The organism is Sinorhizobium sp. Y406, from assembly GCF_058732025.1.
Window position 1 is genome coordinate 2851544 of record NZ_CM178974.1, and the last position, 57353, is coordinate 2908896.

Here is a 57353-nt window from a genome sequence, read left to right on the forward strand (position 1 = left end):
GAGCCCGGATGCGGCTGCCTATCTCGACTTCGTCAGATCGCCAGAGGCCGCGCCTTTCTTTCAGGCACAAGGCTTCACCGTGCTGGAATAGGCTTGCGCCACCGCCCCTGGCCAAAAACATCCAAGGCCGCGCCGTGGGAGTTCGAATGGCACCGCGCAGCAGTCAAACAGGAGAGCATCGATTTGGATTGGGTGGCGCTAAGCGAGGCAGAATGGATGGCCGTCCGGCTGAGCCTGCGCGTCGCAACCGTCGCGATGCTTTCGAGCCTGCCGCTCGCGCTTCTGACTGCCATCGTCCTTGCGCGTGGCCGCTTCTGGGGCAAGTCGGTCCTCAACGGCCTGGTGCACATGCCGCTGATCCTGCCGCCTGTCGTCACCGGCTTCGTGCTGCTGCTGCTCTTCGGCCGCCGCGGTCCGATCGGTGCCTTTTTGGCGGAGCATGTCGGGCTTGTCTTTTCGTTCCGTTGGACCGGTGCGGCGCTCGCCTGCGCCGTCATGGGTTTTCCGCTGATGGTGCGTAGCATGCGGCTGTCGATCGAAGCGGTCGACCGCAAGCTCGAGGATGCAGCCGCCACGCTCGGCGCCGGCCCCGCCTGGATCTTCCTGACGGTGACGCTGCCCTTGATCCTGCCCGGCATCGTCGCCGGCATGGTCCTCTCCTTCGCCAAGGCGATGGGCGAGTTTGGAGCCACGATCACCTTCGTCTCGAATATACCCGGCGAAACGCAGACGCTTGCCGTCGCCATCTACACCTTTACGCAGGTGCCGGGCGGCGATGCCGGCGCCATGCGCCTTACGATCATCTCGATCGTCCTCTCGATGGCAGCACTGGTATTGTCGGAAACCCTTGCAGCAGCCGCGGCGCGACGGACGGTCTTGACATGAGCCTGGAGGTCGAGGCGCGCCATCGGATCGGCACTTTCAAGATCGACGCCGCTTTTCTTTCGGACGGCGGCGTGACGGCTCTGTTTGGGCGCTCCGGATCCGGCAAGACCACGATCGTCAACATCATCGCCGGGCTCCTGCGCCCCGATGGCGGCCGCATCGTCCTTGATGGCGACGTGATCGCCGACAGTGCGCGCAAGCTCTTCACGCCTGTCCACCGGCGCCGCTTTGGCTACGTGTTCCAGGAGGCGCGCCTGTTTCCGCATCTGACCGTCCGCAGCAATCTCGTCTACGGCCGCTGGCTCAACGGCGCAGGCAAGTCCGCATCCGAATTCACTAAAGTCGTCGAGATGCTCGGCGTCGGGCACCTGCTCGACCGCAGCCCCTCGACGCTCTCGGGCGGCGAGCGCCAACGGGTCGCGCTCGGTCGGGCCCTGCTTGCCGCGCCGCGCCTCCTGCTGATGGACGAACCGCTCGCCGCGCTTGACGAGGCGCGCAAGGCGGAAATCCTGCCCTATCTGGAGCGACTCCGCGACGAAACCAGGATTCCGATCGTCTATGTCAGCCACTCCGTCGCGGAAGTGGCGCGGTTGGCCCAGCGCGTGGTCGTCATCGATGACGGCCGGGTTCAGGCATCCGGCGAAGCAGCCGTCATTCTCAGCCGGTCGACCGACACGCATGCGATCGCCAGAAAGGAGGCGGGCGCGTTGATCGAAGGTCTGGTCGAACTCCACGACGAGGCGCACAAGCTGACGCTCGTGCGCGCCGGCGAATGCCTCTTCCGTGTTCCCCACGTCGTCGCGGCGCCCGGGCACCGCCTTCGACTCTACATCGCCGCCCGCGACGTCATGCTGGCCACGACGCGGCCGCAGGGGATCAGCGCCCTCAACGTGCTGCCGGGGACGATCATCGGCCTGTCGCCAGCCCATGAGGGCAGCCTCGACGTCCGCCTCGACTGCGGCGGCAACACCCTCCTCGCCCGCATCACAACCCTTTCGCGCGAGGCGCTCGGGCTTCTGCCGGGAACGCCGGTGCACGCGGTCATCAAGACCGTCGCGCTCGACTATTGAAGTGCCTCCGGACACTAGCAGAGGTGACCGCTGCGAGCGTATAATCATGTTTTGGTGCGTTCGTTGTGCGGGCGGCCAACCGAACTCGCGAGCGCTCGCGCCGACCAGCTCGAATGGGAGGAGTGACATGCGTTTGTGGATGATTTCGCTTGCTGCCGGCCTTTCCGGACTCGGCCTCGCGGCAACGGCCCTGTCGGCGGATATGAGCGACGAGGAACTGATCAAGAATGCGATGTCGGCTGCGCCCGAGGCCGTGGCGCGCGATGCCACGATCATGGCTATGGACGCAGACGGCAAGATGAGAACACTAAAGGAAGGTACCAACAACTTCACCTGCATCGCCGACGACCCGGGGCCCGGCAACAATCCGATGTGCCTCGACAAGAATGCCATGGAGTGGGCGCAGGCCTGGATGAACAAGACCGAACCGCCAAAGGGAAAGGTCGGCTTCGGTTACATGTTGGCGGGCGGAGCCACACCGAGCAACGTCGATCCCTTTGCCGCCGCGCCGGAAGGCGGGGAACTGGCGCAAGAACCCCCGCATGTCATGATCTTCAGCCTGCCGGAGATACCGGCCGACTATCCCCAGCCAGGCGAGAATCCCGACCGGTCGAAGCCATGGGTGATGTGGGCGGGAACGCCGTACCAGCACCTCATGATACCGGTCGAATAACCGGTTGATCGACTAGGCCGGGCGTCGAATCCCAATCTCGGTTCCCCGGCCGGGCGCCTTGTTACAGCGACCTTCAACGCTGCGTGTCCTTGTCCCCGAACCGAGATCGATTTGCGAAAACATGCAGTCGTGCTCAGCGCCGCGGCTGAGTTTCTTCGGCCCGCGGAACATCCCCGACGCGCGCCGCCTCCAGCCAGGCGAGATCATCGGCGAGCGCCGCCCCCATCCTGGCTTCCATCGCCCGGAAGCGGTCGACCAGCGCCTCGCCGAAGGCGGTGAGCGCGGCACCGCCGCCCTGCTTTCCGCCCCGTTGGGACTCGACGGCTGGCTCCTTGAACATGCGGTTGAGCGCGTCGACCAGCAGCCAGGCGCGCCGGTAGGACATGTCCATCGCCCGGCCGGCGGCCGAGATCGACCCGGTTTCGCGGATAAGCTCCAGAAGCATGATCTTTCCGCGCCCGAGGCGGTCTTCGGGTGGAAAATCGATGCGTAGAATGGGGCGAAGCCCGTTATCGGCTCTGGACATGCGCTCGAGCATAATGGCTGCAGCGACCCTCGAAAAGTCCCGCCGTCAGAGGCTCATGCCGCCGTCGATGACATGGACATGGCCGGTCGTGTAGGCCGCGGCGTCGCTCGCGAGATAGACCGCGAGGGCCGCGATCTCCTCGGGGGTGCCGAGGCGGCCCATCGGCTGGCGGGCAATGAAGGCGCTACGCGCTTCCTCGTAATTGCCCTGCGCGCGCATGCGTTCCTCGAGCGAGGGCGACTGCACCGTGCCAGGCGCGATGGCGTTGCACCGGATGCCCTTGCCGATGAAGTCGATCGCCACCGATTTGGTGAGGCCGATGACCGCCGCCTTGCTGGCGGAGTAGGCGAAGCGGTTCGGCACGCCCATTGGCACGCCGGCAACCGACGACATGTTGATGATGGAGCCGCCGCCCTTCTCGACCATGCCCGGCAGGAAAGCGCGGATCATCCGATACATCGATTTGACATTGAGATCGAAGGCAAAGTCGTAATCTTTCTCCGCCACTTCAAGGATCGTGCCCGCATGGACAAATCCGGCGCAGTTGAAGAGGATGTCGATCGCACCCGTCCGCGCCGCAAACTCGCTGATCGCTTCGCCACTCAACACGTCGAGCCGCGCCACGTCGATACCCTGAGCCGCGACTTCGCCTAGCTTCTCCTCGTTGATGTCCGTCGCGACGACCGACGCACCTTCCCGGCTGAAAGCCTCGGCCGTCGCACGGCCGATACCCTGTGCCGCGGCCGTGATCACCGCACGCTTGCCTGCCAGACTTCCGCTCATTTTCCGCCTCGCCCTATCCGGATGCACGTCGCGCCAGCAGACATCGGCACCTGCCAGCTGTCAAGCGGCTAATTGTATTTTTATAGACAAAAGACATATTCCCTCAGCCGTCATCGTCGCGAAAGAAAATTGCGCAGCCGACTGGCTGTGTATCGGCCCGCCGAACGGTCTGAGCGGTTTGCCGGTACGAATCTGTCTTTCTTCGCGCCGGAGGCGGGCACCTCGTCGAAAGTCCTTCATCTCACCCCGAACTCGTGGCAGTCTGTCATCATAACCCTTTGGGAGAACGAGGGTTGTTGGCGGTTTGGCAGTGCGGGCACGGAGGACCGCCCACAAACCGTTGCCGTCATCCGCGCCGCAAGATCCACGAGAATCGGCTCCAGCGAGTGGCTGACGCGCGATGCGCAATCCGGAAAGGAGGCCGGAACCCGCATGGATGAATTCAGCCGATTGAGCCTGCATGTCCCCGAGCCGGCGGTTCGGCCGGGCGACGAACCCGATTTTTCCACTGTGAGGATACCGAAAGCGGGCACGGTCCCGCGACCCGAGGTCGATGTCGACCCGGAGACGATCCGCGATCTGGCCTTCTCCATCATCCGCGTTCTCAACCGCGAAGGGGAAGCGGTCGGGCCTTGGGCCGGTCTCCTGTCAGACGAGGAACTGCTGACCGGCCTCCGGCACATGATGATGCTGCGAGCCTTCGACGCGCGAATGGTGATGGCGCAGCGCCAGGGCAAAACGTCCTTCTACATGCAGCATCTCGGCGAGGAGGCGGTAAGCTGCGCCTTCCGCAAGGCGCTGCGCAAGGGCGACATGAACTTTCCCACTTATCGACAGGCGGGGCTCCTGATCGCCGACGACTACCCCATGGTCGAGATGATGAACCAGATATTCTCGAACGAGAGCGATCCCTGCCATGGCCGGCAGCTGCCGGTTCTCTACACTTCGAAAGAGCATGGCTTCTTCACCATATCCGGGAACCTTGCCACGCAGTTCGTCCAGGCTGTCGGCTGGGCGATGGCGTCCGCCATCAAGCGCGACACCCGCATCGCGGCGGGCTGGATCGGCGACGGCTCGACGGCCGAATCGGACTTCCATTCCGCTCTTGTGTTCGCCTCGACTTACAAGGCACCCGTCATCCTTAACATCGTCAACAACCAGTGGGCGATCTCGACCTTCCAGGGAATTGCGCGGGGCGGATCCGGCACTTTCGCCGCCCGGGGTCTGGGCTTCGGCATTCCGGCGCTGCGCGTCGACGGCAACGACTATCTTGCCGTCTATGCGGTGGCGCGCTGGGCAGCGGAACGCGCCCGGAGAAATCTCGGGCCGACGCTGATCGAATATGTGACCTACCGCGTCGGCGCCCATTCGACGTCGGATGACCCGAGCGCCTATCGGCCGAAGACCGAGTCGGAAGCCTGGCCCCTTGGCGATCCGGTTCTGCGGTTGAAGAAGCACCTGATCGTTCGCGGAGTCTGGTCGGAAGAGCGACACCTACAGGCGGAAGCCGAGATCATGGACGAAGTGATCCAGGCGCAGAAGCAGGCGGAAAGCCATGGCACGCTCCATGCCGGCGGCAGGCCCTCGGTGCGCGACATCTTCGAAGGCGTCTACGCGGTGATGCCGCCGCACATCCGCCGACAGCGGCAGAAGGCGGGGTACTGACATGGCCAGAATGACGATGATTGAAGCGGTGCGCAGTGCCATGGACGTGTCGATGGGACGCGACGAGGACGTCGTCGTCTTCGGCGAGGATGTCGGTTATTTCGGCGGCGTGTTTCGCTGCACTCAGGGGCTTCAGGCGAAATACGGCAACACTCGCTGTTTCGATGCACCGATCAGCGAATCCGGCATCGTCGGCAGCGCCATCGGCATGGCGGCTTACGGCCTGAAGCCCTGCGTCGAGATCCAGTTCGCCGACTACATGTACCCCGCCTACGATCAACTGACGCAGGAAGCAGCCCGCATCCGCTATCGTTCGAACGGCGACTTCACCTGCCCGATCGTCGTGCGAATGCCGACCGGCGGCGGCATCTTCGGCGGTCAGACGCACAGCCAGAGCCCGGAGGCACTCTTCACCCACGTCTGCGGCCTCAAGGTCATCGTGCCGTCAAATCCTTATGACGCCAAAGGCCTGCTGATCTCGGCCATCGAGGATCCGGATCCGATCATCTTCCTGGAGCCGAAGCGGCTCTATAACGGCCCCTTCGACGGCCATCACGAGCGCCCGGTAACCCCTTGGTCAAAGCACGAACTTGGCGAAGTGCCGGAAGGGCACTACACGATCCCCATCGGCAAGGCGGAAATTCGCCGCAATGGCTCGGCGGTAACCGTGCTCGCCTACGGCACCATGGTGCATGTGGCGCTTGCGGCAGCCGAGGAGACCGGCATCGACGCAGAAGTGATCGACCTGCGCAGTCTGTTGCCGCTCGATCTCGAGACGATCGTCGATTCCGTCACCCGGACTGGGCGCTGCGTCGTCGTGCACGAGGCGACGCTGACCTCGGGCTTCGGCGGCGAGCTGGTCGCCCTCGTCCAGGAGCATTGCTTCTACCAGCTCGAAGCGCCGGTCGTACGGGTGACCGGCTGGGACACCCCTTATCCACATGCCCAGGAATGGGACTATTTCCCCGGGCCGGCGCGCGTCGGCCGTGCGCTTGCTGAAGCGATGGAGGCGTGAGGCTATGGGAGAATTCGTTCTGAAAATGCCGGACGTCGGTGAAGGCGTCGCCGAGGCGGAACTTGTCGAATGGCATGTGAAGCCTGGCGATCCGGTGCGCGAAGACATGGTGCTGGCCGCCGTCATGACCGACAAGGCGACGGTCGAAATCCCCTCACCAGTATCCGGCAAGGTAATTTGGCTCGGAGCTCATGTGGGCGACACGGTTCCGGTCAAGGCGCCGCTCGTCAGGATCGAAACGGCCGGCGAAACCGGCGAGCCCCCGCCGGACAGCATTCCCGAGGCGCTTGCCGAAGCCGTGTTGGAGGAGCCGGTGGCGGCGGCCCCCACGCCGATCAAGGAGAATGCGCGCCCGGAACCGGGCAGGAGCGCGAGCGGGGAAGCGCCAAGGCCGCGCCAGGCGCCGGATGTTTCAGCCAAACCGCTTGCCTCCCCGGCCGTGCGCCTGCGCGCCAAGGAAAGCGGTATCGATCTCAGGCAGGTCGCCGGCACGGGACCTGCCGGCCGGATCACCCACGAGGATCTCGATCTCTTCATCAGCCGCGGGCCGGGCCCGCTGCCAGCGCAGATCGGGCTCGTCCGGAAGACGGCAGTCGAGGAGGTCAAGATCGCCGGTCTGCGGCGGCGGATTGCTGAGAAGATGTCGCTCTCCACCTCACGGATCCCCCACATCACCTATGTGGAAGAGGTGGACATGACGGCACTGGAGGATCTGCGGACGACGATGAACCGCGACCGCAAACCCGACCAGCCGAAGCTGACAATCCTGCCCTTCCTGATGCGGGCGCTGGTCAAGGCAGTGTCCGAGCAGCCCGGCATCAACGCCACTTTCGACGACCATGCCGGCGTCATCCATCGCCACGCGGCCGTCCATATCGGCATTGCCACGCAGACCCCCGCCGGCCTGACGGTGCCGGTCGTGCGCCACGCGGAGGCGCGCGGCATCTGGGACTGCGCGGCGGAACTCAATCGGCTGGCGGAAGCCGCCCGCACCGGCACCGCGACGCGCGATGAACTGACCGGCTCGACGATCACGATTTCCTCGCTCGGCGCGCTTGGCGGCATCGTCTCGACGCCGGTGATCAACCATCCGGAGGCGGCGATCGTCGGCGTCAACAAGATGGCGACCCGCCCGGTCTGGGACGGGGCGCAATTCGTGCCGCGCAAGATGATGAATCTTTCGTCGAGCTTCGACCACCGCGTCATCGATGGATGGGACGCCGCCACCTTCGTCCAGCGACTGAAGACGCTGCTCGAAACCCCGGCGCTGATTTTCGTGGAGGGATGATCTCGCAATGAAGGAAATCTCCTGCAAGCTCCTGGTGCTCGGCGCCGGTCCCGGCGGCTATGTCTGCGCCATCCGCGCCGGGCAGCTCGGCGTCGACACGGTGATTGTCGAAAGGGCGAAGGCGGGCGGCACTTGTCTCAATGTCGGGTGCATTCCGTCGAAGGCGCTGATCCACGCCGCCGAGGAGTATCACAAGCTTCATGCCGCCGCCTCCGGGAGAAGTCCGCTCGGGCTATCCTTGAGCGCACCGGCGATTAACCTCAAGCAAACCGTCGCCTGGAAGGACGGCATCGTCGGGCGCCTGAACAGCGGGGTTACCGGGCTCCTGAAGAAGGCGGGCGTGAAGGCTGTATTTGGAGAAGCACGCTTCGTCGACGGCAAGACGGTCGATGTCGAGACGGAAACGGGCCAGCAGCGCATCCGCGCCGAAGCGGTCGTCATCGCCACCGGCTCGGCGCCGGTGGAGCTTCCGGACCTGCCCTTCGGCGGCAGCGTCATCTCTTCCACCGAGGCTTTGGCTCTGGTTGAATTGCCCGAGACGCTCGCGGTCATCGGCGGCGGCTATATCGGCCTCGAACTCGGGACCGCTTTTGCCAAACTTGGCTCGAAAGTGACCGTGCTCGAAGCGATGGACCGCATCCTGCCGCAGTACGACGCCGAACTTTCAAGGCCGGTAATGAAGCGGCTCGGCGAACTCGGCATGGAGGTTTTCACCCGCACCACCGCGAAGCGCCTCTCGGCCGACAAGCGCGGTCTTCTGGCCGAGGAAAACGGGCGGGCCTTCGAAGTTCCGGCAAAAAAGGTATTGGTCACCGTCGGTCGCGGGCCGGTGACGGAGGGCTGGGGGATCCAGGAGATCGATCTCGACCGCTCCGGCCGCTTCATCCGCATCGACGACCAGTGCCGCACGTCCATGCGCGGCATCTATGCGATCGGCGACGTGACCGGCGAGCCGATGCTCGCGCACCGTGCCATGGCGCAGGGGGAAATGGTTGCCGAGATCGTCGCCGGGCAGAAGCGAAGCTGGGACAAGCGGTGCATCCCCGCCGTCTGCTTCACCGACCCGGAAATCGTCAGCGCCGGTCTCTCACTGGAGGAGGCACGCGCGGCCGGCATCGAGGTCAGGATCGGCCAATTCCCCTTCCAGGCGAACGGCCGCGCCATGACGACCCTCGCCGAGGACGGATTCGTGCGCGTCGTCGCCCGCGCCGACAACCACCTCGTCCTCGGTATCCACGCCGTCGGCCATGCCGTCTCGGAACTCTCCGCTGCCTTCGCGCTGGCAATCGAGATGGGCGCGCGATTGGAAGACGTCGCCGGCACCATCCATGCCCACCCGACCCAATCGGAGGCCTTCCAGGAGGCGGCCTTCAAAGCCTTGGGGCACGCGCTGCATATTTGAGATGTGGTGCAGGTTGTCCCTCATCCCGATGCCCGTCCTCCGCAGCAACTGCGGAGGGTGGACCGCGACCTTTTCCCCCGCAGGCGGGGAGAAGGGGCGATGCCGCGCCCGCACATTTCCCAATACCGCTTCTTCCAAAGCCCCAGTTGCAGGGTCGAGGCACGACGAGCGCTACTGCACCAACTCCAGCCCGACCGCCGTCGCTTCGCCGCCGCCGATGCAGAGGGAGGCGATGCCGCGCTTCACGCCGTTTTTTCGCATTGCATGGAGAAGCGTCACGACGATGCGCGCACCGGAGGCGCCTATCGGGTGGCCGAGGGCGCAGGCGCCGCCATGGATGTTGACGATGTCGTCGGAGAGACCGAGGTCGCGGATCGCCGCCATGGCGACGACGGCAAAGGCTTCGTTGATTTCGTAGAGCCCGACGCTCCCCTTCTCCCAGCCGAGCTGGTCGAAGAGCTTGTCGATGGCGCCGATCGGCGCCGTGGTGAACCAGGCGGGCTCCTGTGCATGGCCCGCATGGCCAGCGACGATCGCAAGCGGCGTCAGCCCGCGCTTCTCCGCCTCGCTCGCACGCATCAGGATCAGCGCAGCCGCACCATCGGAGATCGAGGAGGAATTGGCCGCCGTGACGCTGCCGCGGTCGCGGAAGGCTGGCTTCAGCTTCGGTATCTTCGCCGGATCGGCCTTCACCGGCTGCTCGTCGCGATCGAGATTGGCGCTCTTGCGCTTGCCGCCATCGACGATCGTCACGATTTCGTCGGCAAAGGATTTGTCTTCCGCCGCCTTCAGCGCCCGCTCGAGCGAGCGGAGTGCGAAAGCGTCCTGGTCTGCCCGCGAGAATTGGTAATGCTGGGCCGTATCCTCGGCGTAGGTGCCCATCAGTCGTCCGGAATAGGCGTCCTCCAGCCCGTCCAAAAACATGTGGTCCTTGATCTCGCCGTGGCCAAGCCGAAAACCGCCGCGGGCCTTCGGCAGGAGATAAGGCGCGTTCGTCATCGACTCCATTCCGCCAACGGCAAGGACCGTGGCGCTGCCGGAGACAAGCGCGTCATTGCCGAGCATCAGGGCCTTCATGCCCGAGCCGCAGACCTTGGAAACGGTTGTCGAGGGTGTCTCCTGTCCGAGGCCGGCGCCGAGTGCCGCCTGCCGGGCAGGATTCTGTCCGACGCCGGCGGGCAGGACATTACCCATCAGCACTTCGTCGACCTTATCGAGGCTGGCGCGATCCAGCGCCGCCTTCAACGCTGCCGACCCGAGCTCCGGCGCTGTCAGATCCTTGAGCCCTCCTTGGAACGCGCCCATCGGCGTGCGCGCCGCCGACACGATAACCACCGGATCGCGATTGCTCATCATATCCTCCCATTTCGCCGAATATCGGTCGGCCTTGGCCCCGGAGTGCGACCGTCGAGGCTGCGGAATGAGCGCCCCTCATCCGCCTGCCGCCACCTTCTCCCCGCAGGCGGGGAGAAGGGACATGTGGCACCGGCTCGTCCCCCAGCAGCACGGATCGTCAGGTGAAAACGAAGCGGAGGGCGCCGACTCGTCCCCTCTCCCCGCACGCAGGGAGAGGCTTAGGGTGAGGGGCAAATACCCGCATCTCATCGTCAACACTCTCGACCGACTATAACCGCCGAATGCAGTAAGGCAACGCCATCCGCGCCCTTGTGGGCCGCCGGCGGGATAGCCGCAGATTAGCCCATCCGTTCCGACGCGTAGGAGCCCGGGCTCGGCGGGAAGACGACGACGCGGTTGCCGTTGATGAGGGTGCGGCGATGAATATGGGCGTGTATGGCGCGGGCCAGCACCTGGCTCTCGACGTCGCGGCCGATCGAGACATAGTCCTCGGCCGACTGCGCATGGGTGATGCGGGCGATGTCCTGCTCGATGATCGGGCCCTCGTCGAGATCGGCGGTGACGTAGTGCGCCGTCGCGCCGATCAGCTTGACGCCGCGCTCATAGGCCTGCTTGTAGGGGTTGGCGCCCTTGAACGACGGCAGGAAGGAGTGATGGATGTTGATGATCCTGCCCGACATTTTCTTGCACAGCGCATCCGACAGCACCTGCATGTAGCGGGCGAGCACGATCAGCTCGGCGCCGGTCTGCTCGACGATCTCCATCAGCTGTGCTTCGGCCCTCGGCTTGTTCTCCTTCGTTACCTTGATGCAGTGGAAGGGGATGTCGTGGTTGGCGATGACCTTCTGGTAATCGAAGTGGTTGGAGACGACGCCGACGATGTCGATCGGCAGCGCGCCGATCTTCCAGCGATAGAGCAGGTCGTTCAGGCAATGGCCGAACCGCGAGACCATCAAGAGCACCTTCATCCGCTCTTCCGAATCGCGGATCTCCATTGTCATGCCGAACCGCTCGACCGCCGGAGCGAAGGCTTCGCGCAGCTCTTCGAGCTTAGCGCCAGCCTGGCTGATGAAAGAGACGCGCAGGAAGAAAAGCCCGGTTTCAAGGTCGTTGAATTGTGAGCTGTCGCTGATGTAACAGCCTTTTTCCGCGAGACCGCCGGTAACGGCGGCAACGATGCCGCGGGTAGATTTGCAGGTGACGGTCAGCACGTAGCTTTTCATCGGTGGTCTCTCATTCTGATGCGGTATCCGGCCCCTCGGGCCGTTCATGCGAAACTACCCTGGCGCTTCGAGACCCGCCGATCCATTCGCGACATCGGCTGGACGGAACGGGCCACGCTCTCTCCGGCTCTCAGAAGTGAGACATTCAGGGCTTTTACCCGGTCGGGATGCGTTTTGGCGAAGGCCTCGATCTCTGCGCAACGGGCATCGATGGCGACGATCCGCCGGCAACCGTAGAAAACGACGTCCTACAGCGCCTATAGCTCGCGGACGAGCGCCAGTAGTCGTAGAGACCGGTCTCCTGGATCCGGGTCGCCTCCCGTCTCGCTATCAGCGCTCGTACTTCTCCACCTTCTGCTCGATGGCGCCGAAGATCGAATGGCCGCTCGCGTCTTTCATCTCGATCCTGACGACGTCGCCGAACTTCAGGAAATGCGTCTTCGGTGCGCCGCTCTCGATCGTTTCGATCATGCGCAGCTCCGCGAGGCAGGAATAACCGACGCCCCCCTCCGACACCGGTCTGCCCGGCCCGCCGTCGAGTTTGTTGGACACGGTCCCCGAGCCGATGATCGTGCCGGACGTGAGCGGGCGGGTGCGGGCCGCATGGGCGATCAGTTGCGGGAAATCGAAGGTCATATCGATGCCGGCATTGGCTCGACCGAAGGGCCTGCCGTTGAGATCGACGCGAAGCGGCAAATGCAGCTTGCCGCCGTCCCACGCCTCGCGCAATTCGTCCGGCGTCACGGCGACCGGCGAGAAGGCGGAAGACGGCTTCGATTGGTAGAAGCCGAATCCCTTGGCGAGCTCGGCCGGAATGAGTCCGCGCAGCGAAACGTCGTTGACGAGCATGACAAGACGGATCGCCTCGCGCGCCTCCTCAACCGTCGCGCCCATCGGCACATCGTCGACGATCACCGCGACCTCGCCCTCCATATCGATGCCCCAGGCCTCATCCGCCATGAGGATCGGGTCGCGCGGCCCGAGGAAGCCGTCGGATCCGCCCTGATAGATCAGCGGATCGTTCCAGAAGCTTGCCGGCATCTCCGCGTTGCGCGCCTTCCTGACCAGTTCGACGTGGTTGACATAGGCGGAGCCGTCGGCCCAGTGGAACGCCCGCGGCAAGGGCGAGGCGGCATCGTGCTCGTGGAAACGCATGGTCGGCTGGGAGCCGGTCTCTATACCGTCGGCGACACGCGCCAGCCGCGGCCCAGCATGCGCCCAGTCGTCGAGGGCCGCCTGCAGCGTGCGGGCGATATGCCCGACTTCCGAGCAACGGGTGAGGTCTTTCGAGACCACGACGAGCCTGCCGTCGCGGGTGGAATCTTTCAGCGTCGCGAGTTTCATGGTGTTTCCCGAGATGTTCTGTTGATCCGCTCCGACCGGCGCGAACCATTGCAGCATGTCATGGTTCGTTGCGGAAAGTCACTTGTTTCCGGGTGTGCCGTCGAATTTTCAGGCAACGGCCGTGGGAAAGTCGCCCGCGGCCGGATGAACCTATCCCCGCACGCGCTCCGGGATCGGCAGCCCCTCGAAGCTCTTCAAAGTCTCGAGCACGATCGAGGTCTTGACGTGCTGGACGCTGTCATGCGGCAAGAGCACATCGTTGACGAAGCGCGACAACCCGGCAAGGTCGGGTGTTACGACGCGCAGGTGATAATCCATCTCGCCAGTCAGCGCATAGGCCTCCAGCACCTCCGGCAGCCCGGAAATCAGCTTGGCGAACCGCTTGGCATTGTCGCGATTGTGGGTGGCGAGCGTCACCGAGATCACCACCATCAGGTCGAGCCCCAGCTTCTGCCGGTCGATCTGCGCCTGATAGCCGGTGATATAGCCTTCCGCCTCCAGCCGCGAGCGCCGCCGCGAACATTGCGACGGTGATAGCGCGATCCGCTCGGACAACTCGTTATTGGTCAGATGCCCGTCCCGCTGCAACGCGCTAAGTATCTTGAGATCAAAGCCGTCGAGTTGCTCCATTGCATGCGTCCTCATGCCCATGCACGCACAATTCGTGCACAGTTTCGCCAAAACCCTGCAAGAATACAAGCATCATGCATCGCATCTGCGGCATACTCCGGCAAAAGTTCTCGAGGATTGAGAGGAGACTTTCGATGGGCCCGTTTCCGCATGACGCCCCGCCCGCAACGATCTCGGCGGACAACCCCGCCGGAACGGACGGCTTCGAGTTCGTCGAATTCGCCCATCCGGAGCCGGAAAAACTCGTGGAGCTTTTCGCGCGCATGGGCTACACCCCCGTCGCACGGCACCGGGCGAAGAACATCACCGTGTGGCGGCAGGGCGACATCAATTACATCCTGAATGCCGAGCCCGGTTCGCATGCGATGCGCTTCGTCGACAAGCACGGCCCCTGTGCACCGTCCATGGCGTGGCGCGTCGTTGACGCCAAGCAGGCTTTCGAACATGCGGTGTCGAACGGTGCCGAAGCCTATGAGGGCAGCGACAAGACCCTCGATGTCCCGGCAATCGTCGGCATCGGCGGCTCACTTCTCTATTTCATCGACAGCTATGGCGCGAAAGGCTCGGCCTATGATGCCGAGTTCGAATGGGTCGGTGAACGCGATCCGAGGCCGGAGGGCGTCGGCTTCTACTATCTCGACCACCTGACCCATAACGTCTATCGCGGCAACATGGACAAGTGGTGGGCCTTCTACCGAGAGCTCTTCAACTTCAAGCAGATCCACTTCTTCGACATCGACGGCCGCATTACCGGCTTGCTCAGTCGGGCGATCACTTCACCTTGTGGCAAGATCCGCATTCCGCTGAACGAGTCGAAGGACGAAACCAGCCAGATCGAGGAATACTTGAAGAAATACAAAGGCGAAGGCATCCAGCACATCGCCGTCGGTACCGAGGCGATCTACGACGCAACGGACAAGCTCGCGGCAAACGGCCTCAAATTCATGCCCGGGCCGCCGGACACCTACTATGAGATGTCGCACGAGCGTGTGCACGGCCATGAGGAACCGATCGAGCGGATGAAGAAGCACGGTATCCTGATCGATGGCGAGGGCGTGATCGACGGCGGCATGACGAAGATCCTGCTGCAGATCTTCTCGCGCACGGTCATCGGCCCGATCTTCTTCGAATTTATCCAGCGTAAAGGCGACGAGGGTTTTGGCGAGGGAAACTTCCGGGCGTTGTTTGAATCGATCGAAGCCGATCAGATCCGCCGCGGCGCCCTGCAGCGGCGTGCGTAGACGCGCTACAACCCGCGCGTCATTTCAGGAGCACAAAGATCGGCGTAACTCTTTGAATTTGCTGCATGCCACTCGCTCAATTGCAAAGACGCCGCGTGTCCGACCAGATGCGCGGCGTCCATGCAGCCATCGAGACCGTCAGTTGCGCCAGCGGGGCGGGCCCGCATCGCCGTCATGCCTGAAGTAGCGGGACGCCGCTTCTGTCCGGTTTCGCACGTTCATCTTCTTGTAGATGTTACGGACATGAACCTTGACGGTGTTCTCCGACAGGCCGAGTCGGTCGGCAATGATCTTGTTCTGCGTGCCCATGCAGATCAGATCGAGGATCTGGACCTCCCGGCTTGTCAGCAGACCTCTGCCGACATCGCTCCTCTGTGCCGGGGGCATGGCCTCGGCGCATGCCTCGCGCTGGGCAGGCGTGGCACTGCCTGTCTCCGACCGCGGCGCCAGCCGACGCAGCAGGGCGGCCGGAAAATGCTCGCCGCCCTTCATCAGCAAATCGATGGCGGTCAGGCAGACGTCCAGATGGAGGTTCAAGGGCAGGACGCCATGGATCAGCCCCTCGTCGACAAAGCCGGCGATCGATGAATCGACCTCGTCCGCATTCTCGACGACGAGCCCGATCGAGGCCCGCGGATGGAACTCGTGGATCGTCCTGATGACCGATGGAAACGTGCTCGCCGGTAGGCGGTAGAGCATAATCAGCGCCACATCGTCGAGATTGCCATCGAGCAGGCTGTCGGCCTCCGAAAGGCTCACAACTTCATTCCCCTGGAACCGGGTGCTGATCGCCTGCGTCAGACATTCGGCGAGCAGATCCGCCCTGGCGAGCATTACGATCTTCGCTTTCTTCGCTAAAACCCTGTTGTTGTCCTCAAATTCGCTCAAACTGGAGCCGGTACGATACATTATCCCCTCCTTGGGCATTCCCCCTATCTTCTTAAGGGTATTGGAGCGCCCTGTCTGAAAATGTTTTCGATCAAAAATGCGAAGTCACTAACCACGAAAAAACTTCATGATGGCTAATGTATCGTAAATATGGGGGATAAGAAACAGCCCAAAAGGGTTAGATTCGGCCCCATTCCCGTCCAAATAGTCCCGATTTGCACCAATTCTGGGTGAGTCGAGCTGATGTCAAGTCTGCGCGGCCGTGGGCGTGTCCGTCCTTTTCGCGCCAAGCGGGGACCCGGGCATTCTAGAGGGTATGTCAGGTTGCGCTTATCGCAACCCTGTACCTCGGAATGAGGAGCACAGGCCGCCGTCTCCCCTTCGACCTGAACCACTTTATACTCCAAAGGGGCTAGCGGCGGCGCATCACGGCCTCGGCAGGCATGTATGCTTCCGGTCTTCCGGCGGGCGGATGTCGAGACCCGACGACCCATCATCGAAAAATCCCGCTTAGGTTGAGACTCGACAGGCAATTCCATCTTACGGGCATGCAGCCTCGGATTCACAATGTTAACATCGCCTTAATGGCCGGACAGTCCGAAGGGGTAAGGACGACTCGCTTCGCTGGACAAGACGACCGCTTCCTCGGAAGCAATATCCGGCTGTGCTGCCCCCATCCCGGATGCCCTCATCCGCCAAGTGACGGCTGGGACTAACCATAATTGGTATCTTCCACTTCTCCCCATTCCGGATCACACTGTACCGGTCGCATGGAGTTATATGCGTCTCCGGACAAGGTTCAGCGTAGGTTTGGAAACTATTTATATTGCGTTCGTATGACAAAGTGTATGACTATCAATTATCAACACCTAATGCATTAGCGGAATATCCCTAACCGTGAAATTTATATTGAACAAAATACAGAGAGTATCGAAACACCCGCAGATGAATATCGATAGTTCATCTGAGTGAGAGCCAGCGCCAAAAAAACCTATGAAGATGAAGGGGTTTCGGTGCTGGCTCCTTCCTCCGTTTCTCCACAGTGTAAGAAAAGCCTCTCCTCAACGGGGAAATGAATATCGCTCGACGATAGCCCAGATTTCCTTGTTGATCCTCATGATCTGCTCGATCGCCTCGTTGATCCTGGCGATCTCCGAATCGTCAATCTGTTCGATCTTGCCGTATTTGATCGTGTCCTTGCTGTCGAAAATGCTCATCAGCTGAGTGCTCGCCTGGTCTCCGGTTTCGTCGAAGGAATAGATGCAGTGGCTGTACTTGTTCCTGAGTTTGCCCTGCCGGCCAAGCTGCTGTGTCACTGCGAGAATCTCCTGCCGCCGAGCAAGCGGCGTCTTTTCCAATTTGGCGAGCCGTTCGACGAGCTCGAGACGGGCGCGCGTCGTATTCAGCGTCAAAAAGATGACGATGGCGGTTTCCTTGTCCACCTTCGCAAGGCCCGCAATCAGGTAGATGAGCAGACTTTCCGTGTTGGTCCACGTGTAGTTCAGCTGTCCGATTAAAAGGAGTATCTCGTGGAATTTCTTCATGAGCAGCATCCCTTTACAGCCACAATAGCGCATTCCGGTCTTCGGATAAATTTACAGCGAACGAAACGCATCGGCCGCAGAATACCTCCGAGGCGGTAGCCTCTGACCCCCGAAAGTCTTTCCGGGATAGGTCGCACACGCAACAACCTCTTACGGGTGATCAATCTTTGCCGCTCATCGCCTAGGGGGGTTAGCCCGAACTGACAGCTTACAATTCCAGCCTGTTAGCAACACACTTTTCACGCACAACAGAGGGCAGGTATGCCCAGGTTTGCGTTGATCCAGTACTGCGTTTAGGGCGGAATGCCCCCTCGAAAGCCTGGCTGCCGTTCCCGACGAGCAAGGGAGGTGAATGCCAGGCAAGTAGCGCCAATCCCGGCCGCGCATTTCCGTGCGCCCGGAGATCCTTTCCACTGAAAAACTTCATTTCAACTTCAGACCGCGCACGGCCAAGATCCGCGTGAGAGATGAAAGCGGTTCGGTCGTAGCGGCCTCAACTTTGAGGACGTAGCTATGAGCAATAACAAAAACTTCTTGTGGCCATGGGATAATCAGTCGCAAAGCCAGGACCAGTTGCAGGGCCAGGCCCAAGCCGAGCTTCAGGCCCAGCTCGAGCTCCAGGAACAGGAGCAAGAACAGGAGCAGGAGCAGGAGCAAGATCAGGACCAAGATCAGGATCAGGACCAGGACCAGTATCAGGGTCAGTACAGTGAATCTTATAACGGCAACCTGAACGGCAACGGCAACGGCAACGGCAACCTCAACCTGAACGGAAACGGCAATGGCAATCTCAACCTGAACGGAAACGGCAATGCCAATGCCAATGCGAACGATAATACGAACAGCAATAGCAACACCAACACCAGCGACACCACGGTCGACGTATCGAGCACGACCGACGTCGACGTCGACATCGATCTTGATCTGAGCGGCTATGAGCCGTCCGACGATGACTTTGTCGACATCGACAATTCGTCGATCCATGGCATGGCGAATGTCAGCTTCAGCAACATCCTCAACGGCTCGCTCAATGGTGCGGGCAATGATGTCGGCAACGTCATCAGCCAGTCCGCCATCATGTCGGACGACGACCACCTGCATGGTGTCTCCAACAGCGGCACCCTGAACCTGAATGGCACGGCCACCGGCGGCACGGCCACCTCCGACGACGGCATCGACGCCGAGGGTGATGGCGGTTCGGGCGGCGATGATGCCGATGCCGATGGCGGAAACGGCGGCGACGGCGGTCTTGCCGTTGGCGGCTTCTCGTTTGGCGGTGATGCCGATGGCGGAAACGCCGATAGCGACGCGGACGGTGGCGACGGATTCGGCGGCATTGCTGCGAGCGTCGGTGTCGGCACCGGCGGCGCTAGTGGGAGCGCAGATGGTGGCGCGGCAACCGGCGGTGCCGGCGGCAACGGCGGCGCAGGCCTCGGCGTCGGTCTCGGGCTCGGTGTCGGTCTCGGCGTCGGCGCTGCGGCCGGCGGCGACGGCGGCGACAACGCAGCCGGCAACGGTGGCGAATCCGGCGACATCGAGAGTGATGACGCCGAAACCGACGACGCCGGGGACGGTGGCGACGCTGCCGACGACGCCGATTTCTCGATCCCGATCCTGAACATCGGTGGCGACGGCGGCGACAATGAAGGCGGCAACAGCGTCGCTTTCGGCGAGACCGGCAACGCCAATGGCGGCAGCGCCGATGATGCCGGCGACGGCGGCAACGCGCTTGGTGCAGGCGTCGGCGTTGGCACGGGTATCGGGCTCGGCGCCGGTAATGGCGGCGGCGGCGGCGGTGGTGGTGGTGCCTCCGCGGATGGCGGAACGACCGGCAATGCCAGTGGCGGTACCGGCACGGGCGGAGCGGCGACCGGCGGCGCGGGTGAAGGCGGCCTTGCGCTCAGCGGCGCATGGGCCGGAGATGCCTCGGCCGACGGTGGCGCGGGCGGAGCGGCGACCGGCGGCGCTGGCGGTGGCGGCGGGGCCGGCGGCACTGCCACGACCGGAGACGGCGGCTTTGGCGATGCCGGAACATGGGGCTCCTACAACGGAGACGATGGCTTCGTTGAAGGGATTTCCTCGGCGACAGCCGATGCCGTGATCGACACCAACGCCTTCAACCAGCAGATCGTGCTCGGCGCCAATCTGCAGGGCAATACTGTCGACATGACGATCGTCGGCGGCGACTACAGCACATCGATCATCGGCGAAGACGACGCCTGATCGCAGTGCAAAGCCGCCGATTCACATGCGGAATCGGGCATTGAACCGGACTGCGCGAGCCCGCCTCGCGCAGTCCAGCAGCACCGCAAGTAAAAAGGGGGGCTGACAATGACCTTGCATTTCGACAAGGCCACCGAGGCCATAGCCCATTTCATCGGACTGTTTGAAATCAAGATCGAGGAGCTTCGGCTGCGCGAGGCCCACGAGGAGTTCACGGCATCCCGGCAAGACGAGCGGGCCCCGCCGGAACTTCCTTTCGTGCCGGTCAATGTAAAGGCGCCGTACGATCTCGGCGAGTTCAACCCGGACGTTCCCTATAAGCCGCTCGCGCCGGAACTGGTGGGGTTGGTGCCCTGGTCGCATGTCGGGCCGCTCCCGCCGACATTCTCCGCACCCGGCGACATGGCAGCCCTCGCCAAACCCGGGCTCCTCCCCCAGCACTGGTCGACCGCCAAGTCGTCGTCGCAGAAATTTGACTTCGACATCGATCCGCCGGGGTCGGTCGCCTTATACACCTCCCAATACATACGGCTTTCGGACAGTGATTTCGTCAGCATCGGCGGCCACGGGTTGAATTTCGAGCTGCGGATCGACAACAGCGCGATGCTGGCCGGGCTTATCGAGACCGCACGGCAAGTTTCCCCCCTCGCGGACGCGGAGGAGCCTGGCTCCCCGGACGCGGCTCTCACCTTCATCGACACCGCATCGCAGCAGCTGGACGCCCATTCCGCAGAGAGCGGCGGCGAGCACGGCCTGTTCGTGGCCAAGTCCGAGACGCTCGAAGGCACCTACGTCAATGGTGAACTCGTCGACGAAGCGCCGCGCCTCGAAGACTACCTTCCTGAACCGGACGAGACGGCCGCCGACACACCGACCCTATCCTCACAGGCCAGCGGATCCTTCGCTGCGAGCGAAGGTCCGGTGGCGGCAGGGGCTTCGGTCGAGCTGGAGGCCGGCGGCAATACCCTGGTCAATTCCGTCGTGCTGACGAACAACTGGCTGCAATCGCATGTCCTGGCCGTTGCCGGCGATCATGTCGAACTCAATGTGATCGTCCAGATCAACGCCTGGTGCGACAGCGATCTCGTAAGCCCTGCCCTCAACGACTGGAAGCTGATTGCGGAGAATCCGACCCAGGCCTTCAACGTCGCGATGTTCAAGCATCTGGATCCCTCGCCCGCGGAAGCGGGGCACGCCGGCAACGGCGACTTTCCCAAGGTCTGGGCGATCACGGAGATCAAGGGCGACCTCCTGATCATGAACTGGCTCGAGCAATTCACCTTCATGACGGATGAGGACGTCGCCATTCTGTCATGCGCTGGCTCGACGACCTCGATCATTGCCGGCGGCAACACCGCGGTCAATAATATCTCGCTCGCCGAACTGGGCTCGTACTACGATCTCATCTTCGTCGGCGGGCATGTCTACGACGCCAACATCATCCAGCAGCTGAATATCCTGTTCGACAACGACCTCGTCGGCGCCGTCGACGGCTTCGGAACGTGCGGCGAAGGTTCCGTATCCACGGGCGGCAATCTGCTCTGGAACTATGCGGGGATCGTCGAAGCCGGTGGCGCGACGAGCGTCAAGCCGATGCCGCAGTCCTATCTCGATGCCCTCGACCTGTTGGCCGGCGGGAAGAAGTCGCTCCCGAGCGATGTCCTCGAGGATGACGTTTTCGCCGGCATGCAGGGACTGAAGGTGCTCTATATCTCGGGCAACCTCATCAATCTCAACTATATCAAGCAAACGACCATTCTCGGAGACGGCGACCAGGTTGCGCTGGCGAAAAGCGCTCTGGTTACCGGTTCCGACGGGGATTGGTCGATCTCGACCGGCTCGAACGTGCTCGTCAACCATGCGGGTATTCTCGACGTCGATGCCGGCGCGACGATTTATGCCGGCGGCGGCGCCTATTCCGACGAAGTTCTCATCCAGGCCGAGTTGATCACCGACGAGCCCTATCTCGGCGGCCAGGATCCCGATGCGCTGGTGAACGAAGCGGTCGCCTTTCTCGGGGACGACATGATGACGCCCGACCGCGGGCCACAGCCGATGGACCACGGACAGTCGGATTTCGGGCGATCTCACAATGACGGGACGGACAAGGGACCGTCCGATCATGCCTCGCCCCATATCGATGCCGATCCCATGCACAGCATGCTTGCCTGACCGGGACGCGGGAGGAGATCATGGCCGACACCCCCGCCCCGTCCCTGCGACTATCCGCAAGCGACGGCGAGAAGATTTTTTCTGCTGAGGCCGTAACGGATCAGCCACAGCGGAAGATCGATGCAGAGGCTGCCGGGCAGCAATTGCTTCGCGAGATCGATAATCGGGAGGATGTATTGAATAGCACCGTGAAGAAGATCGATGGGGTTCTCTATGAGCTTCGTGGCGGAGCCGCTGCGAGCGACCGCCCGGGCACGAATCACGCAAACCCCACGCCGCCGGCGCCGATCAGAGAGGCCGCAACGGCATCGGGCGCAGCAGCAAGGCCCGAAAGCGCACGACAGGCGCGGCCGGCCCCGAAGGCAGTTCCTCCCGTTGAAGCGGAAGTCCGGCCCGAACTGCGTGACCAGGACAAGCCCCGGCCGACCCGGGAGGCAGATGAACCGGCCCCACGCGGGGAAAAGCCGGCCCCGGAGATCAAGGCCGAGGTGAAGGACAAGACCAGCGTGCCGGGAATGGTCGTGATCGACGGCGACCGCGGCCCGGTCAAGACCGAGAACCGGTCGCCCGGCAAGGGTGGTTCGGACGGCGGCGACAATGGCGGCGGCGGCAAGGGTGGAGGCGGCGTCTTCCACAAGCGCCTCGGACCGGTCGATTTTTCGGCGAGTCTCAAGGCGGGCCTCAAGGCGATCCGGCAGAACCTGATGATCGTGATGGTCTTCACGATCGCCACCAATGTCCTGGTGCTCGCGATACCGGTCTATCTGTTCCAGATTTCGGACCGGGTATTGACCAGTCGCTCGGTCGACACGCTGGTCATGCTCACCGTCCTGATCGTCGGCGCGGTGATCCTTCAAGCCGTGTTCGACGGAATCCGCCGCATGATCCTCATGCGAACCGCCGTGGAGGTCGCCGCCCAGCTCGGCGCACCGATCCTCAGCGCCGCCGCCAGGGCCTCGCTCCATAGCAACGGGCGCGAATATCAGACGCTGGGCGACCTGCAGCAGCTTCGCTCCTTCCTGGTCTCCGGCACGCTGCTCTCCTTCCTCGATGCGCCGATCGCGCCGTTCTTCGTCGTGGCGGTCTTCCTGATCCACCCGCATCTCGGCTCGATCGTCATTGCATCTTCCCTGCTGCTTCTCATCGTTACCGTGCTCAATCAGAAGGCGACAGCCGCATCTTTCGGCGCGGCCAACAGTTTCCAGACGAAGGCCAATCTCCACCTCGATTCGATGTCGCGCAATTCGCAGATTATCAATGCGCTGGCGATGATCCCGGAAACCGTTCGCATTTGGGGCAAGGACATGGCGGGCTCGCTGAAGTCCCAGGTGCTGGCGCAGGACCGCAACATCGCCTTCGCCTCGCTCTCCAAGGCCGTGCGGCTCCTTACCCAGGTGTCCATGCTCGGCTGGGGCGCCAACCTCGCCCTGCACGGCCAGCTTACGGGTGGTATGGTGATCGCAGCCTCGATCATCGCCGGCAGGGCCCTCGGACCGATCGAGGGCGCGATCGAAGGCTGGAACCAGGTCATCCAATCCCGCGCCGCCTATGGGCGCATCACCGCGCTCCTGCAGAGCTCGCCGCTCAACTTCGAACGACTGAAGCTGCCGCAGCCGGAGGGACGCCTCGACGTCGAACGGCTGCTTTTCGTCCCGCAGGGCACCAAGCGCGTCGTCCTCAACGGCGTCAGCTTCGCGCTGAACCCCGGCGATTCGCTGGCGGTCATCGGCAGTTCAGGAGCCGGCAAGACGACGCTCGGCAAGATGCTCGTCGGCTCCATTCTGCCGACATCGGGCAATGTCCGGCTCGACCTCATGGATCTGAGAAACTGGGACCAGCGCCAGTTCGGCGAGAACATCGGCTACCTGCCGCAGGACGTCCAGCTGTTTCCGGGAACGATCAAGGCCAATATCGCGCGCATGCAGGAGGAGGCGACCGATGCCGACATCTACGCGGCCGCCAAGCTCGCAGACGTGCACGATATGATCGCCTTGCTGCCGCACGGCTACGAGACCTTCGTCGCCGCCGACGGTGCGCCACTCTCCGGCGGACAGAAACAACGCGTCGCGCTTGCCCGCGCCTTTTTCGGCAATCCGCGCATGGTGGTGCTCGACGAGCCCAATTCCAATCTCGACAGCGCCGGCGAAGCCGCGCTCACACGCGCGCTCCAGCATGCCAGGGAGCAGAAGATCACCGTCATAACCATCACCCAGCGGCCCGCCCTCCTCAGCAGCGTCGACAAGGTACTGCTTCTTGTGAACGGCACGGTGGCTCTGTTCGGCATGCGCCAGGACGTGCTCAAGGCGATCGCCGCGCGCGGCATGAACCTCGAAGGCAACCCGCTTGCGCAAAACCAGCTGATGTAGGCAACCATGGCACATACGGTCAACATTCACGACCTCGAGTGGTTCTCCGAGGTTCCACGCTCGATCTGGCGCCAGACCCTGATCGGTCTCGTCTTGATGGCGGTCACGTTCGGAGGCTTCAGCCTCTGGGCCTTCACCGCACCGTTGGCCGCGGCCATCATCGCCCAGGGTAGCTTCGTCGCCACCGGGCAGAACAAGATCATCCAGCATCTCGAAGGCGGGATCATCAAGGAGATTCTCGTGAGCGAGGGCGATCACGTGCAGATGGGCCAGCCGCTCGTGCATCTGGACGAGACGGCGGCGCTTGCCAATGAACGCCAACTCTTTCTGCGGCGGGCGCGGCTCGAGGCGATCGTCGCCCGTCTGACGGCGCAGATCCAGGGCGTCGATGCGATCGCCCTTCCCGACGTGCTGCAGCAGCATTTGCAGGACCCCGAGATTCGGCCGATCGTCGATAGCCAGGAGCTCAACTTCCGGGCCTGGAAGAGCAAGCTCGACAGCGAAATCGAACTGTTCAGACAGAACATCGAAGGGTTCCGCTTCCGCGCCGAAGGTTACACCCAGCAACTCCGGGCAGTTCGGCGGCAACTCGCGCTTCTCCAGGAGGAACATGCCGGCAAGCAGACGCTGCTTTCGAAGAACCTGATCCGCAAGACCGAGATCAAGTCGATCCAGCGGGCGATCGCCGACGCCGAGGGACAGATCGGCAGGCTCATGGCCGAGATTTCGGAGACCGGCTCGCAGATCCTGAAACAGGAACATCAGGTCCGGCAGACGGAAGAAAGCTACCGAGAATCCGCGCTTGAAGAATTGCAGAAGGTGGAGGCCGAACTCGATACGGTGCGCGAGCAATTGAGAGGCGCCGCGAACATCCTGCGCCGCGCTACCATTGACGCGCCGGTCACCGGGACGGTGGTGCGGCTCCACTACCATACGCCCGGCGGCGTCATCGAGAGCGGCAAGCCGATCATGGAAATCCTGCCGTCGGACGTGCCGCTCATCATCGAGGCGCAGGTCCTGCGCACCGAGATCGACAGCGTGAAGATCGGCCAGCACGCCACCGTGCGGCTGACCGCGCTCAACCAGCGCACGACGCCGGTGCTGAACGGCAAGGTCTTCTACGTCTCCGCCGACTCCGTTCCCGACTCCGCGAGCAACCCTGCGCGGGAAGTCTATCTCGCCAGGGTCAGCCTGCCGGTCAGCGAGCTCTCGCGGGTGCGCGGCTTTGCACCGACCCCCGGCATGCCGGCGGAGATCCTGATCCAGACGGCCGAGCGCACCTTCTTCGACTACCTGACGAAGCCGATTCGGGACAGCATGGCGCGGGCTTTCATGGAACGCTGACGTCCTTTAAGCGCCATTTCACCACGCCGCTCTTCCCGAATATCGGCTCCGATTTTCAGTCCGATGCGCCGGATGCGCGACGATCATGCCCGCGCCTCGGGCGAGGTGCGGGCTGCGGTCATATTGCGCCCGCGGCGGGAAGGCTCCTTACACCTTCTGCGTTAATCAGAAAGCATGATCTCCCAGTTTCACCACCATTTTTCTACCTTAAGTGGATAGGTTCAATAGTCGGGGCCGGCGGCGTATAATCGGATTTTATTTTTAATATATTTATTCATCGAGGCTGAGCGATGAGAGTAGATATTATTGAACACGTTGACGGTTTCGAAAAAGTTCGCCGGGACTGGGAGAAACTATATCACGAAGATCCCGAGGCTCATGCCGGCCTGTCCTGGGAACGGCTGCGCGAACACTTTTCGCGCGCAGGGCGATGGTCTGTCCTGGCGCTGGGCGACGAGCACTCCGGCGAAGGATATTGCGCGTTCCTGCCTTTTGAAGTGAAGACCTATTTCGACGAAAGCAGCGGACTCTTCTGCGACGAAATCCGCATGCTCGGCAATTGCGACACCGGCCGCAGCGGCATGCTCTGCACGCCGGTGCTCGAGGGCGACGCGGTGGACGTCTGCGCCGGTTGCATCGGCATGGAGAACTGGGCGCGCATGAAAATGGAATGGCTCGAGCCTGTCTCCCCCCGGCTCGAACGATTGCTTCGGGCTTTTGCCACCGAGCGCTTCCTCTGCGAAGAAGCTGGCGGCGTCACGTGCCCCGGCCAAGGCGATCGCTATCACTCTCTGCTCATAAGCACGCGAAGCGGCCGCAATCTGCGCGGCTGCCTCAATCGCCGCAGCATCGATTTCGTCTTCGAACGTGCCATGGACCTGCACGCCCGAGGAGAGTTCGACCGGGCGGAGGCGGCTTATCATCAAGTGGCCAGATCGGCGCCCCGGCATATCCACGCCCGCTACGCGCTGGCGCAACTGTGCTGCGACAGGGGTGACTATGCCGAGGCGGAGCAGATCTATCGCGGACTGCTTTCCCTCATGCCGCAGGGCGACCGGATCCTGCATCGGCTCGGCGACGCGCAGATGGGGCAGGCGCTATACCGCGACGCGAGCGAAACTTTCGAGAACCTGCTCGGTCGCCATCCGCACCTTGGCGTGATCCGCTACAAGCTGGCCGTGTGCCTGCTAGCAGCGGGGCAGAGGGAGGCGGCGATTGCCGTCTTCGAAAGTTTTGAAGACGTCGTGTCCGATGATCCGGATCACATGCGGTGCAAGGCGAAATCACGCGAGGCGCTATGGTATCTCGGCACATTGGCGGACTCGCAAAGCCGGCACGCCGATGGCCAGACGCCGGAAGGAGCGGAAGAGGCCCGCCACCCTTCGCCCGCCGTAAGGCGCGCGAATCCGCTCGGTCTCGCCAAGCCGCTTCTCAGGCCTTCACTGCCCCGGGGCGTTTCGACGCATCTGCATGCAAGGGCGTCGCTTTACGGAGGCTTCGGCTCGAGACTGAAGCATTGACAAGCGCATTCCAAATCGGGGTGGATTCACCGGCGCCGAATGCGGGCGATGATGCCGGCATGCGACGACAGGCATGCGCCGGCCACCAGCAGGAAAAGCACGACCCAGAGCCCTGGTACCGACAGAGGCAGCAAGGACCAATCGCCGCTGAGAAGCTCAGGAAGGGAGAGGCCGGTAAGCCCGGCCTGTGCGCTCGACGCCCGCACCACGCCGAACATCGACGCGATCAGCGCGACATGCGCGTGAACGAAACGGCTTCTCACATAACGGTCCGGCCGGGCGGCAAGGGGGATGCCCAGCGCTGCGGCAGCCAGCAGCGCCGCCACGGCCGCCTCGAGGCCGATACCGTCGAGCAGCAGGAAGGCCGGCTCGCGCACCACCGGAAGGATGGTCATATAGAGCGACCAGGCGATTGCACTCGACGGAAATTGTGCCAAGAGAAGCATGCTCAGGAGAAATGCCGCGGCCAAGGCATAGGCAAAGGACGGTCCGAGTCGAACAAGAGTGAAAACCCAGGAGCGCATAGGACGTGCATCCTTTTCGGTTGAAGGCGGCCTTTTCGGCGCCAGCGCCGCGCCTTTGATCAGACACGCAAATGCTCGCTATAGCGCCTCGAATCGCTGCATCATAGGAGCCGGCGCTTAACCGGAGCTTACCACCGTTCATTGCAAAGGACGGCCGAAGCACCTTGGCTACATTCCAGGCCGACCGATTCGCTCTTAACGCGTCGCCTCCCCGTGAAATTCTGCGGGAGGAGACCATGGGAGGCAAGGAAATGTGTCTCTTTAATGCTACGCGCCAGCCCAATTCTTCATTTGTTAGCTTTTCTTGGCGAAGAATTCTCGTGAGGACCGGCACCCGCTTGGCTAGGATGCACCCGTAAGTTTGGGGGTAGGTATGATCGCATTGCAGGTTGGATCACGAATCGCATGCCTTACGTCGCTGCTGGCCGTCGGAATTTTCCTGGCGGGATGCCAGTCCGCCGCTTTCGATGACGTGGCCGCATTCGGCGACAGCGCCAAGACGCTGGAGGACGACTCGGCGGTCGCATTTTACAAGAACGATGAGCTGATCACGAAGGGCAAGCTGCAGTTCAAGGAAAAGAACTACGGCAAGTCTTACGCCATCTACAAACGCGCGGTGGCCGTGTTCCCTCAGGATCCGGCCGCCTGGCTCGGCTTTGCCGCCTCTGCGGACATGATCGCCCGGTTCGACACGGCGGACAGGGCCTATGTGCAGCTCTCGAAGATGATCGGCAATACCCCGGTCTATTACAACAACCTCGGCTACTCCCATCTTCTGCGCGGCGACCTGCCGAAGGCGCGTCGCTATTTCCTCAAGGCCTATGAGCTCGACCCCGCAAACGAGACCACTGCGACCAACCTCGAATTGATGAAGAACAGCGTGAAGTACGCGCAGCGCTGACGGTTGCCGGCCGGCACGGATTGCGACCGGAGGCGGCTTGCTCAACGAGCCGCGGCTAGCGCATCGGCCCGAAAATCGTACCCGATTTTCGGAAAGCTCGATGCGCAGATTCAAAGCGTTACAGCGACCTTTGCGCGTCTGAAAAGACGCGCGGCGCTGCAACTGCGCATTTGATAATATCTGACAGAAAAAGCGCATCGTCTGGGTTCACTCAGGCGATGCGCGTCATTGCGGGCTGAAGCGCGCTTACAGGGCTGCGCGTCTTGAACCGCGCAGCCCTGTATCACTTTGAACTGCCCCGTCCTCACGGACGCTTTTGCAGAATGCCGTAGATGATGTTGCGGTTTTCACCGAATTCCACGCGCGCATCGAACCTGTTGCGGTCGACGCTCGCATTGATGATCCTCCACATGTCGCTCTCCGAACGCAGCAGCAGTGCCCAGTTCATGAGAGTCTCCATGTAGCCGTCGTCGCTGATCTCGTCGGCGAAATTGGCGAACAGAAACACGCCGTTGGGCTTCAGCATTTCAAGGCACTTCTGCGTCAGCTTCACCGCCACCTTGTCGGCGAGATAGTCGTAGAGACCGGCAGCGTAGATGAAGTCGAACTGGCCGAGGTCGTAGCCCCTGGTGAGCAGACCGCGAACCGACCCGTCGATCGCTTCGATGCAGGTTCCGTTGAAGTCGCGCGCGATGGAGCCGACGCTCAAGGGGTCCTGGTCGAGCGCCACCCAGCGTTTGATCTGCCCCTCTTTGAGGGCGACGGAGCGGTCGGCCTCCCGCAAATGACCGGCGGCGATCGTGAGGACTTCCGTCTCGCCGCCCCGCTCGCTCGCCACCGCATCGACATGCCGGGTCAGGAGATCGCGCCTCTCGCGAACGGCAACAGAGGACGGCGCATTGCTGGTGTACTTGTAAAGGGCGCGCCCAAGCGGCGAGGCCTTTTCGATCGCTTCCGAGGTGCTCGGATGAGCATAGATGAAATCGATCAATTGCGCGTCGCCGGAATAGCCGCGCGGTTTCTCGAAGGACCAACGGGTGAAGGGATCCTCGTGAAAGAAATCCGCGAGCGGGTGATTCTGCACCAACGGCACGAGCTCCTGCCAGACGCTCGGATCGAATTTGCCGCGCATGCCGTGAAGCGCACCGATCAACTGGTGAAGGATGGCGGCCGGGTCCCGCCCCTGCTCGACCTGCTGGCGCGCGATCGACAACACGAGCGCGAGCTCGGCCTTGCCGGTTTCGAGTTGCTTCTCGTGCTGAGCCGTTTTGGCGGGAGACAGTTCGGTTGTGATGGACTCAGGGGTGATCAGGCTTTCGCCGTCGAAAAGAATCTGAATTTGGGTCACGCGAAACTCATCCGTTAATAGATTGTTAACAATATGCTCAAGTTTGGAAGATGCGCCAGACAAGGATAAAGTTTTCGTAGAATATGGTTAACAAGCTCTCCCATTGATCCATTCTGCTACGCTGACGCAAGAGCTTCTGTTCTTCCCGAATTCAGCAAAACTTAATCGACCTGTACTATTGTGCCGAACAATGTTGCCCGACGTGCAGGGTTTTCCATGATCACGCCAGATTGAACTGTCTGATGCGGTATCAACTTCAGGAAGAAAAGACCCGGAAATGGACAGGCGACGTAACGCGATGGATCGGTGCATGAAGCACACGTTGACCGATATGATTGAAGTCGATCTCGATAATGACCCGCCGAGACCGGCCTCGAGCGAATTGCTGAGCCTCTATCACGAGGAAGGCGAAGGTGCGCGCAAACAGGCGACCAGACAGGGGTTCTGGACGGCCGTCGGCGTCTATCTCCTGTTTTCGGTGACGGATGTGCTGCTGGTGCCGGACGTCGCCGCTTTGACGATCGGGGCCCGTTTCACGATTTCGATCGTTGCGCTCATTATCCTCGAAACACAGTACCGCCTGAACGCCACCGCGAATTCGATCGATTGCACCGCCGCGGCCGCACTGGTCGTCGCCTATGCGGGTTGGCTCTATCCGGCGATGATGACGTCGGACACCGAAAGCATTTCCTACTATATGGTCTTCGGCGCCATCTTCATGATGAGTGTCAACCTGTTCTTCAGCTTCAGGTTTCGACTGTCCCTCTTCGCATCGATAACGATACTTCTGATCTTCTTTGCCGCGGTTCTGTCTTTCCCCCCCGCGGAGGTTTCCTATCGGCTCGCATTCGGCACCTTCAACGTCTCCTGTTTCATCTTCACCTCCTACGTGAACTGGAAGCTCAACCGGGAGCGCTACAAGGTCTTCCTCAATGCCATCGAGGCGAGAATCCAGCACAAGGAGGCGTCGGAGCGCGGAAAGGCGCTGCTGCGGCTGTCGCACACCGATTCGCTGACCGGTCTCAACAACCGCCGCGCCGTGGACCAGACGCTGCGGGACTATTGGAGCGACTGGCAGAGGCGCGGAAAGAGCTTTGCAGCAATCCTCATCGATGTCGATTTCTTCAAGAAATACAACGACTACTACGGCCACCAGGAAGGGGACCGCTGCCTTGTCCTGGTCGCCAATGCCCTGAAGGGATCGATAGAGGCCTGCAACGGCTCCATCGGCCGCTACGGCGGCGAGGAGTTCATCGTGCTTGCGCATATGCAGACAGGCGAAGAGGCCGCCGAGCTCGCGGAAACCATTCGCCGCAACGTCGAAGGCCTGGCCCTGCCGCATCAGGAGCGGCGCGACGGCATGTCCGTCGTCACCGTCAGCGTCGGCGCCGCCTTCACCCGCAACCAGACGGGTTCGAAGCTCGAGAGGCTTATCCACGAGGCCGACCGCGCGCTCTATAGCGCCAAGGCAAGCGGCCGCAACTGCGCGCGCCTGTTCGACCCCAGCGATCCCCTGACCAGCGACGAGAGCGAGAACATCGCGGCACTGCTGAAGATCGCGATCGATCAGGATCTCGTCTCGATGGTCTACCAACCGATCTGCAACGTCGCGTCCGGCAGAATCGACGCCGTCGAGGCGCTGATGCGGCTCAAAATGCTCGACGGTACCGCCGTCCCACCCAGCCTTTTCATCCCGATCGCCGAACGCACCGGCGTCATCCTGGAACTCGGGCGCTGGGCGATAAGGACCGTTTGCCGCGAAATCCTCGCGGTCGATCGCGTTCCGGTCGTCAGCGTCAATGTCTCTCCGATCCAGTTGAAATCGCCCGGCTTCGCCGCTTCCGTCGCGGCAATTCTAGGTGAAACCGGAGTCGCCGGAGCCCGGCTGGCGCTCGAAATCACCGAGGGGCTGGAGATGGAGATGCATTCGGACGTCCTGCGCTGCATCAGCGACCTGAAGACCCTGGGCGTCCGCATCTGGCTCGACGATTTCGGCACCGGCTTCGCCGGCCTGTCATGGCTGCGGCTGATCGATTTCGACACAGTGAAGATCGACCGCTCGTTCCTTCACGATTGCGACACCCCGAGGGGCAAGGCGATGCTGAGGGATATTATCGGTCTCGTGCGAAACCGCGGCCACAAGATCCTCGTCGAAGGCGTGGAAACCGAGGACCAGATGGGGCTCATGCGGCAGTTCCGCATAGACCAGGTCCAGGGCTTCCATGTGGGCCGCCCGAAGCTGGCGGAGAATCTCCGGCTGAAGGCCGCCGCAGGCGCCCAACTGACGCGGGCATGAGCTTGCCGCAGCACTGCGTTTATGACGGCGGCATATTTAGGCGTAGCGGGAACGTCGACGATTTTTCCTGCGCCGCCATCCTCGGGCTTGACCCGAGGATCCAATCGCAAGCACCGTCCCCGCATGGTCCTGTCCGGACTGCATATGCTGTCCTTCCAACGTTAGGGGAGGTTTGTGCGTGGATCCTCGGGTCAAGCCCGAGGATGACGGAAGAGGGATGACGGGGCTTGCAATCCGCAGTCATCCTCGGGCTTGACCCGAGGATCCACGCACAAGCCCTACCAAAGCTCGAAATAGAGGTCCCGCCAGCCCGGATTCATCTTCTCGATGAGTTCGATCTTCCATTGCCGGTACCATCGTTTGAGCGATTTCTCGCGCTGGATGGCAGTGCCGATCTGCAGATGTTCCTCATACCAGACGAGCCGGTCGCATCCGTATTTCGACGCGAAGCCGGGCGTCAGGCCCTCCCGATGCTCAAAGATGCGGCGCTCGAGATTGGAGGTGACGCCAATATAGAGCGTTCCTCTCTTCTGATTCGTGACGATGTAAACATATCCGGCCATGCGGGGGGATGATGCTTGTGCATGGATCCTCGGGTCAAGCCCGAGGATGACGGCGGAGGAGGTGTCATCGACAATCCCGCGACGCGCTGAGGATGCCGCACCCGTTCCTCGTCGGCTGCGGCGCGGTCATACATCCTTCGGGGACAGCCTTCGGCGCCTCAGGAGCCACGGTACGCTTTGCGTCTTAACCTCTCCTCCCCCGTCATCCTCGAGCTTGACCCGAGGATCCTCGTACATCGCGCTCTACCGCACCTTGCGAAGAATGAGCTTGCCCTCGGGCGAGATCGAGCGCTCGTAGCGCGGCAGGTCGGCGATCGACGTGCCGCCGCTTTCAGCAGCCGAAGTATCTTCCGCCACATCCGGGCCACCGGCCGGAGCCCCGAGCGAAGGTGCGAGGCGTTGCGTGACGCCCTTGCCCGGCGCGCTCAGGATTACGGAGCCGCCGGAGGCCGGCGCCGCGAAGCGTACGCCGCCGTCGAATTTCCCGATTTCCTTCCGCAGCCCTTCCAATTGCTGACGGACGATTGCAAGTTCGTCGGCCTTGGCGCCTTGCACGACATGCCGCCCCTGCTTCTCGATCTGCAGTTTCAGCCCGTCGATCGAGCGCTTGACCGCAGCGATGGCCTCCCGACTTTCGCGCACATCCGCGGCATTCTTCGCCGTATAGAGCAGCATGCCGGCATTCAGCGGCAGGAACACCACCGCCAGCGCGATAAAGGGCGCGAAGCGCGACCGGGCGGGCTCCTCGGCAACCCCTTCGCGCCGTACGCCATCGAGTTCCACGTCGACATTCGCCAAGCTGACCATGGCTCTCACTCCGCCGCCAATCGCATGTCGCCCAAAAGTGCACATCGGTTTTGGGGCGACGACATGCACAAAAACAATCGCAGGCCGAAGCCCTCGAACATATCCCCGGGGGCCCATGCAGGGCGGAGAGGCATCATCCACGCTCAATCCGACGTGAATACCCCTTCCCAGGCCCGTTCCAGCAACTCCAGCGACGCTACCTTCCGCACTCCATTGAATTCGCAATAGGACCCGATGAAATCCAGGAGATACTTCGGATGGTAGCAGGACGCCAGCGATTCGCCACTGTAACGATGATCGTAGAACAATTCCAGGTCGCGCGCCGAGAGCTCCACATCGACGCTCAGCGCATAGGCCTCGAAGATCTGGAAAAAGTCCTCGCGGGAGGGCGTGTTGACGAAGATCTTGTATTTCAACCGGCGCAAGCCCGCCTCGTCGGAAAGATCCCGCGGCGCGATATTGGTCGAGAACACCACGAGCTCGTCGAACGGGACCTTGAACTTCTTGCCCGTATGCAGCGTCAGGAAATCGTAGCCGCGCTCGAGCGGCACGATCCAGCGGTTGATCAGCGCCTGCGGCATGACCTGCTGGCGTCCGAAATCGTCGATGATGAAGATGCCGCCGGAAGCCTTGAGGTGGATCGGCGCCTCGTAGACGTTCGAGCCCTCGCCCAGGGTCAGGTCGAGAAGATCGAGCGTCAGCTCGCCACCGGTCTTGATCACCGGCCGTTTGCACTCGACCCAACGCCGGTCGGCCTTTGGATAGATTGCCGCGCCAGCCGGTTGGTGCACCGCCTCGTCATAAAAACTGATGACGTAGCCACCGACCTCGATCGCATAGGGGACGAAGATCGTCTGCCGGAAGAGGCGCGCGGACCGCTCGGCAATGCTCGTCTTGCCGTTGCCGGGCGGCCCGTAAAGCAGGATCGATTGCCCGGAATTCATTGCCGGCCCAAGCTTTGCGATCAGCGACGGCGAAAGCACGAGCCCTTCAAGGGCGTCGGTCAGGACCTCCGGCGTCACGCGCTCGTGATGGATCGTCTGCAGTCCGATCTGGCGGCAGAAGGCGTCGAGCGAGACCGGCGCCGGCCCCACATAGCTCGACTGCCGCAAGGCGGCTTGCGCATATTCGACGCCCTTCGATGACAGCGCATAGCGGATATCGGATCTGACGTCCTCGCCGGCAAGCCCGCGCGCCTCGAAATAGGCAAGCTTGGTGAGCTCCTTGATCAGGAGATTGACGACCGCCTTGGAGAGCTTCATGCGCTCGGCCAGATGCGACGGCGTCACCGTGTCCTGCTCGGTCGCGCATTTCGCCGCAAGCCGCAGCAGGAACGACAATTCGAGCCCGGTTTCCTCGACGCTCATCGGCGCCAGCGGCATCCGGGGATCGAGCGTGGCGGCGAAATCTTCACGAACTTCGTCGAGCGAGTGCATGGGGATCTCCTTCCTCTCAACCACCGGGCGACAGGCCGGCGAGCAACATAATTACACGGATTACGATGGGAACGAGCACGATGACTAGGCTGACCGGGAACAGGAAGCCGCCAAGCGGTAGCAGCATCTTGATCGGCAGGGCATTGGCTTTTTCCTCCGCCCGCACGATGCGAAGATCCCGCATCTCCTTGCTGTAGACCCGGAGCGTCTGGGTGACGCTCGTGCCGAGTTCCTCCGATTGGCGGAAGAGCACGGCAAGCGCGCGCGCCTCGTCAATCCTGAGCCGCGCCGCAAGGTTGGCGAGCGCCTCGCGCAGTCGCCGGCCACCACGCACTTCGAGCATCATGATCGCAAGATGCAGGCCGAAATCCTGCTTCTTGCTGACGAATTCCCGCGCGACGCGGTTTGCCGCCGCCTCGAGGCTCATGCCCGCATCGAGACAGACGATCAGCATATCCATGAAATCGGGAAAGAGGCGGCGATACTCCCGCTCCTTCGCGTCGCCCCGCCGGTCGATATAGATATTCACCAAAATGAAGGTCGCGCCGGCGGCGAACATCGCGACGAGGAGCGTCATCAGCCGCGACGTTTCCGGCATGAAGCGGTTCACGGCCCAGACTGTCGCCACCAGCACGCCCATGCAGACAATCGCGCGGACCGTCTGGAAGGTCGTGACGGCATTGGCGCTGAAAAAGCCAGCGCGAATCAGCCGGTTCTGCGTCGAATTGGCGTTGGTGTCGCGCCGGGTGATCTCGAAATAGCGGCGGATCAGCCGGTTCTCCGCCTCGCCGAGCTCGTCGATCGCCGCTTCGCCGACGTGAAATTCCTCACCGCCTGCCCTTGCACGCGCCTCCGAGAGCCGGACGCCGACCGCGCGGCGACGGAAGACGACCTCCGACGCGACGGCGGAAAAGATCAGAACCGAGAAGAAGACGACGAGGTAAATGCCGTACTCGTTCCACATGGCGGCACCTCAATATTCAAAGTTGACCATCTTGTAGAGAATGACGTTGCCGATCGCCATCACGACCAGGAGGCTCGTGACGATGATCGAGCCGTAGCCGCTGTTCCAGACCGGATCGAAATAGTCAGGCGACAGCGCCTTGATCATGCTGTAGAGAAGGAAGGGGTAGGCGGACATGAAGATCGCGGTGATGCGTCCTTCCGCCGAGATCGACTTGACCTTCGCCTTCAGCATAAAACGGTCCCGCAGAGTCTTGGAGAGGTTCTGCAGGATCTCGACCAGATTGCCGCCGGTGCCGGCCTGGACGCTGAGCGAAATGGCCAGCAGGTTGAGATCTTCGACCCCCACCCGATCATTGAGGTTGATCAGCGCGTCGTCGAGCGTGACGCCATAGGTCAGCTCGTCTGAAAGGAGGCCGAACTCGCTGCCGATCGGATCCGGCATCTCGCGCGCGACCAGCGAAATCGCCGCGGGCAGCGGATGCCCGGCCGCAAGGCTGCGCGTCGCGACATCGAGCGCCTCGGGCAGCTTTTCCGCGAACTTGCGCATGCGGGTCACCCGTGCCCGCCAGACAACGATAACGGGGATCAGCAGGCAGATCGCAAGAAAAACCGGGATGCGGATCAGGTTGGTCGGCACGAAGAACTGCACGACGAGCCAGGCGGCAAGCGCGCCTGCGACACCATAAAGCGTGAAGCGCTTGCCGTCGAACTTGATGCCTGACTGCACGTAATATTGACGCAGCCGCTGCATCAGCGGCAGCGAACGCCACTCCGCGCCGCGTTCCTTCAGCATATCCCGGTAGATCTCGCGGTGGTCTTCATTTGCCGCGAGCAGGCTCAGGCGATGATTGACCGCTTTTGTGCGTTCGGAGGTCCGGAAGTAGCCGCGCAGCAGCGCTTCGGCGGAAATCAGTGCCGCGACGAAGACGGCGCCGTAGAGGAGCAGGAGTGTCATTTCTTGCCTCCCGTCTGCAACGGCTTGCCGGGCTCGAAGATCGACTGTGGCACGATGATGCCGACTTCGGCGAAATCCTCGACGAAGCGCGGCCGGAGGCCCGAGGCGCGGAATTCGCCGACGATACGGCCGTTCTCGTCGGTGCCGGTCTTCTTGAAGCGCATGATCTCCTGCATCTGCACGACCTCGCCCTCCATTCCGGTGATCTCAGAGACGGAAACGAGCTTGCGGCTGCCGTCGCTCAAGCGCTGCACCTGCACGATCAGCGTGATCGCCGAGGCGATCTGCGAGCGGACGCTTTGCGGGGTCATCGGCATGCCGGCCATGCCCACCATCTGCTCGAGGCGGCTCACCGCATCGCGCGGGGTGTTGGCGTGGATCGTCGTCATCGAGCCTTCATGGCCGGTATTCATCGCCTGCAGCATGTCGAAGGCCTCTTCGCCGCGCACTTCGCCGACGATAATGCGGTCCGGGCGCATGCGCAGCGCGTTCTTCAAAAGCTCGCGCTGGCGGATCTCGTTGCGCCCATCGAGCGTCGGCGGCCGGGTCTCCATGCGGCCCACATGCGGCTGCTGCAACTGCAGTTCCGCCGCGTCCTCGATGGTGATCAGCCGCTCCTTCGGCGAGATCTGCGAGGAGAGCGCATTGAGCAGCGTCGTCTTGCCCGAGCCGGTACCGCCGGAAATGACCATCGACACCCGGCCCTTGACGGCGGCGCTTAAAAGAATGCGCATCTCCTCCGCCATGGCGCCGAATTCGACGAGGCGCTCCATGGTCAGTGGCTTGCGGGTGAATTTGCGGATCGAAACCAGCGGCCCGTCGATCGAGATCGGCCGGATCGCGACGTTGACGCGCGAGCCGTCCTTGAGGCGGGCATCGACCATCGGGGTCGACTCGTCGACGCGGCGGCCGACCGCCGAGACGATCTTGTTGATCACCCGCAGCAGGTGGTCCTCGTCCTTGAAGCGCACCGCCGTGCTTTCGAGCACGCCCCTCCGCTCCACATAGACGTTTTTGTAGCCATTGATGAGTATGTCGGCGACGCTCTCGTCCGCGAGCAAGGGCTCGATCGGCCCGAGGCCCAGCATCTCGTCTGTGATGTCGCGGACGAGGTCGTTGATTTCCTTGGCGTTGAGGGCTGAGTTGTTGCGGCGGATATAGTCCTTGACCAGCGGCCGGATCTCCGCGGCGATCTCTTCGGTGTCGAGCGAGTCGAGAATGCCGAGGTTGATATGATCGAGCAGGTGGCGATGGAGGTTCACCCTCTCGGAGACCATGTCCAGCCCAAGCGGCGACGGCTCTTCGCTTGGCGCGTCGGTGACTGCCGCGGCCGGCGCGGCCGCGAGCGCCGGCGCCGCGCCTGACGGAAATTCGACAACCGGACCGCTCTCCGCTCTCTCTTGCGGCGGCTGCTTGTAAAAGCGTCCTATGAACCCATTCGCCATCAGCCTTACTCCTTACACACACTCGTTACTCTGCGGGTGCCGCTCACCCCCTCTGGCCTGCCTCCCTACTTCACCACCACCGTCGCCCCCAGCTTCACCCGGTTGTAGAGATCGATCACGTCGGCGTTGCTCATCCGGAAGCAGCCGGAGGAGGCGAATTCGCCGACGGTCGATTGTTCGTTAGTTCCGTGGATGCGGTAGAGCGTGTCCGCCCCGCCGCGGTAGAGATAGATGCCGCGCGCGCCCATGGGATTGAACGGGCCCGCCGGCACGAGATCCGGCAATTCCGGCGCGCGCGCCTTCATCTCCGTCGGCGGGCGCCAGTCGGGCCATTCCGCCTTGCGACCGATCCTGACGACGCCCGTCCAGCGGAAACCGTCGCGGCCGACGCCGATGCGGTAGCGGAGCGCACTGCTGCCGGAGAGGACGAGGTCGAGCGTCCGCTCGTCGCTCTTGATCACGATCGTGCCGGCCGGGTGGGCTTGGGCGGCATTCACCATGGTCGCCGTCGTCTGGCCGAGATTGCGCGGCACCCGCGCGCTTGCCGCTTCCGCGATCGCAGGGAAGGTAAGCGGGACCAGCACCAGCAAGGCGCCCGCCAATCGGTGCCACGCCTTTCCCGCCTGCCGCTTGATCATGTCCTGTCCGCCCGCCTTCATTTCACCAGTGCTCCGAGCTTTCCGACGGCGCTGCAGAAGCGCGAGCGCGCGTTGACCTCGACCGGCAGCACGCCGCGGTCGAGCGCCTCGCGCAACGTCTCCCAGTCATAGGCGACCATATGGGCGTGAATGTCCTTGAACACCTGGTCGATCTGCTTGCGGCTGACGCCGAGGCTGAAGAGCCGGGTGCGATATTTGTTGACCACCAGGAAGATCGAGGCCGGACTGCCGCGGAGCCGCGTCAGATGCAGGAAGAGGTCCCGCGCCTGGTGAAGCGCGGGGATGGTCATCTCCGTGACGATCGTGACGCTGTTGACCGATCTCAACACATCGTCCTTCCATGGCGTACTGTAGTAGGGCATGTCGATCACGGTCTCGTCACTTTCGAAGGCCGCGACATCCAGCATGCGCAGCACCAGTTCCGCGCCCTTGGGCGACCAGAGGACCAAGGGCTGCTTGAAGGAGAGAAGCGAGAAGCCGCTCGAATGGCGCTTGCGCACGAGGTCGATGAATTCGAGATCGACGCGCGTGGGATTGGCGATGACCGGCATCAAGTCATAATCATTGACGAGGTTCAGATAATAGCCGAGCGAGCCGGAGGAAAAATCCATGTCGAAGAGATCGACGCGCGGCGTGCCGACCTTCTTCGGCTGCGCCAGCACATGGGCAAGCGAGGAGGCGATCACGCTCGCCCCCGCCCCGCCGACAGCCGAAACGACCGCGTGCACGCGGCTGCCGGTGGCGCCCGCCGTCGGCGTATGGGTCGAGATCATGTCGATCAGCGCCCGGCGGTCGAGCGGCTTCTTCAGCCAGTCGCTGCCATTGAGGCGGATCAAAAGCCGCATCCGCTCGTCCGTCAGCTCCTCGGAGACGACGACCAGCGGAATGGTGCGGTGATTGGCGCGGAAGGAGAAGAGCTCCGGCTGCTGCAGCACCTCGCCATTGTCGACGTCGAGCACGATCATATGGAATTCGGCCGGATCGATACGGCCCTTTTCTCCGAGCGCCTTCAGCGCCATGTGGCGGACATTGTAGCGAGATAGGGAGCCGAAGGTGTCGAGCATGAAGCTCGCAGCCGCGGCATCGTCGGAAAGGACGAGGATCTTGGTGGTCCCTACGAAGTTCATATGGGCTGTCATCTCGCTTCCCCACGCAATATCAAAGGTTTAGCAGGTTGAGCATGTTCTCAGGTCTTCGGTCGTGATCGTCACCGGATGGGCGGGTATGGTGATGGTATTGATCCCCAGCAGGCCACCCAGGAGCGGCAGGTCGAAGGTGATGTTGCGAACCTCGAGCCGCATGGTCAGCACCGGCCCCTCCGGTCGACCCCAATAGCCGAGGCCCGAGCGCTGGTAGGTGACGACGAGGTTCGCGGGCTGAATACGCCAGTTGATGTCGCAGATGCCGGGCCGCGGATCGCCCGCAGTACCGCAGGCGCCGTCGCTGCCGCGCACGATCCGACTCAGTCGGGCGGCATCACAGGCCGCATAGCCCGGGCCGCAGCTCACGGAGATCGTCGCATCGTTTGGCGTCGCGTCCCCATTGTTCAAAGGGTTCGCAGCGCCCATTGGAAATGCCGCGTCAAAGGACGCTTGGCTCACCAGCGGATCGGAAACGGCCGCCAATCGCGCACCATATTGCAGCGCCTTCACCGTTTGGTTCCACTGCGACATCGCATAGCCAAATTCGACGAAGGCGGCAAAGACCAGCAGCACGATCGGAAACGTGATCAGCGCCTCGGAAAGCACGACGCCGCTTTCTTCTTTGCGGAAGGGCATTATGAATGGGCATGGCCATGAGGTCGGGCCGCGAAGCCTCGCTGCGAGGAGCGCCAGACGCCCCAATGCACCACCCTCATCCCTGTGCTTGTCACAGGGATCCAGCCACGGTGCGTCCGCACCGTGAATGACTACCTTGGACTGTGCGCCCAAGCGGACGCTGGCCCACCCATCACATTGTTTCTCCCGCGCCGCCGACGCGGCGCTGCTGGATTCCTGTGACAAGCACAGGAATGAGGGAGGACTGGTTGCGCGGCCGACCAGCGGAGCGGCCTGCCCCATCCGATCACGTAACGCCTGTTCATGTACCCGTTCGGCTACCATCCCATGTACCTCTCTTCATGCGAGACGCTGATGGTGATGGCGCCGATGCCGAGCCAGCCGAAGAGCGGCGAGGCCTCGTAAAGATGCGCGGTTGCGAGCGTGATCGTGCCGTCGGCGCTGACAGGCGTGACGGTGATATCGGCAAGGCTCGGCCCCCAGCCGGGCACCCGCAGCGCCGCGCCCGCCGCCGGTGCCTGCGTTCCGTAATAGGCGATCGTTTTCGCCGTTGCCTCCGCGCAGGTGGCGGTATAGGTCGGCGAAGACGGCCGGCAGCGGGAGAGATAGCGGCCCGCATCGCGCAGGCCCGCATCGATCTGCATCCGCTCCCACATGACATTGCCGAATTCGAGAATGCCGACAGCGAAAAGCGTTACGAACGGCACCGCCAGCAGCGCCTCGGCAAGAACGGCTCCCTCTTCCTTCCGCCAGAAGGTGCCCTTGGGCCGGTACTCAACGAGATGTTTGAACGCCCTCATCGTACCAGCTCCGCTTCTTCCCGCAGGAACTCGTCCAGAGTGCCGCGCCCGCCCTTGCCGGTGATGTCGATCATTTCAAGCGAGAGATAGCGCTCGCTGCTCTGCTTGATCGCCGGCTTCGTCGCGAACATGCGGGCGAAGGCGATCGCGCGCGTATCGGTGCTGTGCCCTGTCAAACGGCCGGAATTGTACTCGTGCTTGCAATTCACGACGGCCGCGAAGATTTCCCGGCGATCGCCATAGTCGCCACTGCTGTAATTCGAAAGATCGGGTCCGGAATAGCATTGCCCGCCGGTCAGGGGAGCGCCCTTTTCGCCACTGTTGGACGCGTGATTGAGCAGATTCGGATCGTTGAGCTCGTAGCGATAGACGTCATAGGCCGAAGGCTGCGACGGCGACCCTGTTGGCGACGGATAGCTGGAATGATTGCTCAGGATATCGGCGGTCGAAGGAACGCCTGTGCCATGCGCAACATTCCAGTAGGTGTTGTATTGCCAATTGTTGCCGGTGCTGATCTTGCCGCCGGCAAGCGAGCTCATCGACGCCCCGTAGCCGAGCGGCACGGCTAGGTTGACATCGCCGACCGTGCTCCCAGCCATGACCGGATCATAGTCGCTGCAGATCTTGTTGGCACCACCTGTCTGTGTCTGCGCCGAGCGAACATTGCGTGCCGGGCGATAGCGGCCATTATTGCTCGCGCTCTTGAACGACCCGCCATAGAGGCCGAAGCGCGTGTTGAGGCCGGCCTCCACGGGGCCGGCGTTAGCACCCGTCTTGGTTTCCAAAGCGTCCTGCTTGTAGCACACACCCGGGGCGCCGGTTGCCAAGGCTTCCGCGAGCACATTCGCGCCATTTCCATAGGTCGAAAGAAAGCCGAAATTGCCGGGGCCGGGAGAACTCGAAGACGTGCTGTGAAGCTCGATCTGCACGCCGTAGAGATTGCCGGCGGCAAAATTCGTGTGCAGCAGTTCTTCCGCCTCTTCGTTGTTGGTGCCCGAGGCGTTTTCATACGGATTGCAGATATAGATCGGCGTCACGTCGCAGGCGCTGGCGCGGTAGACCGCCACGGCATCGGCGGCGACGTTGATCGTATCCCGGGTGAAGCCGACGGGCACCGGGAAGATCGTGGTCATTGCCTGCGGCTTGGCGACCACGTAGGCATAGGATGCCTCATTCGCATTCGCCGCCTCGAAGTTGCTCAGCGGATCGATTCTCGTGTCGTCGTTCGCCGGTATGCTCTTGAGGTAATGGACGGTCACCGTGCTGCCGGCATCGTTTCCTGCATCATAATTCACGGTTATATGAGAGCCGAGCGACATCCCGGTGCCGCCGCCACCGAAGGCGGCGTTGTTGGCAAGCGTCTCGATTGCCGCATTGGCCCGGTCGATCGCATCGTCACGACCGTCGAGCTCGCGGGCACCGGCGAGCGCCATGGCGTCGACGGCATTCTGCAGGTCGGTGTGGAGATTGCCCGTGCGACCGACATCGATGACTATCAGTGAAAAGCCGAGCAGAAGCGGCATGGAGATCAGCGTCAAGGCGATGACGTAGCCACGGTTATCGTCCAGGAAGCGTTTGATTGCCTTACTCAACATGGCATGCTCCTCGGATCGCGGCGGAATGTCCGCCACGGCTTGGCTGCCGTCAGAAGCGAAGCGGCTCCGGACGACGATGTGCTTAGTACAAGGGCGGAATCTTCAAAAATATCAGCGGTTATCCGCCCGCATCCCGCTTCTGAACTTATAAAATCTATTCTCGGGTCACCCGAACCGGGCCTTGGCCAAGGATCGAGACAAGCCTAGTATTTCCTTTACTTATCCAGCGGCCCTATTGCCGCTGTCCATGCTTCGGACCGCCCCCTTATCGAGTGGCGGAATTCGTTCCATTCGGCGGCGTCGCCATCGGCAGGATCACCGCCGACGGCGGCGGCGCACTCGTCTGTCCGCCGCCCTGATAGGTGCGCATCGCCCGATTGATGACCTTGCCGTCGCTCGGGATATTGGTGTTCTGCGCCACCCGGGGGAAGGGCTCCTGGATGTGGATGCCCTTGTTCGCCTCCACCGCATTGCCCAGCCCGAAGGTGATCGAATCGCGATGGTTCAGGTAATCGGCGCAACCGGAAAGCAGACCCGCTGCCGTCAGAACCAGGAGAAGGCGCTTATTTCTTTGAAACAACAACTTGGCCTCCCACATCAAGATCGAGACGGTGGCCATATGGGCCCTTCACGCCTTCGCCAAGGCGAAAGCGGCGCAGCATGTCCTTGTCCACTTCCAGTATGCCGAGCGCGAAAAGCTCCGCATCATTCGACGAGCGCGTCTGGTCGAGCGGGCTGTAGAGATCCTCGCCCGGACGCGACGGCCGCACGATATGCGGGGTCACGACGATCACGAGGTCCGATTCCCGCTTTAGGAAGCTCGTGGACCGGAACAGCGCTCCAATGACCGGAACTTGCCCCAGCCACGGCAATTGCTGGACATCCTTGGAATTGACCGATTGCAGGAGCCCCGCCATGGCGAAGCTCTGGCCGTCGCGGAGCGCCACCGTGGTGCTCGCTGCGCGCGAGATGAAGCCCGGATTGCCGTTGACATTGATGGACGTATCGAGCTCCGACACTTCCGGCTGAACCTTCAGGCTGATGATGCCGTCGTCGAGCACCACCGGCGAGAAGGTGAGCCGCACGCCGAAGGGCCGATAGTCCGTCTCCGTCGCAACCGTCGCACCATTTGCCACCGTCGTTTGGATCGGCACTTCGCCGCCGGCATGGAAGCTCGCGGTCTCGCCGCTGAGCGCGATCAGGTTCGGCTGCGCCAGGCGCCGCACCAGGCCCTTTTGCTCCAGCGCATTGATGACGATGTCGATCTGCCCGCCGGAGATCTCCAGCACCTTGGCGATCAACTGCCCGAAGGGCTGCATTCCCGTTGCAGCACCGGCGGCATCGCCGAGCGTCCGGACGAGCGAGCCGTCGTCCACCGCGATCCCCTGGCTGTGGGTCGCCTTGCCGATGCCGTTGCGGCCCTGCCCCGACCAGCCGATGCCGAGGTCGCGGCCGGTCTGGCGCGAGGCCTCGATGATCCGCACCTCAAGCATAACCTGCTGCGATTCGGCGACGCGAAGCTGGTTCATCACCGGCTCCTCGGAATAGGATTGCGCAATCTCGACGACCCGCTGCAGCTCTACCGCGTCACGCACCGTGCCTGCCAACCGAATGCGATTGTTGGAGTTGAAGACCTGGACTCTGGACGAGGGCGCGGCGGCGCGGACCGCGGACGCCACTTCGCTGAAATCGCTGGCGACGCGGACGTCGATGACGCCGATCAACTGCTTGTTGTCGTCATAGATCGAGATATTGGTGGCACCGAGGGCCTTGCCGCGGATGAAGAGCGACTGATCGGAAAGCGGCACAACGTCGATCAGTTCCGCGCTGCCGATCACCAGGTCGCCAAAGGTCTTGCTCGTCCGGATGGTGACGGTGTCGTTCGGCGGCAATGTCACCTGCTCTACCGAACCAGTGAGGTTGATATACTCTTCCTGGGCATCGGCGGGGCCGACGAAGCCGGTTCCCCACGACCCGAAGGCGATCGCTGCCGCGGCTGTGACCGCGAGGGCTTTGGCACGCACCGCCCCCCTGTTCAGTCCCCTCAACATCCCCGCTTCTGCCTCCGCTCCTCGTTCGGCCGCTAAAGCCCCTGCGGCGAGCCACATCTTCATTTCACTGGATCAATCCGACTCGGTGCTCCTCGCGCTTCGTCGTATTCCAGACGCCGACCGTCGCCCATTTTGGCTGAATCGGCAAGGCCGGTTCTACCGTACGTTCCACAATTTGTAACTGCTTTTCTTTAACAGGTTGTTTCATTTTGTCTTCGACCGAGTCGATCCGGTTGCCGAGCTCGTCCCCGACCTTCTGCACCAGCTTCTCGATCGTATCGAATCGCCCGTCATCAGCCTTATTCGCGAGTTCGTTCGAAACCAGCCCGCCGCCGAGATCGGCAATCGTGATCGGTCGTGTCTGCTCGACGTCCGATGAAGCGATGTTGCGCAGCGCCAGCGAAAGCGTGCCTATGCTGGCGCCAAGTGTCAGCCGCTGCGCCTCGTCCGTCGACACCTCAAAGGTGACGGTCTTGACGACGGAGGGCTCATCCTTCCGCTCGTCTGCCGTCTGGTCCACTGCCAGCACCTTCACACCCTGAAGGAGCACATCGACATAGGTCTGTTCGTTGCCGTTTCTCTGATTGCGAATGGCGCGAGTCAGGAGCACGTCGACGCGATCCGACGGACGCACGAAACCGGCGACGCCGAGCACGTCATTGACACGAATGGAAATGGCCTTCATGCGCTGGTCGAGTGCCGCCGAAAGAGTCGCCCGCTCGCCAGCACCAGTGATCTTGGAGGTTAAAACTGGTTCTCCGGGATCGATCGCCTCCATGGCATAACGCGGCTTAGTCTCGTCGCCGATAACTCCCTCGATGGTTTGGAACGAGCCCTCGGGCCGCTCAGCGGAAGGCCAGGGAATGGTCTTCAGATTTTCCGACATCACCCGGTCGCCGAAGCGCATGGGCTTGGCGGCGACAACAAGCGTCCTTTCCTCAGTCTTGGGGGTGCTCAAGGCCGCGAGCCGCGCCTGCTCATCGGCGAGATAGGTGCGCGTCCCGAAGACCGCCACACCGGCAAGTACAACAGCAATAGAAAGACTCATGATCGTCGAGGAGCGCATCGCCGATATCCCATACATGATCGAAATATTTTGTTCAAAAATTGTTTAAGTAACAGAGAGGGGTCAAAAAAACCCCTCTCCTGAATGAAACTTCGATTAAGACGGAACACTATCGTCCAACACGAGGAAGAATCCAGCCCAGTTGTTCCATGCCGTCGACAGGTTTGAGCCAGCCAAAGTTACCGCAGCGATCACCCCGCCAACGAGCAGACCAAGAAGGATCAGATATTCCGACAGCGCGACACCATCTTCTTCCCGCGCGAAAGCGCGTACCGTAGACATTACAGCTTTCATCGAGAAATCCTTTCAAAATATATTTCGCGTGACCGCAATTTCCCCCGGCCCGCGCCATCGTCGAGACCACCTCGTCGATGGGTACGATTAATAAACCGTTAACTACTACTTCGTCAACCACTAAGATGTAGCCATTTACGGCATCTCTATCTTATGGTTAAAATGGAACATAAGGATAACCCGTTTCGAGTTGGAATTAGTCGTACGATTATTACATGGTGATTAGTGGCTTTACGCCTTTATAACCCAAATGGGTTAGAAGTCATCGAAAAACGATTTGAAGATAATCAATTTCGACCACACCGAGGGGCCTCATATAACATGATTGTAGGCATCAACATTATAACCATCGCCGCCGTTTTCCTTCTCCTCTATGCCGCCTGGAGCGATTTTCGCCTCTGGAAAATCCCAAACAGCGTCGTGCTGGCGCTGATCGTCGTCTACGCAGTCGATGCCACGCTGCGGCTCCTGGCGGCGAACGAAACCGGTGGCGCGCCGGGACTGCTGATGGAGCAGGATCTCGGCGCCACGCTCTTCTCCTTTGCCGGCATTGGCGGAGATCTCGCCTCCGGCCTCCTACTCTTCGCCCTCGGCTTCACCCTCTGGTGCTTCCGCCTCTTCGGCGCCGGCGACGCCAAGCTTTTCCTGCCGATCGGTCTCTTCGTCGGCTGGAACGGCATGCTGCCCTTCGCGATCTTCCTGCTGATCGGCGGCGTGCTCATCATGCTGGCGCTCAGATTGCCGATGCCGCTGCAGTTCACGCATTATGCGTTAGTGATGCGCCTCCAGGAAATCCGCGCCACCCGCAAAATCCCCTACGGCGTCATCATGGTCGCCGCGGCGCTTGCGGTGATGAGTATGCGTCCTGGTGTCTGACGGCCGCCGCGTGCAACAGCGTGGTCTGGACTCCGCTCCGGTCGGAGTCACGGGTGCGTATTCTTGAACAGGCTCTCCAAGTCTTCCATCTGGAGGGAAAGAGGACCTCCGGATGAGGCTCTGCTATTTCCGCCTATGACCGAGTTCGGGCAGAAGCCTTGCGCCTTGCGCAGCTGTTATTCTTGTTTAAAAATACTTTATCATTCTGGATGTACATTGACCAGACTTTGAGCAGAGAGGGGGGGAGGACTGATGGATCTCAAGGAGGAACTGATCCTAGGCGACAGTGTTGAAAGCCACTGGTACTACAAGAGCAAAGCTCAGGCGATGCGGACATACGTCCCGCTTGAGCGTTGTCGCGACTTACTCGACGTCGGAGCAGGCTCCGGTTTCTTCACGCGTTATCTTCTCAAGACCACAACAGTTGAACAGGGGATCTGCGTCGATATTGGGTACCCATACGACTGGGACGACACTGTCAACCAGAAGCCGCTGCGCTTTCGGCGGTCACCTGGAGACGCCAGTGCTGACCTCCTTCTCTTTATGGACGTGTTGGAACATCTAGACGATGACCGGGGACTTTTGTCCAAGTATGTGGAGCGTATGAAATCGGGTTCCTTTGTGTTCATAACCGTTCCGGCTTTCCAGTTTCTATGGAGCGGGCATGACGTGTTCCTTGAGCACAGGCGGCGCTACACGATTCAATCCGTCGAAAAGCTCGCCCAGGCCGCAGGGCTTCGGACAGTTCGGAGCTCATACTACTTCGGCTTCGTTTTCCCGTTTGCGGCGTGCCGGAGGCTCGCTCGCAATTTCCGGGCCCCCCGGTCTGCGCCGACGAGTGATCTTCAGCGCCACTCACCGGTGACAAATGCCATATTGACTGGCTTGTCAGCACTCGAACGCCCGCTCCTCAAGTATAATCGCCTGGCAGGGCTCTCAGTGTTTCACCTGGCCACGAAGCCATGAGCGCCCTTCGTGTCTCCACTTGGAAGAGGGAAGTCTTAACGGCCTCGCGATTCAGTGCAGTAGGTCTTTCAGCGACGCTCATCCATGGCCTCGTCGCATATGCCCTTCTTCTCGGGGTAAGTTGGCCTCTTCTCTTCGCCAACAGCACTGCGTTTCTGACCGCGGTCGTATGGTCCTACCTGGGTCACGCGCGATGGACCTTCAAGCGGAAGCAACTGGGTTGGGCTCCGTTTCTCTCATTTTTTCTCGCCTCACTGATGGTCTATGGCGTGATCACGGCCCTGATATTGGGCGTTCAGGCTCTGGCCCTGCCGGACAGCCTTGCGATTGCCGCCGCGATAATCATGGGGCCCCTGACGAGCTTCCTCATCAATCGCTTTTTCATCTTCATCCCTAGGTAGGGTAGGCAGGTCCGCTAGCGCCCGCTAGGGTGGCAACACCGATGAGCCAAAATGCATGAGCTTCAAAATCAATCCGGACCAACTGCGATGCGTCCCAACTGTCCCTTGATATCCATTCTTGTCCCCATGCATAACGAGGAGGACACAATCGATCGCTTCTTCGAGGAACTCGATCGCGCGATCTTCGGGTTGGATTGTCGTTTTGAGATCATTTGCGTGAATGACGGCAGCCAGGACAGAACACTTCTGAAACTGGTGCAGCGCGCCGAGGCCGATCCCCGCGTCTGCGTCATTGACCTCTCCCGGAATTTCGGCAAGGAGGCCGCACTGACAGCGGCGCTTGATCACGCCCGTGGGGACGCGGTCATCCCAATTGATGCAGACCTTCAAGATCCGCCGGAGCTCATTGCGGACTTCATCGGGCGCTGGCGCGAGGGCTTCGATGTGGTGTATGGGATTCGGACCAGTCGAAGGTCCGACAGCGGCTCGAAGCGGGTTACCGCCCGTCTTTTCTATAACTTGTTTAACCAGCTCTCGGCAGTGCCTATTCCGAAAGACGTCGGCGATTTTCGCCTCCTTGATCGCAAAATCGTCTGTTATCTAAAGCAGCTCCCGGAACATAACCGCTTTATGAAAGGGTTATTTGCCTGGGTGGGAGGGCGTCAAATTGGCGTCCCTTTCGAACGGAAGGCGCGGATCGGTGGACAGACCAATTGGAACTACTGGAAGCTGTGGAACTTTGCGCTCGACGGGATTACGAGTTTCTCGACATTACCGCTTCGCCTCTGGAGCTATCTTGGATTTTTCTTCGCCCTGATCGGATTCGTTCGAGGAGCCTACCTTATCGCCCGCGTGCTGATTTACGGAGTCGATGTTCCCGGGTACGCATCGATAGCTGTAGGCGCACTCGTCCTCGGGGGATTGCAGATGATTTCTCTAGGTATCATTGGGGAATATGTCGGACGGATCTATTTGGAATCAAAGCGACGACCTCCCTACTTTATTTCAAATATTGTGCGCGGATCTGACCCACAGCCGCATGCCGATTCCGACGAAGCCCCTTTGCTCCGAGATTAATCCGCCCCCGGATTTCCAAGATGATCTCAGCCCTTAGGGCCTACGCTCTACTGTCGTTTTCGTTCGCGTTTGGTATCAAGCCTTCTGTGTTTGTTTCCGGCGAAGGCCTACCCTCGGAAAGATCGAGGCGCTGATCATTGTGAACAACCGTCGAGGACGGCATCGGCATAGGTCGCGTTGCCGCGCCTCCTGCCAGGCGGCGATGGGCTTTATAGGTCACGGGCCGTTGCGAATATAAAGCTCAACGTCCCTGTTCTGCGCCTTGAGAACATAGTTGGACATGAGCTGCTTGAGCTCTGGATCTGCCAGCCCCCACGCCTTCCAATCCAAGGAGTCGTCACGTACGTCGATCAACAGTATGTCTGGCCGCGCCTTTCGAATGTCAGCGGCAAGTATGGATCGATCCATTTTGATCCAATTTTCCAGCCTCCTCCTTTCTTCTGAGTCGCGACCAAGGCGTCGCGTCCGAATTTGGCGGGTTGCCGCTTCCGATATCCATTGACTGACCACAGTGCCGCTCCAAATACCATTAACACGACGTACCAAGGGATGACTGATCCCGAGGTCCCCGGAAATGGCAAGGATCCGGGAACGGCTTGAAATCTCCCGAATGAATGGTTCCAAGGAATTTGATGGTTGAGCATTCGGCATAAAGCGGAATGCTGCCGATACCAGTAGCGCAATCGCAGCGGCGATTCTGACCAGGTAGCGAGGTGGAGCTTGCCCCCGCTCCCTGTTAACCTGCCACCAACACCCCAAGGCGTCCTTGAGGACCAAATAAAGCAATAGAGCAGCCGCTGGGTAATAGTGATACGACCAGCCCTTGCCTTGTTCGAAGTAGCCGATAACGAATCCTACTGCAGCAAGAACAGGAATAACGGAGCTCGCAGAAACGATTCTGCTCCCGGCGGTATAGAAATAGATAATGGCTGCGTTGATGACGGGAAAAATGAGCAATGTTAGCCAGACAATCGAAATGCGATCGGGCCTGTAAACCTCCACCACAATAGGGAAGACATTGGTCCAATACATAGGAAAGAGGAGGAAGACACTTCCGACGTAAGCCAGGAACACTGTTAAAATCAGCCAATTTTCAGGGCAAAATAGCGGCCTAACAGACCGAGCGCGCCAAGCTAAGTACAATTGCGGAAGTAGTATTGCTGCAGCAAAATGGGGCTTAACAGAAACGGCGAGGCCAGCGGCCATACCTGCCGCAAGACTCTCGAATTTTGTTATCCTTGCAGTCCGGAGTGTTCTACACTTCATGATCGCCAGCATAGGCAGCAGGGCGATTACGCCTACGTGCTCCCGCTGAGCGAATGAGTTTCCGGCAAGGATACCGAAGGCAACGAAGGCCGCAATCGTAGCATGAGTTGCGTTCCCTAAGAGCTGATGACGAGCAAGTAAACGACCAGAAAACCACAATCCCGCTACTAGGGCTGCGATTATCTGCACCAAGAGGACGTATTCTGCCTCAATCCTAGAATACGTGGCTATCCAGACGGCTGGAAGATAAATGAGAACGGACGCGGGTGGATTGGTTTCCAAGATATCAGAATAAAGTCGCTCACCATTCAGGACCCTCTCTCCAATAGCGGTCAACAAGCTCACGTCGGCGACACCTGGATTTGCAATCTGAATCAGGGCCGCTATGAGGAGGAGAGATGATGCTTGCACAACCAGGAGCAACGATGAATTAGCAAACTTGGCCCGCTCATTACAATGAAGTATTTCTACTATTTTTTTCATAGAAAGTCCTCGTCGTATCCAAAAGCATTTCTTTTTTATGGTTTGGATATAGCCTTAAACTAGGTTATGTATTTAGTTGAGGATTGACGCTAGATTATAATTCCATGGCTTTCTACGGCTCCCACCCCCGTCAACCTCGCCTCCTGCACCCACCCGGTCAACTCGCACCGACATCGAAAGCAACACGTGCTACGACCGTGCCGGTGACTTTATCTTGAGTCTTGGCTATAGTGGCGCTCCTCGGTATACCGGTGATTTTTTGAAAATTGAGTTTTCTGTGCATCTTTGCATTAATGCTCAATGGCTCAAATGAGGTCAAATATTTTTCAATATATTTTATTTTTAAGGAAAATTCAATGACCGACTATCAAGAGAATTTGCAACTCAGCTCGCTAGAAAAACGGCTCCTCAAACGCACGAAATTCATCTTTGGTACGATCCTCATCGTTCTGATGGCACGTGTTCTTTATTTTTCCGGACTTCTCAGCTTAAGCAGTGAAACCAAACTTATCGATTTCGACGTGTTCCATGTTGTCTCCATGGCCGTCTGGGATGGTAACATCGCGCGGACCTATCATTCCTCACTTCTTCTGGAACTGATGGAGACTTACAGGGGAGCGCACAGTCTGATGCTGTGGGCATATCCACCGCCATTTGATCTATTTATTGCACCACTGGGCTTATTCTCATTGGGCTCTGCCTATACGATCTTCATTGGCACTACATTCTTGCTCTGGGTATGGATAGTCCATCGCCTGGCGGGACCCCTTACTCCGTTGCCGGTTCTGATGACCTTTCCCGCCATCATCATGGAGATATCCTGCGGCCAAAATGGATTCATGACGGGGTTCCTCCTTGGCGCCGCCGGTTTGCTTGCCCGCAGCAAAAGGGGAGCCGCGGGCCTGCCTCTTGGAATGATGATTGTTAAGCCGCACCTTGCCGTCACCTTGGGCCTCCTTTCGATTCTCCTGCGCATGTGGAAAGTGATAGCCGTTGCCGCGGCGGCTGCTTTCGTCCTCTGTGCGCTATCGACCGTCTTCTTCGGATTGGAAATCTGGGAGGCCTACCGAAATGGCGTTCGGGAAAGTGCAGTGCTTCTGAACCTGGGGGCCTTTCCCCTTTTCCGAATGGTTTCGGTCTATGCTGCCGTCAGATCGTTCGCACTACCCTCGGAAATCGCCTTTGGTGCCCAGGTCATCACTTCGCTCTTCGTGATCTTCGTTATCATCCGCGTGACCCTGAACGCGCGGCCAGAAAGAGCAATCGCGCTTTCGGTGCTCGCCGCGCCGTTGATTACCCCCTATGCCTACGACTACGACTTGCCGATCGCGACAATTGGCCTGGCAATGATCGCAAAGGATTTCGTGAACTTCAGCACGCTGTCGGAGAGAAAGTTCGCCTACTTCTGTGGTTTCGCCTCCAGTGGCTTGGGCACCGCGCTTTATCTCGTCTCCACGCAAATGGAGCCCACCACCGCTTTGGATGCGGGGGGCCCCCCGACGCTTGCAGGCTTCTTTTATTTGGGTCTTTTCATCGTCGTGTGGCGAATCCTGTGCCGGGCCGAGGCGGCGACGGAAACTTCCAAGCCCGCAGCATTGACACAAGTCACCAGCCAATGCACCGCGTAGTGTGCCATTCGTGGGTAAGCGTATGGCTGAGGCCTCCCCTGCCGCGCCACTCGGCGTGCGACTCCGCACCGGGAGCCCGAAAACCACCCGCTACACCCATTCGGCTACCCTCCCCAAACGGGCGTAGACGAATTGCAGGCTCTCATTTTTCCGCGAGCGGCCACAAGATGGCGGGTGCGCATGACCGGGCATTGCGTGGAGATACGGCGATGGCAGACTCTCGTCCCTTGTCGGATGACGCACCGAATACGAACACCGATCAAAGCAGCGTCGCCGCCGGGCATCTCGCGCTGGTTCCGACCTGGCTTCCCCTCGATATCGCCGGCGATTCTGGCCAGAACGCCGCCGGCAACGGCGGCGACGGCACCAGCGTCGGGGTAATCGGCAGCAACACGCTCGCCATGTTCGTACCCTCCAACTTGGCAATCGCCGGGCCGCAGTCGAATGCCAGCGCTGAACAGGGCAACAATGCCCTCATCTATCAGCATGCGACCGAAATGGCCGGCATCGGCGGCGACGGCGGCAGCGGCAATCAGGCGATCGGCAGCGTCGGCAATTCCAATCTCGCCGGCAATGGCGGCAACGGCACGTTTTTCGGCAGCCTGCTCAGCACCGATGTCGCGGTGTTCGCGCCGGTGAACACCGCCGTCGCCGCCGGACCGGGCGCGACGGCCACTGCCGAGCAGACCAACAACGCGGCGATCCTCCAGGGCGCGACCCAGGTCGGCGGCGTCGGGGGCGCGGGCGGCGACCATAATAGCGCGGGCGGCGCGCCAGCCGCTTCCGCCGGCGCGACCTTCACCTTCACCGGCGACAATTATGCCGGCCATGGCGGCGACGGCACGTTCATCGGCAGCATGGTGGACGTGAATGTCGCCGTGTTCTCGCCTATCAACATCGCCGTCGGAGCCGCCGGTGGCAATGCCCAGGCGACGCAGACGAACAATGTGATCTTCGACCAGGGCGGCGTGCAGATCGCCGGCATCGGCGGCAATGGCGGCGGGTTCAATTTCGCTTCCGACACGATCTTCACCGGCAATGCCGTCGGCGACGGCGGTGGCGGCGGCACCGGCACGTCGACCGGCAGCATGGTCGACGTCAATATCGGCTATTTCCACCCGATCAACATCGCCGTTCCCGCCGGCGGCACGGCCGAGGCCGATCAGCTCAACCACGTGCTCTATGACCAGCACACGCTGCAGCTCGGCGGCGTCGGCGGAGCCGGCTGCGAGGGCAACATTGCCGACGCCAATTCGGCGCTCGTCGACGACGTTCTCGCCCTGGTGAACGTCTGAGGCAGGCATTCGACAGAGCCGTGCCGTGATGCCCCCCTCTGCCCTACCGGGCATCTCCCCCACAAGGGGGGAGATTGGCAACCGGCGATCTGACCGCTCCACCAATTCAGCTGTTCGCGTTGACCAAGCGCTTCGGCATCTGCTGGCTGGACCGCACCTTTTCCATCCGACCTGACCGTGGGCTACAGGCCCTTCATTTACAGTTGTGTCCGCGTCAGCACCGTCGAGGTTGCACGGCAGCGCATCTGGCCGATCTCCCCCTTGTGGGGGAGATGCCCGGTCCACCCTCCGCAGCTGCAGCGCGGCTCCTGCGGAGGGTGGACCGGGCAGAGGGGGGGTGCTCCGTTCGGCCGCGGACGCCAATGGTTTCAGCATGTCCTGAAGTTCGCACCCTAGCCAAACGAACGTCCCCGAATGTCCGGCTGGCCGCTCTTCTCCGTCACGCGCACCATAGCCTTGTCGTGTCCCGCCCGCGGGCGGTGTCCCTTGGCATCGAACCGCTCATGACAACGGGGCAAGCAAGCAGAGGAGCGACGTCATGCCTATTGCGCAAGTTTCGACAGACACGATCAACCTGACCAATCCCATCGCCGGCGACGCCAATGCCGGCAATGGCGGCGATGGCACCAATAATGGTGATATCTTCTACAACCCGGTCGCCAATGTCTCCAACGTGCAGACCGTCGTGGGCTCCGCCCCAACAGTCTTCAACGGCGATATCGTCGGCCAGACCGCCGGGTGGACCGCGGGCAACGCCGATGGTGGCGACGTCGTCCAGATACCGATTGCCGTGCTGGCAGCCCTCACCAATACCGGGACGGGCGGTGCCGGCGGCAGTGCCGACTCGAACGGCGACCAGAGCAATACGAGCGGCGGCAACGTCGCGGCCGTGTCCGCCGACACAACCGCCACGCAGAACACCACGCTCGTCGCCGATCAGAGCGCGACGATCCTTGCGGGCGTAGGCGGCGCGGGCGGCTCCGGCAATGCGGCCGTCGGCGGCGATATTTCCGCGGCCCTGGTTCACTCGAGCCCGATCGCGGAAACCACGACCACGACGAATACCACGACAGTCTCTGCTCTTCTCGACGATATCGCCAACATAGGCGGGATCATCGACATCGGCGTCTGATACTCGACGACGACCGCCGGCCGCGGCCGGCGGTCGTCCTCTTCGCGGGCGCCGCGCGGTCTGCAGGCGGGCAAGCTCCGTTTCTGCCCTTGAACCGCCCGATGGGTTCGGGTCGGTTCCGGCAAGAGGAACTACGCAGCGGCGAAGCCGGCCGTTCGGTATCGATCACGCCGAGGCCTGAAAATGACGACAAATCCGAAAAGGGCTGAACAGCCCCCGACCCACCTGGCCACCGCCATCAGGGCCTCAGCCGGAGCCTTCTGCCTGGTCTTCCTCTATAGCTGCGGCTACAACCTGTTCCTGCTCGCCCCCTCCATCTACCTCCTGCAGATCTACGATCGCGTCCTGTCGAGCCGCAGCCTCGACACGCTGATCATGCTGACGCTGATCATCGCGGCGGCGGTGGTGGTGGGTTCGCTCCTGGATATCGTACGGCGAGCCGCCCTTTCGCGCATCGGCAGCTGGCTGGATCACCGGTTGCGGCCGGTCGTGCTCACCGCATGTTTCGAATACGGCGCCCGCACCGATGCGGGCCAGGCGAACGAAGGCTACCGGGACCTGTCGACCCTGCGCCAGTTCCTCGATTCCCCGGCCGCCTCGCTGCTCTTCGACATTCCCTGGGCGCCGGTGTTCCTGCTTCTCCTGTTTCTGGTCGACCCGGTGCTCGGCACCATCGGGCTAGTGAGCGCCATCGCCCTCTTACTGCTGGCGATCCTCACCGAGTTCTCGACGCGGCAGCCGCTGGCGCAGGCGAACGCCACGCTCGCCCGCAGCCAGATGCGTTTCGCCAATGCGCTGCGCTATATCCAGGTCATCCGCGCCATGAACATGCAGAACGGTGCGGCCCAGCTCGTCTATCGCGACGCGGAGACGGCGCGGCATGCGCAGGACGACGCGATGCACCGGAGCGAGATCGTCCTCGGCCTGTCCAAGTCCGTCCGCATGCTGGCGCAGATCCTGATGATGGGCGCGGCGACCTGGTTGGTCCTCGAGGAAAGCGGAAACCCGGGAATCATCTTCGTGTCGAGCCTGCTTCTCGGGCGGGGGCTCGCGCCGGTCGAAGGCGCGATCGGCGCGTGGCGCGCCGTCGCCTTTGCCTGCACCGCCTTCAATCGCCTGAACCGCCTGCTGATCGCCGTCGCCTCGCAGGCCAATCGGCGCACGGTGCCGATGCACGAGGCGAGCGGGCTCTTGCTCGACGGCGTCGGCTATGTGCTGGCGTCCGACAATCGCCAGGTCCTGGGCGGCGTCAGCATGCGGCTCGTTCCCGGCGACTGCGTTGCACTGATCGGCCCGTCGGGGTCCGGAAAATCAACACTTGGCCGCATCATCGCGGGCGTCCAGCCGGCGACGTCGGGCTGCGCGCTCCTCGGCGGCGTCGATATCTCGGCCCTGCCGTTCTTCGGCGGCACGCGCCATGTCGGCTACCTGCCGCAGGACATCGAGCTCATCGGCGGCGCGATCAAGGATGTCATCGGCCGGCTCGACGGGACCGACTTCGGCAAGGTCGTCCAGGCGGCCAAGCTCGTCGGTTTGCATGAAAGCATCATCAGGCTGCCGCGGGGCTACGACACGGATGTCGGCGAT

The 57353-nt window shown here is 61.6% G+C and carries 50 protein-coding genes (2 of these 50 running past the window's edge); 24 read left to right on the plus strand and 26 right to left on the minus strand.

What is annotated here, in order from left to right:
* From modA to AC4P1R_RS13610, 4 genes are all read left to right on the plus strand, one after another.
* Positions 1–91, plus strand: the final stretch of a protein-coding gene (gene modA, locus AC4P1R_RS13595; protein WP_151611624.1) for a molybdate ABC transporter substrate-binding protein. 695 nt of this gene lie to the left of the window's left edge; the window shows 91 of its 786 coding nt (coding positions 696–786); its start codon lies beyond the left edge, outside the window; its stop codon occupies positions 89–91.
* A 125-nt stretch (positions 92–216) separates the two neighbouring features.
* Positions 217–885 (plus strand): molybdate ABC transporter permease subunit, encoded by a 669-nt coding sequence (gene modB, locus AC4P1R_RS13600; RefSeq protein ID WP_492177084.1) that lies wholly within the window; start codon positions 217–219, stop codon positions 883–885.
* A complete protein-coding gene (modC, locus tag AC4P1R_RS13605; protein ID WP_069459032.1) occupies positions 882–1955 on the plus strand; it encodes a molybdenum ABC transporter ATP-binding protein in 1074 nt (357 codons plus the stop codon). The genes modB and modC overlap by 4 nt, the downstream gene beginning before the upstream one ends.
* Positions 1956–2082: 127 nt before the next feature.
* Positions 2083–2628 (plus strand): hypothetical protein, encoded by a 546-nt coding sequence (locus AC4P1R_RS13610; protein WP_069459031.1) that lies wholly within the window; start codon positions 2083–2085, stop codon positions 2626–2628.
* A 133-nt stretch (positions 2629–2761) separates the two neighbouring features.
* On the opposite strand, the gene AC4P1R_RS13615 is transcribed toward AC4P1R_RS13610, so the two are convergent.
* Positions 2762–3154, minus strand: a complete 393-nt coding sequence (locus AC4P1R_RS13615) for a winged helix-turn-helix domain-containing protein (protein ID WP_069459298.1) — start codon at positions 3152–3154, stop codon at positions 2762–2764.
* 45 nt (positions 3155–3199) lie between these two features.
* Positions 3200–3937, minus strand: coding sequence for an SDR family oxidoreductase (locus AC4P1R_RS13620; protein ID WP_069459030.1), 738 nt, complete (start codon positions 3935–3937; stop codon positions 3200–3202).
* 432 nt (positions 3938–4369) lie between these two features.
* On the opposite strand from AC4P1R_RS13620, the gene AC4P1R_RS13625 reads away from it, so the two are divergent.
* Genes AC4P1R_RS13625 through lpdA form a run of 4 tightly spaced genes read left to right on the plus strand, consistent with a single transcriptional unit; the run spans position 4370 to position 9307 of the window.
* Positions 4370–5602: a 3-methyl-2-oxobutanoate dehydrogenase (2-methylpropanoyl-transferring) subunit alpha gene (locus AC4P1R_RS13625; protein WP_069459297.1), complete on the plus strand. Its 1233-nt coding sequence runs from the start codon at positions 4370–4372 to the stop codon at positions 5600–5602.
* A gap of 1 nt (position 5603) precedes the next feature.
* Positions 5604–6617, plus strand: a complete 1014-nt coding sequence (locus AC4P1R_RS13630) for an alpha-ketoacid dehydrogenase subunit beta (RefSeq protein ID WP_151611626.1) — start codon at positions 5604–5606, stop codon at positions 6615–6617.
* Positions 6618–6621: 4 nt separating this feature from the next.
* Entirely contained in the window at positions 6622–7905 is a 1284-nt protein-coding gene (locus AC4P1R_RS13635) for a dihydrolipoamide acetyltransferase family protein (protein ID WP_151611627.1), read from the plus strand.
* 7 nt (positions 7906–7912) lie between these two features.
* Complete coding sequence (gene lpdA / locus AC4P1R_RS13640) at positions 7913–9307, plus strand: dihydrolipoyl dehydrogenase (RefSeq protein ID WP_151611628.1); 1395 nt, start codon at positions 7913–7915, stop codon at positions 9305–9307.
* Between the two features lie 171 nt (positions 9308–9478).
* Here lpdA and AC4P1R_RS13645 read toward each other — a convergent pair whose 3' ends face one another.
* From AC4P1R_RS13645 to AC4P1R_RS13660, 4 genes are all read right to left on the minus strand, one after another.
* Positions 9479–10660 carry an acetyl-CoA C-acyltransferase gene (locus AC4P1R_RS13645; RefSeq protein WP_069459296.1) on the minus strand — a complete coding sequence of 394 codons (1182 nt, stop codon included), beginning with the start codon at positions 10658–10660 and terminating at the stop codon, positions 9479–9481.
* 341 nt (positions 10661–11001) lie between these two features.
* Entirely contained in the window at positions 11002–11886 is an 885-nt protein-coding gene (gene purU / locus AC4P1R_RS13650) for a formyltetrahydrofolate deformylase (RefSeq protein WP_069459026.1), read from the minus strand.
* 330 nt (positions 11887–12216) lie between these two features.
* Positions 12217–13230 (minus strand): fumarylacetoacetate hydrolase family protein, encoded by a 1014-nt coding sequence (locus AC4P1R_RS13655; RefSeq protein ID WP_069459295.1) that lies wholly within the window; start codon positions 13228–13230, stop codon positions 12217–12219.
* Positions 13231–13380: 150 nt separating this feature from the next.
* Positions 13381–13860 carry an Lrp/AsnC family transcriptional regulator gene (locus AC4P1R_RS13660; RefSeq protein WP_069459025.1) on the minus strand — a complete coding sequence of 160 codons (480 nt, stop codon included), beginning with the start codon at positions 13858–13860 and terminating at the stop codon, positions 13381–13383.
* Positions 13861–13994: 134 nt separating this feature from the next.
* Here AC4P1R_RS13660 and hppD point away from each other — a divergent pair, with 134 nt between their 5' ends.
* Positions 13995–15101: a 4-hydroxyphenylpyruvate dioxygenase gene (gene hppD, locus AC4P1R_RS13665; protein ID WP_069459024.1), complete on the plus strand. Its 1107-nt coding sequence runs from the start codon at positions 13995–13997 to the stop codon at positions 15099–15101.
* A gap of 138 nt (positions 15102–15239) precedes the next feature.
* On the opposite strand, the gene AC4P1R_RS13670 is transcribed toward hppD, so the two are convergent.
* Positions 15240–16010 carry a helix-turn-helix transcriptional regulator gene (locus tag AC4P1R_RS13670; protein WP_069459023.1) on the minus strand — a complete coding sequence of 257 codons (771 nt, stop codon included), beginning with the start codon at positions 16008–16010 and terminating at the stop codon, positions 15240–15242.
* A gap of 1040 nt (positions 16011–17050) precedes the next feature.
* The gene (locus tag AC4P1R_RS13675) at positions 17051–17533 is read right to left on the minus strand and encodes a hypothetical protein (protein WP_192803718.1); all 483 of its coding nucleotides are present in this window, start codon (positions 17531–17533) and stop codon (positions 17051–17053) included.
* 513 nt (positions 17534–18046) lie between these two features.
* Between AC4P1R_RS13675 and AC4P1R_RS13680 the strand changes: the two genes are divergently transcribed.
* The 5 genes from AC4P1R_RS13680 (at position 18047) to AC4P1R_RS13700 (ending at position 27158) form a co-directional block, all read left to right on the plus strand.
* Positions 18047–19756, plus strand: a complete 1710-nt coding sequence (locus AC4P1R_RS13680; RefSeq protein ID WP_069459022.1) for a hypothetical protein — start codon at positions 18047–18049, stop codon at positions 19754–19756.
* A 108-nt stretch (positions 19757–19864) separates the two neighbouring features.
* Complete coding sequence (locus tag AC4P1R_RS13685) at positions 19865–21928, plus strand: type I secretion protein (protein ID WP_492177085.1); 2064 nt, start codon at positions 19865–19867, stop codon at positions 21926–21928.
* A gap of 20 nt (positions 21929–21948) precedes the next feature.
* Positions 21949–24294: a type I secretion system permease/ATPase gene (locus AC4P1R_RS13690; protein ID WP_492177086.1), complete on the plus strand. Its 2346-nt coding sequence runs from the start codon at positions 21949–21951 to the stop codon at positions 24292–24294.
* 6 nt (positions 24295–24300) lie between these two features.
* Positions 24301–25638 (plus strand): HlyD family type I secretion periplasmic adaptor subunit, encoded by a 1338-nt coding sequence (locus AC4P1R_RS13695; protein WP_492177087.1) that lies wholly within the window; start codon positions 24301–24303, stop codon positions 25636–25638.
* A 290-nt stretch (positions 25639–25928) separates the two neighbouring features.
* Positions 25929–27158: a tetratricopeptide repeat protein gene (locus tag AC4P1R_RS13700; RefSeq protein ID WP_492177088.1), complete on the plus strand. Its 1230-nt coding sequence runs from the start codon at positions 25929–25931 to the stop codon at positions 27156–27158.
* Positions 27159–27184: 26 nt separating this feature from the next.
* Here AC4P1R_RS13700 and AC4P1R_RS13705 read toward each other — a convergent pair whose 3' ends face one another.
* A complete protein-coding gene (locus AC4P1R_RS13705) occupies positions 27185–27682 on the minus strand; it encodes a hypothetical protein (protein ID WP_492177089.1) in 498 nt (165 codons plus the stop codon).
* A gap of 373 nt (positions 27683–28055) precedes the next feature.
* On the opposite strand from AC4P1R_RS13705, the gene AC4P1R_RS13710 reads away from it, so the two are divergent.
* Positions 28056–28583, plus strand: a complete 528-nt coding sequence (locus AC4P1R_RS13710) for a tetratricopeptide repeat protein (RefSeq protein ID WP_069459016.1) — start codon at positions 28056–28058, stop codon at positions 28581–28583.
* Between the two features lie 304 nt (positions 28584–28887).
* On the opposite strand, the gene AC4P1R_RS13715 is transcribed toward AC4P1R_RS13710, so the two are convergent.
* The gene (locus tag AC4P1R_RS13715; protein ID WP_069459015.1) at positions 28888–29931 is read right to left on the minus strand and encodes a class I SAM-dependent methyltransferase; all 1044 of its coding nucleotides are present in this window, start codon (positions 29929–29931) and stop codon (positions 28888–28890) included.
* 310 nt (positions 29932–30241) lie between these two features.
* Between AC4P1R_RS13715 and AC4P1R_RS13720 the strand changes: the two genes are divergently transcribed.
* Positions 30242–32227, plus strand: coding sequence for a putative bifunctional diguanylate cyclase/phosphodiesterase (locus tag AC4P1R_RS13720; protein WP_492177090.1), 1986 nt, complete (start codon positions 30242–30244; stop codon positions 32225–32227).
* Between the two features lie 278 nt (positions 32228–32505).
* Here the strand turns inward: AC4P1R_RS13720 and AC4P1R_RS13725 are convergent, their stop codons facing one another.
* The 15 genes from AC4P1R_RS13725 to AC4P1R_RS13795 form a co-directional block, all read right to left on the minus strand.
* Positions 32506–32790 carry a GIY-YIG nuclease family protein gene (locus AC4P1R_RS13725; RefSeq protein WP_492177091.1) on the minus strand — a complete coding sequence of 95 codons (285 nt, stop codon included), beginning with the start codon at positions 32788–32790 and terminating at the stop codon, positions 32506–32508.
* Between the two features lie 243 nt (positions 32791–33033).
* Positions 33034–33597: a hypothetical protein gene (locus tag AC4P1R_RS13730; protein WP_192803720.1), complete on the minus strand. Its 564-nt coding sequence runs from the start codon at positions 33595–33597 to the stop codon at positions 33034–33036.
* A 143-nt stretch (positions 33598–33740) separates the two neighbouring features.
* Positions 33741–35033 (minus strand): DUF8689 domain-containing protein, encoded by a 1293-nt coding sequence (locus tag AC4P1R_RS13735; protein WP_492177092.1) that lies wholly within the window; start codon positions 35031–35033, stop codon positions 33741–33743.
* Between the two features lie 16 nt (positions 35034–35049).
* Positions 35050–35997, minus strand: coding sequence for a type II secretion system F family protein (locus AC4P1R_RS13740; RefSeq protein WP_492177093.1), 948 nt, complete (start codon positions 35995–35997; stop codon positions 35050–35052).
* A gap of 9 nt (positions 35998–36006) precedes the next feature.
* Positions 36007–36954 (minus strand): type II secretion system F family protein, encoded by a 948-nt coding sequence (locus tag AC4P1R_RS13745; protein ID WP_492177094.1) that lies wholly within the window; start codon positions 36952–36954, stop codon positions 36007–36009.
* Entirely contained in the window at positions 36951–38399 is a 1449-nt protein-coding gene (locus AC4P1R_RS13750; protein ID WP_492177095.1) for a TadA family conjugal transfer-associated ATPase, read from the minus strand. The genes AC4P1R_RS13745 and AC4P1R_RS13750 overlap by 4 nt, the downstream gene beginning before the upstream one ends.
* Before the next feature lie 65 nt (positions 38400–38464).
* The gene (locus AC4P1R_RS13755; RefSeq protein WP_492177750.1) at positions 38465–39037 is read right to left on the minus strand and encodes a L,D-transpeptidase; all 573 of its coding nucleotides are present in this window, start codon (positions 39035–39037) and stop codon (positions 38465–38467) included.
* A 17-nt stretch (positions 39038–39054) separates the two neighbouring features.
* Positions 39055–40197, minus strand: coding sequence for a pilus assembly protein (locus AC4P1R_RS13760; protein WP_492177096.1), 1143 nt, complete (start codon positions 40195–40197; stop codon positions 39055–39057).
* 27 nt (positions 40198–40224) lie between these two features.
* Positions 40225–40836: a TadE/TadG family type IV pilus assembly protein gene (locus tag AC4P1R_RS13765; protein ID WP_492177751.1), complete on the minus strand. Its 612-nt coding sequence runs from the start codon at positions 40834–40836 to the stop codon at positions 40225–40227.
* A gap of 317 nt (positions 40837–41153) precedes the next feature.
* Positions 41154–41636, minus strand: a complete 483-nt coding sequence (locus AC4P1R_RS13770; RefSeq protein WP_492177097.1) for a TadE/TadG family type IV pilus assembly protein — start codon at positions 41634–41636, stop codon at positions 41154–41156.
* Positions 41633–43231: a TadE/TadG family type IV pilus assembly protein gene (locus tag AC4P1R_RS13775; RefSeq protein ID WP_492177098.1), complete on the minus strand. Its 1599-nt coding sequence runs from the start codon at positions 43229–43231 to the stop codon at positions 41633–41635. Before AC4P1R_RS13775 ends, AC4P1R_RS13770 begins: the two co-directional genes overlap by 4 nt.
* A gap of 265 nt (positions 43232–43496) precedes the next feature.
* A complete protein-coding gene (locus AC4P1R_RS13780) occupies positions 43497–43829 on the minus strand; it encodes a pilus assembly protein (RefSeq protein WP_492177752.1) in 333 nt (110 codons plus the stop codon).
* A complete protein-coding gene (locus AC4P1R_RS13785; protein WP_492177099.1) occupies positions 43795–45282 on the minus strand; it encodes a type II and III secretion system protein family protein in 1488 nt (495 codons plus the stop codon). Before AC4P1R_RS13785 ends, AC4P1R_RS13780 begins: the two co-directional genes overlap by 35 nt.
* 64 nt (positions 45283–45346) lie before the next feature.
* Positions 45347–46348, minus strand: coding sequence for a Flp pilus assembly protein CpaB (cpaB, locus tag AC4P1R_RS13790; protein ID WP_492177100.1), 1002 nt, complete (start codon positions 46346–46348; stop codon positions 45347–45349).
* A 96-nt stretch (positions 46349–46444) separates the two neighbouring features.
* On the minus strand, positions 46445–46642 hold the full coding sequence (locus AC4P1R_RS13795) for a hypothetical protein (protein ID WP_492177101.1): 198 nt from the start codon (positions 46640–46642) through the stop codon (positions 46445–46447).
* Positions 46643–46963: 321 nt separating this feature from the next.
* Here AC4P1R_RS13795 and AC4P1R_RS13800 point away from each other — a divergent pair, with 321 nt between their 5' ends.
* The 4 genes from AC4P1R_RS13800 (at position 46964) to AC4P1R_RS13815 (ending at position 49962) form a co-directional block, all read left to right on the plus strand.
* A complete protein-coding gene (locus AC4P1R_RS13800; protein WP_492177102.1) occupies positions 46964–47518 on the plus strand; it encodes an A24 family peptidase in 555 nt (184 codons plus the stop codon).
* A 252-nt stretch (positions 47519–47770) separates the two neighbouring features.
* Positions 47771–48484 (plus strand): class I SAM-dependent methyltransferase, encoded by a 714-nt coding sequence (locus tag AC4P1R_RS13805; protein ID WP_492177103.1) that lies wholly within the window; start codon positions 47771–47773, stop codon positions 48482–48484.
* Entirely contained in the window at positions 48481–48885 is a 405-nt protein-coding gene (locus tag AC4P1R_RS13810; protein ID WP_492177104.1) for a GtrA family protein, read from the plus strand. Before AC4P1R_RS13805 ends, AC4P1R_RS13810 begins: the two co-directional genes overlap by 4 nt.
* 51 nt (positions 48886–48936) lie before the next feature.
* Positions 48937–49962 (plus strand): glycosyltransferase family 2 protein, encoded by a 1026-nt coding sequence (locus tag AC4P1R_RS13815; RefSeq protein WP_492177105.1) that lies wholly within the window; start codon positions 48937–48939, stop codon positions 49960–49962.
* A gap of 216 nt (positions 49963–50178) precedes the next feature.
* Here the strand turns inward: AC4P1R_RS13815 and AC4P1R_RS13820 are convergent, their stop codons facing one another.
* On the minus strand, positions 50179–51711 hold the full coding sequence (locus AC4P1R_RS13820) for a hypothetical protein (RefSeq protein WP_492177106.1): 1533 nt from the start codon (positions 51709–51711) through the stop codon (positions 50179–50181).
* 356 nt (positions 51712–52067) lie between these two features.
* On the opposite strand from AC4P1R_RS13820, the gene AC4P1R_RS13825 reads away from it, so the two are divergent.
* The 4 genes from AC4P1R_RS13825 to AC4P1R_RS13840 all read left to right on the plus strand — a co-directional run.
* On the plus strand, positions 52068–53339 hold the full coding sequence (locus AC4P1R_RS13825; protein ID WP_492177107.1) for a glycosyltransferase family 87 protein: 1272 nt from the start codon (positions 52068–52070) through the stop codon (positions 53337–53339).
* A 209-nt stretch (positions 53340–53548) separates the two neighbouring features.
* The gene (locus tag AC4P1R_RS13830; protein ID WP_492177108.1) at positions 53549–54634 is read left to right on the plus strand and encodes a hypothetical protein; all 1086 of its coding nucleotides are present in this window, start codon (positions 53549–53551) and stop codon (positions 54632–54634) included.
* A gap of 538 nt (positions 54635–55172) precedes the next feature.
* Complete coding sequence (locus AC4P1R_RS13835) at positions 55173–55766, plus strand: PE-PGRS family protein (protein ID WP_151611652.1); 594 nt, start codon at positions 55173–55175, stop codon at positions 55764–55766.
* 183 nt (positions 55767–55949) lie between these two features.
* A protein-coding gene (locus tag AC4P1R_RS13840; protein ID WP_492177109.1) for a type I secretion system permease/ATPase crosses the window boundary here: on the plus strand, positions 55950–57353 show its 5' portion. Its footprint extends 312 nt past the window's final position; the window shows 1404 of its 1716 coding nt (coding positions 1–1404); it begins with the start codon at positions 55950–55952; the stop codon falls past the right edge of the window.

Bases quoted from the DNA above. Each gene is read 5' to 3' on its own strand.
- modB (WP_492177084.1), top strand. From the start codon at position 217: ATGGCCGTCCGGCTGAGCCTGCGCGTCGCAACCGTCGCGATGCTTTCG.
- modC (WP_069459032.1), top strand. From the start codon at position 882: ATGAGCCTGGAGGTCGAGGCGCGCCATCGGATCGGCACTTTCAAGATC.
- AC4P1R_RS13610 (WP_069459031.1), top strand. From the start codon at position 2,083: ATGCGTTTGTGGATGATTTCGCTTGCTGCCGGCCTTTCCGGACTCGGC.
- AC4P1R_RS13615 (WP_069459298.1), bottom strand. From the start codon at position 3,154: ATGTCCAGAGCCGATAACGGGCTTCGCCCCATTCTACGCATCGATTTT.
- AC4P1R_RS13620 (WP_069459030.1), bottom strand. From the start codon at position 3,937: ATGAGCGGAAGTCTGGCAGGCAAGCGTGCGGTGATCACGGCCGCGGCA.
- AC4P1R_RS13625 (WP_069459297.1), top strand. From the start codon at position 4,370: ATGGATGAATTCAGCCGATTGAGCCTGCATGTCCCCGAGCCGGCGGTT.
- AC4P1R_RS13630 (WP_151611626.1), top strand. From the start codon at position 5,604: ATGGCCAGAATGACGATGATTGAAGCGGTGCGCAGTGCCATGGACGTG.
- AC4P1R_RS13635 (WP_151611627.1), top strand. From the start codon at position 6,622: ATGGGAGAATTCGTTCTGAAAATGCCGGACGTCGGTGAAGGCGTCGCC.
- lpdA (WP_151611628.1), top strand. From the start codon at position 7,913: ATGAAGGAAATCTCCTGCAAGCTCCTGGTGCTCGGCGCCGGTCCCGGC.
- AC4P1R_RS13645 (WP_069459296.1), bottom strand. From the start codon at position 10,660: ATGAGCAATCGCGATCCGGTGGTTATCGTGTCGGCGGCGCGCACGCCG.
- purU (WP_069459026.1), bottom strand. From the start codon at position 11,886: ATGAAAAGCTACGTGCTGACCGTCACCTGCAAATCTACCCGCGGCATC.
- AC4P1R_RS13655 (WP_069459295.1), bottom strand. From the start codon at position 13,230: ATGAAACTCGCGACGCTGAAAGATTCCACCCGCGACGGCAGGCTCGTC.
- AC4P1R_RS13660 (WP_069459025.1), bottom strand. From the start codon at position 13,860: ATGGAGCAACTCGACGGCTTTGATCTCAAGATACTTAGCGCGTTGCAG.
- hppD (WP_069459024.1), top strand. From the start codon at position 13,995: ATGGGCCCGTTTCCGCATGACGCCCCGCCCGCAACGATCTCGGCGGAC.
- AC4P1R_RS13670 (WP_069459023.1), bottom strand. From the start codon at position 16,010: ATGTATCGTACCGGCTCCAGTTTGAGCGAATTTGAGGACAACAACAGG.
- AC4P1R_RS13675 (WP_192803718.1), bottom strand. From the start codon at position 17,533: ATGAAGAAATTCCACGAGATACTCCTTTTAATCGGACAGCTGAACTAC.
- AC4P1R_RS13680 (WP_069459022.1), top strand. From the start codon at position 18,047: ATGAGCAATAACAAAAACTTCTTGTGGCCATGGGATAATCAGTCGCAA.
- AC4P1R_RS13685 (WP_492177085.1), top strand. From the start codon at position 19,865: ATGACCTTGCATTTCGACAAGGCCACCGAGGCCATAGCCCATTTCATC.
- AC4P1R_RS13690 (WP_492177086.1), top strand. From the start codon at position 21,949: ATGGCCGACACCCCCGCCCCGTCCCTGCGACTATCCGCAAGCGACGGC.
- AC4P1R_RS13695 (WP_492177087.1), top strand. From the start codon at position 24,301: ATGGCACATACGGTCAACATTCACGACCTCGAGTGGTTCTCCGAGGTT.
- AC4P1R_RS13700 (WP_492177088.1), top strand. From the start codon at position 25,929: ATGAGAGTAGATATTATTGAACACGTTGACGGTTTCGAAAAAGTTCGC.
- AC4P1R_RS13705 (WP_492177089.1), bottom strand. From the start codon at position 27,682: ATGCGCTCCTGGGTTTTCACTCTTGTTCGACTCGGACCGTCCTTTGCC.
- AC4P1R_RS13710 (WP_069459016.1), top strand. From the start codon at position 28,056: ATGATCGCATTGCAGGTTGGATCACGAATCGCATGCCTTACGTCGCTG.
- AC4P1R_RS13720 (WP_492177090.1), top strand. From the start codon at position 30,242: ATGAAGCACACGTTGACCGATATGATTGAAGTCGATCTCGATAATGAC.
- AC4P1R_RS13725 (WP_492177091.1), bottom strand. From the start codon at position 32,790: ATGGCCGGATATGTTTACATCGTCACGAATCAGAAGAGAGGAACGCTC.
- AC4P1R_RS13730 (WP_192803720.1), bottom strand. From the start codon at position 33,597: ATGGTCAGCTTGGCGAATGTCGACGTGGAACTCGATGGCGTACGGCGC.
- AC4P1R_RS13735 (WP_492177092.1), bottom strand. From the start codon at position 35,033: ATGCACTCGCTCGACGAAGTTCGTGAAGATTTCGCCGCCACGCTCGAT.
- AC4P1R_RS13740 (WP_492177093.1), bottom strand. From the start codon at position 35,997: ATGTGGAACGAGTACGGCATTTACCTCGTCGTCTTCTTCTCGGTTCTG.
- AC4P1R_RS13745 (WP_492177094.1), bottom strand. From the start codon at position 36,954: ATGACACTCCTGCTCCTCTACGGCGCCGTCTTCGTCGCGGCACTGATT.
- AC4P1R_RS13750 (WP_492177095.1), bottom strand. From the start codon at position 38,399: ATGGCGAATGGGTTCATAGGACGCTTTTACAAGCAGCCGCCGCAAGAG.
- AC4P1R_RS13755 (WP_492177750.1), bottom strand. From the start codon at position 39,037: ATGATCAAGCGGCAGGCGGGAAAGGCGTGGCACCGATTGGCGGGCGCC.
- AC4P1R_RS13760 (WP_492177096.1), bottom strand. From the start codon at position 40,197: ATGACAGCCCATATGAACTTCGTAGGGACCACCAAGATCCTCGTCCTT.
- AC4P1R_RS13765 (WP_492177751.1), bottom strand. From the start codon at position 40,836: ATGCCCTTCCGCAAAGAAGAAAGCGGCGTCGTGCTTTCCGAGGCGCTG.
- AC4P1R_RS13770 (WP_492177097.1), bottom strand. From the start codon at position 41,636: ATGAGGGCGTTCAAACATCTCGTTGAGTACCGGCCCAAGGGCACCTTC.
- AC4P1R_RS13775 (WP_492177098.1), bottom strand. From the start codon at position 43,231: ATGTTGAGTAAGGCAATCAAACGCTTCCTGGACGATAACCGTGGCTAC.
- AC4P1R_RS13780 (WP_492177752.1), bottom strand. From the start codon at position 43,829: ATGTGGGAGGCCAAGTTGTTGTTTCAAAGAAATAAGCGCCTTCTCCTG.
- AC4P1R_RS13785 (WP_492177099.1), bottom strand. From the start codon at position 45,282: ATGTTGAGGGGACTGAACAGGGGGGCGGTGCGTGCCAAAGCCCTCGCG.
- cpaB (WP_492177100.1), bottom strand. From the start codon at position 46,348: ATGCGCTCCTCGACGATCATGAGTCTTTCTATTGCTGTTGTACTTGCC.
- AC4P1R_RS13795 (WP_492177101.1), bottom strand. From the start codon at position 46,642: ATGAAAGCTGTAATGTCTACGGTACGCGCTTTCGCGCGGGAAGAAGAT.
- AC4P1R_RS13800 (WP_492177102.1), top strand. From the start codon at position 46,964: ATGATTGTAGGCATCAACATTATAACCATCGCCGCCGTTTTCCTTCTC.
- AC4P1R_RS13805 (WP_492177103.1), top strand. From the start codon at position 47,771: ATGGATCTCAAGGAGGAACTGATCCTAGGCGACAGTGTTGAAAGCCAC.
- AC4P1R_RS13810 (WP_492177104.1), top strand. From the start codon at position 48,481: ATGAGCGCCCTTCGTGTCTCCACTTGGAAGAGGGAAGTCTTAACGGCC.
- AC4P1R_RS13815 (WP_492177105.1), top strand. From the start codon at position 48,937: ATGCATGAGCTTCAAAATCAATCCGGACCAACTGCGATGCGTCCCAAC.
- AC4P1R_RS13820 (WP_492177106.1), bottom strand. From the start codon at position 51,711: ATGAAAAAAATAGTAGAAATACTTCATTGTAATGAGCGGGCCAAGTTT.
- AC4P1R_RS13825 (WP_492177107.1), top strand. From the start codon at position 52,068: ATGACCGACTATCAAGAGAATTTGCAACTCAGCTCGCTAGAAAAACGG.
- AC4P1R_RS13830 (WP_492177108.1), top strand. From the start codon at position 53,549: ATGGCAGACTCTCGTCCCTTGTCGGATGACGCACCGAATACGAACACC.
- AC4P1R_RS13835 (WP_151611652.1), top strand. From the start codon at position 55,173: ATGCCTATTGCGCAAGTTTCGACAGACACGATCAACCTGACCAATCCC.